Consider the following 40,982-nt stretch of genomic DNA (forward strand, 5'->3'; position numbering starts at 1 on the left):
GGGCTGCTCGAAGCGGCCCGGGAGCTGCCCTGGGTGGCCCGCCGGCGCCGGCGCCTGCCGGCCGCCGTGGAGGCCGACCTGGCGGTGCTGGAGGGCCGCGCGCCCCGCCGGCCCGCGCCCGCCCCCGCCGCGATGGCCCTCTCCCCCGCGGACTGAGGCCGTCACCCGACACGCACCACCCCGCCACGGCGCGTCAACGATCGACTCGGCACAATCGACACATGGGTCCCCGCCGGTGGCTGCTCGCCGATCAACTCGGGCCGCACTTCCTGGACGACGACAACCAACCGGTGCTGCTGATCGAGGCCGCGGAGCTGTTCCGGGGCCGGCCACTGCACCGGCAGAAGGCGCATCTGATCCTCAGCGCTCTACGCCACCGGGCCGCGGAGCTGGGTGACCGGGCGCTGCTGCTGCGCACCGGCACCTTCCGGGAGGCACTGGCCGGACTCGACGCTCCGGTCGAGGTGTGTCACCCCAGCACCCGGAAGACACTGCGGTTCGCCCGCTCGGTCGAGCGGGTGCGGGTGCTGCCGCCGCGCGGCTTCGTCACCGACCGCGCCGACTTCGCCGCCTGGGCGGACCGGCCCCGGCGCGGGCAGCTGCGGATGACGGACTTCTACCGGCACGCCAAGCACCGGCACGGCATCCTCGTCGGGCCGGGCCCGACCCGCAGCGCCGCCGCCCGGTCCCGCCCGCTGGACGTGCCGCCACCGCCCCCGATCGTCGAGGACGACATCGACGCCCAGGTCCGCGCCGACCTGGACCGCTGGGAGCGGGACGGGGTGCGCTTCGTCGGCCGGGACGCCCCCCGCGGCTATCCGGCCACCCACGCCGAGGCGCAGCAGCGGCTGGACCACTTCCTGCGGCACCGGCTGCCGGAGTACGGCCGCTTCGGCGAGGTGATGAGCGCCGCCGACCCGCTGCTCGCGCACAGCGCGCTCTCCTCGTCGTTCAACCTCGGGCTGCTCGACCCGGAGCCGGCGATCCGGCGCGCCGAGGCGGCCTGGCGCGACGGCGACGCCCCTGCCGCGGCGGTGGAGGCGTTCGTCCGTGGCCTGCTCGGCTGGCGCGAGTTCCTGTGGCAGCTGTACTGGTACTTCGAGCCGCAGTTCCGGGGGATGGACTGGCTCGCCGCGACCGAGCCGCTGCCCGACTGGTTCGTCGAGCTGGACGCCGACGCGGTGCAGGCGCGCTGCCTGGCCGGGGTGCTGGCCGGGGTGCGCGACCGGGCCTGGGCCCACCACGCCCAACGGCTGCTGGTGCTCGGCAACTACGCGTTGCAGCGCGGCTGGCGCCCCGCCGAGCTGGTGGACTGGTTCCAGCGGTCCTTCGTCGACGGCGCCGAGTGGGTGATGAACGCGACGGTGGTCGGCATCAGCCAGTACGCCGACCTGGCCCGGGTGGACACCCGCCCGTACGCGGTGGACGGCCGGTACGTCGACGAGCTCAGCGACTACTGCGGTGGCTGCCGGTACCAGCCGGACCGGGCGCTGGGCGAGCTCGCCTGCCCGTACACCGGTGGGTTCGAGGCGTTCCTGTACCGCAACGGGCAGAAGCTGGCCGGCGACCCGCGGCTCGCCGCCGAGCTGGCCGCCCGGGACGACCCGGAGCACCGGGAGGCGGTGCTGGCGCAGGAGGAGAAGCGGGGCGGCACCCCGCCGTGACTCCCGCGCCGGCACCGCTCCCGGTCACCGTCGGCCGGTTACGGCCTGCTCGCCCGCCTCGGCGGTGGCCAGGAAGTCGACCAGCAGCCGGTGGAACTGTTCGGCCCGTTCGATCTGCGGCATGTGCCCGCACCCGGTGAACAGGTGGGTGTGGGCCCGGGGGAAGCGCTGCCGGGCCGCGTCCAGGTGCGTGGCGGGCAGGATGAGGTCCCGGTCGCCCCAGACCACCAGGGTGGGGATGTCGTGCCGGGCGACCTCGGTCAGCAGCTCCTCGCGCCACTGTGGCCGGACGCCGCGCACGGTGCCCAGGTCGGTGACGAGTTCCCGCAGCACCCGGCCGGCGTACGGCTGGCGGGCCACCTCGAGGGCGTGGGCGATCCGCTCGTCGGTGGCGAACGCGGGGTCGGCGAAGATCGCCCGCTCGGTCCGGCGGGCGATCCCCCGGCTGGGGCGCGACAGGAGCCGGGCCAGCGGACGCAGCGCCATCAGCCGCAGCGCGATCGTCACCTCCTGGCCGAAGCCGGCGCTGCCGACCAGGGCGAGGCTGGCCACCCGGTCCGGGTGGTCCGCCGCGAACCGCATCGCCACGGCCCCGCCGAGGGAGTTGCCGACCACGTGCACCGGCTGGTCGACGCCGACGGCGTCGAGGTAGTGGTCGACGAAGCGGCCCAGCGCCGCCAGGGTGCAGGCGCCGGCCATCGGCAGCGAGCCGCCGTGGCCCGGCAGGTCGACGCTGTACACCCGGAACCCGCGGGCGAGCAGCTCGTGCTGCTCGGTGAAGTCGCGCAGCGTACGCCCGATGCCGTGCAGCAGCAGCACCGGCGGCCCGTCGCCGTCGATGCGGTGGCGGACCCGCCGGCCGTCGACGGTGACGTGTCGGGGGCGGGTAGGGGTCGCGGCGCTCATGCCGGGTCCGCCGCGGAGACGTCGGCCGGGGCCGGGGTGACGGGGGTGTGGCCGACGGCCTGGGCGGCGGGCTTCCCGGCGCCGGCATTGAGCCCGATGACGAGCAGCCGGTTGTAGGAGGCCGGGGCGAGCCGGGCCAGGAGGTCCGGCAGCTTCGCCGACCAGCCGATCAGCACCCGGCCGCGGCGCTTCTGCACGCCGCGCAGGATCACCTCGGCGGCTTTGGCCGGCGGGATGGAGAGCAGCTTCTCGAACTGCCGCCGCCCCGTCTCGTACTCCTCGGGGGCCACGCCGCTGCCGATCCGCGCGTTGCTGGCGATCCGGGTGGCGATGCCGCCGGGGTGGACCGAGGTCACCCCGACGCCGTCGTCGACCAGTTCGTGGCGCAGCGCCTCGGTGAAGCCGCGGACGGCGAACTTGCTGGCCGAGTAGGCGGCCTGACCAGCCGGGGCGATGATGCCGAAGAGGCTGGAGACGTTGACCAGGTGCGCTCCCGGCTCGGCCTTGAGCGCCGGCAGCAGCGCGTGGGTCAGCTGCACCACGGCCTGGAAGTTGATGTCGAGCACCCAGTTGAACTCGTCCAGGGTGACCTGGTCGAAACGGCCACCGAGGGCGACCCCGGCGTTGTTGACCAGCAGCCGGATCCGCGGGTGCGCGGCCAGCAGTTCCGTGGCCAGCCGGGCGGTCGCGGCCCGGTCGGCGAGGTCGACCACGTGGGTCTCCACCCGCCGGTCGGGGTGGGCGGCGCGGATCGCGGCGGCCACCGCGTCGAGCCGGGCGTCGTCCCGGTCGAGCAGGACCAGGTTGCTACCGCGGGCGGCGAGGCCGTGCGCGACGGCCTCGCCTATTCCGCTGGCGGCGCCGGTGACCACGGCGGTCCCGGCACGGAAGTCAAAGGGTCGCACGCGGCCTCCTTGCTGCGCGGATGGTGCATTGGCGGTGGTGTGGTGGTGCGCGGGCGCGCCCCGGTCAGCCGACCGGGGCGCCCTCGGTACGGGTGTCCGGCGTGGACGGCGCCGGGGTGGCCCGGGAGAACCGCACGCCCTCGTCGGCGAGCCGGCCGTGCCGCATCAGCACCACGTCCCGGGTGTAGTTCTGGTAGAGCCGCCACGGGGCGCGGGCGCCCTGCTTGGGCAGGGCGTCGACGCTGCGCAGCACGTACCCCGACTTCAGGTCGATGATCGGCTCCAGCTCGCCGTCGGTGGGGGCGACCGGGGTGACGATCTGCTGACCGGTGGCGTCCAGGTGGCGCAGCAGCCGGCAGACGTACGTGGCGACCAGATCGGCCTTCAGCGTCCAGGAGGCGTTGGTGTAGCCGATCGTCAGGGCGAAGTTCGGCACGCCGGAGATCATCATGCCCTTGTAGGCGACGGTCCGACCGAGGTCGACGTCGACGCCGTCCACGGCGAGGGTCATCCCGCCGAAGGCGAGCAGGTTCAACCCGGTGGCGGTGACGATCACGTCGGCCGGCAGTTCCTCGCCGGAGCTGAGCCGCAGGCCGGTCTCGGTGAAGGTGTCGATGGTGTCGGTGACCACCGAGGCGCGGCCGGCCTTCACCGCGTCGAACAGGTCGCCGTCGGGCACCACGCAGAGCCGCTGGTCCCAGGGGTTGTAGCGGGGCGAGAAGTGCCGGTCGACGTCGTAGCCCACCGGCAGCCGGCCCTTGGCGGCCCGGCGCAGCAGCCCCTTGACCACCTTCGGCGCGCGCCGGCTGAGCTGGAAGTTGGCGGTGCCGAGCAGCACGTTCTTCCAGCGCACCACCGGGTAGACGGCCTTCTCCGGCAGCCAGCGGCGCAGCGTGTCGGCGACCACGTCCCGCGAGGGCAGGGAGATCACGTAGGTGGGCGAGCGCTGCAGCATGGTGACGTGGGCGGCCTGCTCGGCCATCGCCGGCACCAGGGTCACCGCGGTGGCGCCGCTGCCGATCACCACCACCCGCTTGCCGGTGTAGTCGAGGTCCTCGGGCCAGTGCTGGGGGTGCACCAGCGTGCCGGCGAACCGGTCGGCACCCGGGAGCTGCGGGGTGTAGCCCTCGTCGTAGCGGTAGTAGCCGGAGCAGGTGAAGAGGAAGGCGCAGGTGAGCACGACCTCCTCGGCGGTGTCGTCGCGCCGGGCGTGGACCGTCCAGCGGGCGGTGGCGCTGTCCCACTCGGCGCGGACCACCCGGTGGTGGAAGCGGATGTGCTCCTCGACGCCGTACTCCCGGGCGGTCTCCCGCACGTAGCCGCGGATGGACTCGCCGTCGGCGATCGCCTTCGGGTTGGTCCACGGCTTGAACGAGTAGCCGAGGGTGTACATGTCGGAGTCGGAGCGGATGCCCGGGTAGCGGAACAGGTCCCAGGTGCCGCCGATCGCGCCGCGGGCCTCGAGGACCGCGTACGTCTTGTCGGGACAGTTGCGTCGCAGGTGCACGGCCGCGCCGATGCCGGACAGGCCGGCACCGACGATGAGCACGTCGACGTGGTCGGAGGCCATCGCATCTCCCGGGTCCGAGGCAGAGGATCGGACACTATCCACCATCGTCGACGTCCGTCAACACCCTGTCGATAGGGATCGACATCGCGTCGAGCCGGTGTAGCATCGACGCCCATGACGACCGCCCGCACCCCCGCCGGGACAGGGCGTGGCCGGCGGGCCGCGCGCTCCGCCGGCGACGAGCGTGAGCTGGCCATTCTCGGCACCGCCGAGCGGCTGCTCGGGGAGCGCGCCTTCGCCGAGATCTCCATCGACGACCTGGCCCGGGGCGCCGGCATCTCCCGGCCGACGTTCTACTTCTACTTCCCGTCCAAGGACGCGGTGCTGCTCACCCTGCTCGACCGGGTCACCGAGGAGGCCGACGCCGCCGCCGGCGACGTGCTGGACCGGCTCGCCGAGGACCCGCGGGCCCGCTGGCGGGAGCTGATCAGCCGGTTCCACGCCATCTTCGGCGCGCACCGGGCCGTGGTGCTCGCCTGCGCCCAGGTCCGCGGCACCAACGCCGAGGTACGCCGACTCTGGGCCAACGTGCTGCACCGGTGGGTGCAGGCGGTCGAGGCGGCGATCGAGGCGGAGCGCCGGCGCGGGGCGGCCCCCGCCGGCCTGCCCGCCCGCGACCTGGCCATCGCGTTGAACTCGATGAACGAGCGGGTCCTGTACGCCACCTTCGCCGGTGACGGGCCGGCGGTGGCCGAGCGGGACGTGGTCGACGTGCTGCTCGACGTGTGGTTGAGCGGCATCTACCGGCGCACGGACCCGCCACCGCGCTGATCCCCGTCGCGTCAGCCGGCCCGGGTGAACTCCATGACCCAGTTGGTCTCCCAGCTCCGCTCCCCGTCGGTGGAGAACGCCTGCTCCCAGCGGCAGGAGGTCGGCGTGATGCCCGACCAGACGAACCGGCACCGGATCGGGCGGCCCTCGTCGGTGTCGTCGGCGAGGAAGGTGCCGACGCCGTCGGTGAACCGGCCGACCATCGGCGGCACCTCCAGCACCCCGCGGCGGCTGTTCATCCAGTAGATCGACCAGTCGCCGGTCGCCGGGTCCAGGATCCGCAGGCTGGAACCGGAGAAGCCCCTGGTCGGGCAGGTCATCTCGTCGAAGCTGCCCGCGCCGTCGAAGAACCGGTGGGCCACGCTGGTGCCCGGGAAATCGTCCCAGTCGTCGCCGCTCACGTGCCGGCGCACCAGGCGCCGGTTGACCACGTCCCACCGGCCGACCAGGAAGTCGAAGTCGCCGCTCACCGGCCCACCGGCCCTTCCGCGCGCTGGTCGGCCAGGTAGCCGTCCAGGTCGGGCCGGTCGGGGGCCAGGACGTGCCGGACCCAGGCGGCCCGCTCGTGCTCCAGCACCCCCAGCTCCCAGACGCAGCCCACCCCGGGCCGGTCCAGTGGCACGAAACGCGCCGGGTGGTCGTCCGGGCAGCCGAGCACCGGCTGGCCGGCGACCGCGATCCGGCACTCCACCACGTTGTCCCAGAACCAGGTGTACGCCAGCAGGTAGGCGCCGGTGTCCGCGCCCCGGTGCAGCACCACCCACCCGGCCGGCGGCGTATCCCCGTCGGGCGGCGACAGCAGGTCGGGCAGGACGGCGTACGCGGCCCGTTCCACCTCCGGGGTGATCCGCTGGTCGGGCTGGTCGATGTGGTAGCGCTTGAGCTGGCGGCCGGCGACCGTGGTCACGCCGGGCACCCGCAGCTCCTTGTCTCGGAAGGCCATGCCGGGACGGTAGGCCGGGTCCCCTGACAGCTACTGTCAGTGGAATGCGCGCCAGTCGCCTGCTGTCGCTCCTGCTGCTGCTCCAGACGCACGGTCGGTTGACCGCCGCCGACCTGGCCCAGCGGTTGGGGGTGTCCACCCGCACCGTCTACCGGGACGTGGAGTCGCTGCACGCCGCCGGCATCCCGCTCTACGGGGAAGCGGGCCATGCCGGTGGCTACCGGCTGGTCGACGGCTGGCGCACCCGGCTGACCGGGTTGACCGCCGAGGAGGCCGAGCGGCTCTTCCTCGCCGGCCTGCCCGGCCCGGCCGCCGAGCTGGGCTACGGCGCCGTGGTGGCCGCCCTGCAACTGAAGTTGGACGCGGCGCTGCCGCCGGCGCTGCGGGACCGGGCCGACGCGGTGCGCCAGCGCTTCCACCTGGACACCCCGAACTGGTACTCCGACGGCGACGCCTCGCCCCACCTGGCGCCCACCGCGGAGGCGGTGTGGCGGCAGCACCGGGTACGCGTGCGCTACCGAAGCTGGCGCGGGGAGCGCACCGTCGTGCTGGCGCCGTACGGCCTGGTGCTCAAGGGCGGCCGGTGGTACGTGGTGGCCGACGCCGGGCGCGGGCCGGCCACCTATCGGGTCAACCAGATCCTGGCGCTGACCGCCCTGCCGGAGTCCTTCACCCGGCCGGCCGACTTCGACCTGGCCGCCTGGTGGCGCGGGCAGGTGGCCGACTTCCGGGCCGGCCTGCACCAGCAGGAGGCGACCGTCCGACTGTCGCCGCGCGGGCGGGAGCGGCTGCGGGAGGTGGCCAGCGAGCTGGTGGCCGCCGCCGCGGAGACCTCCGCCGGCCCGCCGGATGCCGACGGGTGGGTGACCGCCGTGGTGCCGATCGAGTCGCTGACCCACGCTCACGGCGACCTGCTGCGCCTCGGTGCCCAGGTGGAGGTGCTGGCGCCGACGGAGCTGCGCGAGATGCTGGCGGCGACGGCCGTCGAACTGGCCGCGCTCTACGCCCGGTGACCGTTGCCCGGCCCGGTCACCGACCACGCAGCACCGCACCGATCGTCGCCACCCCCTCCTCGATCTCCCCGGCGGTGTTCGCGGCGTAACCCAGCACCAGGCCCGGCGGGTACGGGCGCTGGGCGTGCCAGGACAGCGGCTGGGTCTTCACGCCGCGGCGCAGTGCCGCCGCGGCGAGCTCCCCGTCGACCAGCCCGCCGCCGAAGGTGACGGTGAGGTGCAGCCCGGCGGCCGCGCCGTGCACCGTCGCGCCGGGCAGGTGCGCGGCGATCGCCCGGGTCATGGCGTCCCGGCGGCGGACGTGCCGGCGGCGCAGCAACCGCAGGTGCCGGTCCAGGTCGCCGGTGGTCATCAGCTCGGCCAGCACCAGCTGCGGGAGCACCGCGTTGCCCAGATCGGCCATCCGCTTGGCGGCGACCAGTGCGTCGTGATGGCGGCGCGGCACCAACACCCAGCCGGTGCGCAGCGCGGGGGCGAGCAGCTTGGAGACGCTGCCGGTGTAGCAGACCCGGTCGGGCAGGGCGCCGCGCAGCGCCGGCACCGGCGGGCGGTCGTACCGGTGCTCGGCGTCGTAGTCGTCCTCCAGCACCAGCCCGCCCCGGCCGGCCCAGTCGAGCAGCTGGCGGCGCCGCTCACCGTGCAGCACCACGCCGGTGGGGAACTGGTGGGCGGGGGTGAGCAGGACGGCCGGGTGCCCGGCGGCGGCCAGCTCGGCGACCCGCAGCCCGTGACCGTCCACCGTCACCGGCGGCGTGTGCAGCCGCCAGTTCGCCAGGTGCTGGCGGACGCCGAGCGAGCCCGGGTCCTCCACGGCCACCGTGTGCACCCCCTGCGGGTGCAGCACCTGGGCGAGCAGGCCGAGCGCCTGGGAGACCCCGGCGACGACCACCACCTCGTCGGGGTCGACGCGGATGCCCCGGGTGCGGGCGAGCCGTTCGGCCACGGCGCGGCGCAGCACCGGGGTGCCGCGCGGGTCGCCGTACCCGAGGGCGGCGGCGTCCAGCCGACGCAGCACCGCGCGTTCGGCCCGCAGCCAGGCCGCCCGCGGGAAGGCCGCGAGATCGGGTACGCCCGGGGTCAGGTCGATCCGGGCGGGGGCGGTGCGCAGCGCGTCGAAGATCGCCGTGCCGGGTCCGGGAACGAAGAGCGCCTCGGGCGAGGGCGGTACGACCACTGTGGACGTCGAGGTGACCACCTCCGGGGCGGCCACGACGACGGTGCCGCCCCGGCCCCGCCCCGCCACCCGCCCCTCCTCGGCCAACCGCTGGTACGCCTCGGTGACCACGCCCCGGGACACCCCGAGATCGGCGGCGAGCACCCGGCTGGCAGGCAGCCGTCCGCCGCGCGGGATCCGGCCCTCGGCGATCGCGGCACGCAGCTCGCCGGCCAGCCACTCGGCCCGGCCGCCGGGCGGGGCGGCGGTGACGTCGAGTTGGAGGAAATCGGAGCCGGCGGTTATGGACTCCTCGGAGGCGTGCGGTTTGGCCCTGGCCACCGGACCATTGTCACCGCAGGGTGGAGGTCGTGACCATCGCCTTCCTGGCCACCACGCTGGTCGTGGTCGCCACCCCCGGCACCGGGGTCGTCTACACGCTCTCCGCCGGGCTGTCCCGGGGCCGCCGCGCCGGGATCGTCGCGGCGCTCGGCTGCACGCTCGGCGTCGTCCCGCACCTGGCGGCGGCGCTCACCGGTCTCGCCGCGCTGCTGCAGGCCAGCGCCACCGCGTTCCACCTGGTGACCTGGCTCGGCGTCGGGTACCTGCTGGTGCTGGCCTGGGCGACGGCGCGGGACCGCTCCGGCTTCGCGTCCGGGGCGACCGACGCCGCCCCACGCCCGGCCCACCGGGTGATCCTGTCGGCCGTGCTGGTCAACCTGTTCAACCCCAAGCCGACGCTCTTCTTCGTGGCGTTCCTGCCCCAGTTCGTACCCGTCGAGGCGCCCGACGCGCCCGCGCGGATGCTGGCCTGCGGCGCCGTGTTCATGCTGGCCACCTTCGTGGTCTTCGCCGGGTACGGGATCTTCGCCGGCACCGTGCGCGACCGGGTGCTGGCCCGGCCCCGGCTGACCGACTGGTTGCGCCGCGCCTTCGCCGGGTCGTTCCTCGCGCTCGGCGTCTCCCTCCTGCTCGCCGACGGATAGGAATCATCGCCATGCGCTTTCAGCACTCCCCCGCCGTCCGCTCGGCCCACCCGGAACTGCTGGCCGGCCTCCTCGCCGCCGAAGGGCTCACCGACCACCCGGCGGTGGACGACCGGATCGCGCACTTCGCCACGATCGCGCGGAACCGGTTGGCCGCCGGGACCGAGAGCGGCTTCCCGGAGATCCAGGCCTGGCGTCGGGCGTTCGCGGCGATGGGCCTGCCGCCCACCCGGTACCGGTGCGCCGCCGAGTCGCTGCTGCGCCGCTACCGCCGCGAGGGGTCGCTGCCGCGGCTGCACCCGCTGGTCGACCTTTGCAACGCGGTCTCGCTGGCGTTCGCGGTCCCGGTCGGGGTGTTCGACCGGGACCGGATCGACGGCGACCTGGTCGTCCGGCATGCGCGCGGCGACGAGGAGTACCTGACCTTCGCGGGCGACACCGAGCGACCCGACCCCGGCGAGGTGATCTTCGCCGACGACGCCGGCCGGGCGCACGCCCGGCGGTGGACGAACCGGCAGAGCGGCTGGTCGGCGGTCCGCGACGGCACCCGCGACGTGCTGATCGTGGTCGAGGCGATGCACGCCCGGGCCGGCGAGGACGTGCCGGCGCTGCTGGCCGTCCTCGTCGCCGAGCTGGCCGAGGGCTGGCGGGCCGACGCGCGGTCGGCGGTGCTGACCGACGCCGCTGCCGGGTACGAGGTGGCCGACCGGCCGGCCCTCGACGGCCGGCCCGGTCAGGCGCTCTCGCCCGGGGCGAGGTACCGGTAGCCGGCGCCGAGCGTCTCGCCGAACCAGCCGTTCACGCTGGCCAGGCCGCGGGAGTTGAGCTGGGCGTCGTGGATCGGGTGGATCCGCGTCGCCCCGACCGCCTGGGCGAACCCGATCGCCTCGGTCAGCTTCAGCCAGGACCCCTGGGCCGGCAGCAGCAACGTCTCCACCGGCTGCCCGGGCAGGTGCAGCGAGTCTCCCGGGTGGTAGACCGCGTCGTCGATCAGGTAGCCGAGGTTGGCGCAGTTCGGCTGGCCGTCGTGGATGACGGCGTGCCGGCCGCCCACCGCGGTCACGGCGAAGCCTGCGGCGGTGAACCGTTCCCCCACGCCGACCCGGGTCACCGGCAGCGGGGCGGTCGCCGGCAGCTCGGCCCCCTCCGGGGCGAACACCGGCACGCCCAGGCCGGCCAGCCGCAGCACGTCGATGTGGTCGGTGTGCTCGTGGGTGACCAGGACGGCGTCCGCCCCGACCAGCGCGTACGGCTCGCTCCAGGTGCCCGGGTCGATGACCAGCACCCGGCCGTCGTGCTCGATGCGTACGCAGGCGTGGGTGTACTTGGTGATCCGCATCGGCCGACGGTACGCCGCACCCGACCGCGTCGCTGACCGTGCCGAGCCGAGCACGAATCGATGTATTGACATAGCAAGGCAACCCATCAGTAACATCTGCGCAACCTCGGATTCCCGAGATCCCCCATCGATCGACGTCCGCCCACGGCGGGCGCCGGTCCGCCGTACCCGCCCACCCCCCGGGGCGCCGGCAGCCGAGAAAGAGGAACGACATGAGGACGCGCATCAGCAGGTGGCTGCTCGTGGTGGCCGTGGCGGTCACCGCCGTCGCCGTAGCGCCCACTCCCGCACAGGCCAGCACCTACACCGCGTCGAGCAATCCGATCCTGTTCGTGCACGGCTGGAACAGCAGCGCGAGCACCTGGAACACGATGATCAGCCGGTTCCAGGCCGACGGCTGGCCGTCGAGCAGCCTGCGCGCCTTCTCCTACAACACCAGCCAGTCGAACGCCACCACCGCCCAGCAGGTCGCCCAGGAGGTCGACAAGCTGCTCGCCAACACCGGCGCGACGAAGGTCGACATCATCACCCACTCGATGGGCGGCCTCTCCTCCCGCTACTACCTGAAGAACCTCAACGGCGGGGCCAAGGTGGACCGCTGGGTCTCCCTCGGCGGCCCGAACCACGGCACCACCTCGGCCAACGTCTGCTTCAGCACCGCCTGCGCGGAGATGCGGATCGGCTCGACCTTCCTGGCCAACCTCAACGCGAGCGACGAGACCCCCGGGGTCCCGGCGTACGGCACCTGGCGGTCGAACTGCGACGGTGTGATCAACCCGGTCGACAGCACGGTGCTCTCCGGGGCGGGCAACACCCTCGCGGCCTGCGTGTCGCACACCAGCCTGCACACGGACGCCACCATCTACGGCCAGGTCCGCGACTTCGTCAACCCGTGATCACGGCGCCGTCGCCCGCCCGCACCGGGCGGCGGCTCCGGACCTGCAACGGACCCGTCCCGGACCCGGCCGGCGGGTCGGCTGCCCCCGCTGCGACGGATCCGCACCCCGACGGTCCACGGCGGGGGCATGATCGGGGGCGTGGAGCGACGACCCGGGTACGGGCACCGCCGGGTGCCGCACACCGCCGACGTACGCATCGAGGCGTGGGCACCGGACCAGGAGAGCTGCCTCGCCGAGGCGGTCGACGCGCTGGTGGAGACCTTCGTCGACCCCGATCGCCTCGGTCAGCTTCAGCCAGGACCCCTGCGCCGGCAGCAGCAACGTCTCCACCGGCTGCCCGGGCAGGTGCAGCGAGTCGCCCGGGTGGTAGACCGCGTCGTCGATCAGGTAGCCGAGGTTGGCGCAGTTCGGCTCGCCGTCGTGGATGACGGCCGGCGTGCCGCCCGCCCACCGCGGTCACGGCGAAACCGGCGGCGGTGAACCGCACCCGGGTCACCGGCAGCTCGGCTCCCTCTGGGGCGAAGACCGGCACGCCGAGACCGGCCAACCGCAGCACGTCGACGTGGTCGGTGTGACCCTGGACGGCTGACCCCGGGTCAGCCCTTCACCACACCGATCGGTGCCAGCCGGACCACCTTCCGGCACAGCCCGCCGCCCTCGGCTGCCTCGATCACCGCCGAGATGTCCTTGTACGCCGCCGGCATCTCCTCGGCCAGGCCCCGCCGGGACGCGCCGCGTACCGCGATGTCCTGAGCCTCCAGCTGGCGGCGCGGGTCCATGCCCCGCTCGGCCTTGACCGCCTGCTTGCGACTCTGCGTGCGTCCGGCGCCGTGGCAGGTGGAGGCGAAGGCGGGCGCGTCCGGCACCCCGGTGAGCACGTACGAGCCGGTGCCCATGGAGCCGGGGATCAGCACCGGCTGTCCCACCTCACGCAGGTCCTCGGGCAGGTCGGCATGCCCCGGCGGCAACGCCCGGGTGGCGCCCTTGCGGTGCACGCAGAGGCTGCGCTGCCCGCCGTCGACAGCGTGAGTCTCGATCTTGGCGAGATTGTGCGAGATGTCATAAACCAGGTCGAGGTCGCGGCCGGTCTCGCGCGTGAAGACCTTGCGAGCGGCGTCGGTCAGCAATTGCCGGTTCGCCCGCGCATAGTTGGCGGCCGCCGCCATCGCGCCGAGGTAGGCGCGACCCTCGTGCGACGACACGGGCGCGCAGGCCAGCTGCCGGTCCGGCACATGGATGCCGTACCGGGTCATCACTTTCTCCATCTGGCGTACGTAGTCGGTGCAGATCTGGTGGCCCAACCCCCTCGACCCGCAGTGGATCATCACGCAGACCTGGCCGGGGCGCAGCCCGAAGGCGGTAGCGACGCTGTCGTCGTACACCTCCTCGACGGCCTGCACCTCCAGGAAGTGGTTGCCGGAGCCGAGGCTGCCGACCTGTCGGGCGCCGCGCTCCACCGCCCGCTCGCTGACCTGCGCCGGGTTGGCGTCGCCGACCGCGCCGTAGTCCTCGCAGCGCGCCAGGTCCCGCTCGACGCCGAACCCCCGCTCCACGGCGTGCCGGGAGCCACCGCGCAGCACCGCGTCGAGCTCCGACTGCTTCGACAGGTGCCACACCGCGCCCTTGCCCATCCCGCGCGGGGTCGCCGCGCCGAGCCCGTCCATCAGCGCGTCCAGCCGGCCGCCCAGCTCGGCGCGGTCGAGGTCGGCGGCGAGCAGCCGCACTCCGCAGGAGATGTCGAAGCCCACGCCGCCCGGGGAGACCACGCCGCCGTCCTCGACGTCGGTCGCGGCGACGCCCCCGATCGGGAAGCCGTAACCCCAGTGCACGTCGGGCATGGCGTACGAGGCGCCGACGATGCCGGGCAGCGTGGCAACGTTCGCCACCTGATCCAGCGACTTGTCCGCCCCGGCATCGGGCAGCAGCGACCGGGACGCGAAGACCACACCGGGCACCCGCATCGGGTCATGCTGGTCGATCCGGAACCGATACGGCGACTCCTCCACCAGCTCCATCCCCGCGGCTACCCGCCCCGGGGCCGCCCTACACCTGCCCGCGCCGGCCCCGCGGTCGGCCGCCGGGGCCCGCAGCGGCGGGCCCCCTGCGGGTACGACAGTTCCGGCCGCCAGCGGCCCGCCGCTGGGGCATGATCGGGGCATGGAGCCGGCGTACGGGCACCGCCGGGTGCCGCACACCGCGGACGTCCGGCTCGAGGCTTGGGCACCGGACCGGGAGGGCTGTCTCGCCCAGGCGGTCAGCGCGCTGGTGGAGACCTTCGTGGAGACGGCCGGCGTCCGACCGGACGCCGAGGCGACCGTGGACCTGCCGCCCGGCGATGACGAGGACCTGCTGGTAGGCCTCCTCGACGAAGTAATCTTCCGGATGGAGACCGAGGGGACGCTGCCCCTGGTCACGCAGGTCGCCCCCGGCGACGACGGCGGGCTGCGGGTGCGCTGGCGCACCGTGGACACGGACGCGGTGGAGCTGGTCGGCGCGGTGCCGAAGGCGGTCTCCCTGCACGCGCTGCGCTTCGCCCGCACCGACGGCGGCTGGTGCTGCGCGGTGACGGTCGACGTCTGACGCCGGCGGGTTGTCAGCCCCTCGCGCAGCGAGCCCCAGGCCTGTTCGAACACCTGGTCACGGCCCACGACGGCTCGCCGTTGCGGCGATTCTGGCACCCGTTACCCTGGCCACCTATCCTGCCGAGTGTGTGCGGCGGCGGCCATCGCCCCGAGGTAGGCCCGCCCCTCCGGGGAGTCGACCGGCGCGCAGGCCAGCTGCCGGTCCGGCACCTCGATGCCGTACCGGGGCATGGCCTTCTCCATCGCCCGGGGGTCGCGCTGCTCGCCTCCCCCGCCGCCGCGTACGTGACGGGGGCGTCATGGCCGGTGGACGGCGGGATGCTGATGATGGGCCCGCAGGCGGCGGCGCTGCCGTCGGACGAGTGGCGCTCGGTCTGAGTCCGTGCCGGGCATCGGGCGGAGTCCGGTCAGCGGTCCGCGCCGGGAAGCCGGGCCGCCAGGTGCCGGCGGGCCCGGGCGACCAGCGCGCCCGGGTCGTCGGCGTAGAAGCGCACCTCGGTCATCGGCGCACTCTCGCCGGCGGGCAGCGGGAAGGAGACCGGTTCGCGCAGCACGACGTCGACGCTGGTCTGGCTGCCGGCGCCCACGTGCAGGATCGCCGCGTCCGCCTCGTGCTCGACCTGGATGGTCCGGCTGGACGGCAGTGAGCGGTAGCGGGCGGAGACGGTGGCGACCGCCGTCCACGGCACCCGGAGGTCGACCGAGGTCCCGGACCGGATTCGCAGCCCCTCGTCACCGACGACGTGGGGGTGCTGCCGCAGGCTGGCGAGCAGTCCGATCATCCAGAGCAGGCCCCAGATGCCGAGCCCGAGCACGGTGTGCCGGAGCCATGGCCACGGCAGGGTGTGCCGCAGGATCAGGTCGAAGACGGGGATCTCGATCGCGGAGAGGGCGATGAAGACGCCGAGGATGGGGGTCACCACCCCGCTGTAGCTGAAGACGTCGGCGCCCGGCGGGCGGGTGACCGGCCGGCGCAGGAGCCACGACCCGAGGCTGCGCCACATGCCCAGTTCGTACGCGACGGCACGGCGTAGCAGCGTCGGGATTCGACCGTCGCGTCCCATCAGTGACTCCTCACGTTTTTGCATTGCAGTCGCAATGTAAAACGCCGGAAGGGTTCGCGTCAATGCGGTCGCATTGTGAAAACATGGGGTGGTGCCGAAGCGGGTGGACCACCGGGAGCGCCGCACCCTGATCGCCGACGCCCTGATGCGGGTGGCGGCGGAACGTGGACTGGAGGCGGTGAGCCTGCGACACGTGGCCGCCGAGGCGGGGGTCTCCTCCGGGATGGTCCAGCACTACTTCCGCACCCGGGACGAGATGATGACCTTCGCCCTGTCGGTGGTGCACGAACATCACGAGGCCCGGATCGGGGCGGCCATCGCCGCGCTCGGCCCGGACCCCGCACCGCGGGCGCTGCTGCGGACCATGCTCGTCGAGCTGCTCCCGCTCGACGAGGCGCGCCGGGCCGACGGGCGGGTGGCGCTGGCGTTCCTGGCGTACACGGCCGTGCGCCCCGAGGTGGCCGCCGGGCTGCACCAGGAGACCGTTGGGTTGCTGGCGTTCCTGGCCGGGCAGATCCGGGCCGGCCGGCCGGCGGACCGACGGGTCGACCCGGACCGGGCGGCGGTGGGGTTGCTGGCCATCGTGGAGGGGCTCGGGGTCTATCTGCTCGGCGGTCACTACCCGGCGGAGACCGCACTGGCCGCGCTCGACGCCCAGCTCGACCTGATCATGGGGCCTACCGACGTGGGGGTCGGCCGCGACCGGGACTGAGGCGACCACCCCGGTCGAGTCTCAGGGCGCCCGTCCCGCCTCCATCTCCGGGCTCGTGCCGGCCGGTGGCCCTTCCGGGCTCGGGTTGACCGGTTCCGGGAAGTGGCAGGCGGTGGCCTGCCCTCCGCCGCGGGGGGTGAGGGCGGGTTCGTCGGTGGCGCAGATGTCCTGGGCCTTCCAGCAGCGGGTGCGGAACCGGCAGCCCGAGGGCGGGTCCAGCGGGGTGGGGACGTCGCCGGTGAGGCGGATGCGACCGGCCGGGGCGAGGGTCGTCACGTCGGGGATCGCCGACAGCAGCGCCTTGGTGTACGGGTGCTGCGGCCGTTCGTAGATGTCGGCGCGGTCGCCGATCTCGACGATCTTCCCGAGGTACATGACGGCGACGCGTTGGCAGAAGTGCCGGACCACGGCCAGGTCGTGGGCGATGAACACGAACGCCAGGTCGAGATCGCGTTGCAGGTCCCGCAGCAGGTTCACCACCTGCGCCTGGATCGAGACGTCCAACGCCGACACCGGTTCGTCGGCCACGATCAGCTTCGGCCGTAGGGCCAGGGCACGGGCGATGCCGATGCGCTGGCGCTGCCCGCCGGAGAACTCGTGCGGGTAGCGGTTGTAGTGCTCCGGGTTCAGGCCGACCAGTTCGAGAAGCTCCTGGACCCGTTTCTTGATCCCGCCGGGCGGATCGATGTGGTTGACCTGCAACGGCATCGCCACGATCCGGCCCACCGTGTGCCGGGGGTTCAGCGACGCGTACGGGTCCTGGAAGATGATCTGCAGGTCCTGCCGCAACGGCCGCAGCGCACCCCGCCGGGCATGCGTGATGTCGCGCCCCGCGAACTCGATCGAGCCGGCGGTGGGTTCCAGCAGCCGGACCAGCATCCGGCCCGTGGTCGTCTTGCCGCAGCCGGACTCCCCCACCAGACCGAGGGTCTCGCCCGGGCGCACGTCGAAGTCGAGGCCGTCCACCGCGCGGACCAGACCCCTGCTGCGGAAACCGGTGCGCACCGGGAAGTGCTTGGTCAGCCCGCGTACCCGCAGCAACGGTTCGGCGGCGGGTCGCGCGGGGGCGCCGGCCGGGAGGCTGGCGTCGACGGCGTTCACCGGGCCACCCCCTGCCCCGCGATCTCCGTCTGGTGGATCCGTTGCCGCTCGGCCTCCGGCAGGTGGCAGGCGACGAGGTGTCCCCGCTCGACCACCTGCCGCAGCTCGGGCACCTCGGTGGACGACCGGGTGCCGTTGCGGCCGGCGTACCGGCAGCGGGGGTGGAACGCGCACCCCGGCGGCAGGTTGATCAACGACGGCGGATTGCCCGGGATGGGCAGCAGGTCCGCGTCGGCGTCACCGTGCAACGACGGCACGCTCGACAGCAGACCCCAGGTGTACGGATGCTGCGGCCGCCGCAACACCTGCGCGACACTCCCCCGCTCCACCGCCCGGCCCCCGTACATCACCAGGACATCGTCCGCGACCTGCGCCACCACCCCCAGGTCATGGGTGATCAGGATGATCGCCGAGTGGAACTCGGACTGAAGATCGGCCAACAGATCCAGGATCTGCGCCTGCACCGTCACGTCCAACGCCGTCGTCGGCTCGTCGGCGATCACCAGATCCGGGTCGTTGACCAACGCCATCGCGATCATCGCCCGCTGCCGCATCCCACCGGAGAACTCATGCGGATACTGGTCGAACCGCCGCCCCGGCTGCGGAATCCCCACCCGGCCCAGCATGTCCACCGCCCGGGCCCGCGCCTCCCGCCTCCCCGCCCCCGGGGAATGCACCCGGTACGCCTCGGCGATCTGCCGCCCCACCGGGTAGTACGGATGCAACGCCGACAACGGATCCTGGAAGATCATCGACAGGTCCCGGCCCCGCAACCGGCGCATTCCCTCCTCCGACAGGCCGACCAGGTCCCGCCCGCCGAGGAGGATCCGCCCCGAGATCCGGGTACGCCGGGGGTCGTGCAGACCCATGATCGCCAGTGAGGTCACGCTCTTGCCGGAGCCCGACTCGCCGACGATGCCCAGCGTTCGCCCCTGGGCGACGGTGAACGACACCCCGTCCACCGCCCGCACCACTCCGTCGGCGGTGTCGAAGCTGACCCGCAACTCCTCCACCCGCAGGTAGGGGCCCGTTTCCCGGCGCGGTGCCGGGACAGCCGTGTCCGTCATCGCCACCCTCCCTTCAGTTCAGTCGCACCCGGGGGTCGATGGCCGCGTACAGCAGGTCGACCACGATGTTGGCGACCACGATGAACACCGCGGCCAGCAGCACGGTGGCCATCACCACCGGCAGGTTGAGGAACTGCACCGCCTCCACGGTGGCCTTGCCGAGCCCCTGCAACCCGAAGATGCTCTCCGTGATGAAGGTGCCGCCCAGCGAGGTGCCGATGTCCAGGCCGGCGATGGTGACGATCGGGGTGATCGCCGCGCGCAGCGCGTGCCGCAGGTGCACCCGCCGCCGCGACAGCCCCTTGGCCCGGGCGGTGCGGACGAAGTCCTCGGAGAGCGTCTCCAGCATCTGCGCCCGGGACAGCCGGGCGTAGATGGCGGAGTTGAGGAAGCCCAGCGTCATCCAGGGCAGCAGCAGCCCGACCGCCCAGCGCAGCGGGTTCTCGGTGAACGGCGTGTAACTGGGGAAGGGCAGCAGGCCGGTGGCGTAGACCAGGACGTAGAGCAGGATCAGGCCGAAGAAGTAGACCTGCATGGACGCACCGGCCAGGCTGATCCCGATCGCCAGCCGGTCGAAGACCGTGCCCCTGCGCAGCGCCGAGATCATGCCGAGGCTGATGCCGAGCAGCAGCCAGACCACCGCCCCGCCGGCGACGATGCTGACGGTCACCGGCAGCCGCTGGGTGATGATCTCGGTGACCGGCTGGTTGTTGCGGAACGAGTAGCCCAGGCACGGCGCCGGGCAGGCCCGGCTGAAGTCACCCGAGCCGTAGGTGCGGCCCACGGCGACGCCGCGGACGAAGTCCAGATACTGCCGGGGCAACGGCTGGTCGATGCCGAGGCGCTGCTCGACCTGCGCGATGTCCTCGGCCGTGCAGTTCTTGCCGCACATCACCCGCGCCGGGCTGCTCGGCACCGCGAAGAAGAGCCCGAAGGTGACCAGGCTGATGACGATAAGGGTGGCGACCGCGACGAGCAGCCGACGGACGATGAACCGGACCACGGGACACCTCCTGTGACCCGGTGGGGGCGACGCGCCGGGCGCCGCCCCCACCGGCGGTCACTGCTTCACGTAGATGGTGTTGGCCTGGATGATGCCGAAGGCGTCGCTGAGGAACGCGTTGCCGACCTTCGAGCCGTGCAGCTCGTACGTCGCGTCGTAGTAGCAGGGCACGACCGGCACGTACTCGGACATGATCTTCTTGTCCAGGGCCATCCAACCGGCGTCCTGCTCCGCCGCCGAGAGGTTCCGAACCCGGTCGATCTCGGCGCTGAGCGCGGCCTCGTTGAGGTAGGAGAGGTTGTTGTTCCCCTCGGCCACGATCTCCCGGCCGTCGTAGACCGGCGGGATGACCGTCGAACCGGTCGGCCAGTCCGATCCCCAGCCGCTGAGGTAGAGGTCGTACGGGTTGTTCTTCCGGCCGATCTCGTCGTAGTAGCTGCTGTTGTCGATGGACTTCATCACGATGTCGAAGCCCATGTCGGTGAGGTTCTTGCGCAGCGCCTCGGCCTGCTGGGTGCGGATCTCGGTGTTGGAGTGGGCCAGCACCAGCTTCGGCCGCTTGCCGGCGAGCAGCTCGGTCACCTTGGCCTTGTCGCCGTTGACCGGGGCGTTGAACACGTCGTACTTCTGGAAGCCGGCGGTGGTCGGGGACATCAGGGTGGTGGCCGGGGACCCGGCCGCCTGCCCGCCGATGGCCTTGAGCACGGCGTCCTTGTCGACCGCGTAGTTCAGCGCCTTGCGGATGTTCAGGTCGGTGACCCGCTGGGTGTTGATGTCCAGCACCCAGGTGTACTGGGTGGGGCCCTTGACCACCCGGTCGGCGACGCCGGCGGAGGTGGTGCGGGGCAGCACCGCCGGGGGTACGTCGACCCAGCTCAGCGCGGCCTGGTCGGCCGGGGCGTCGGCGACCAGCCGCTCGGCGATCTGCGCCGACTCCAACCCGAAGGTGAACCGGAACCCGTCCGGGTACGCGGTACGCAGCGGGTCGGTCTTCGGGTCCCAGTTCGGGTTGCGCTCCAGTTCCAGCGCCACGTCCCGCTGGTACGACTTCACCTTGTACGGCCCGGACGAGAAGGGCCGCAGGTCGTACTGGTCCCGGGTGTCCTTGCCGGCGGGCACCGGCGCGCTGGTCGGCAGCGCGGCGGCGTACGGCAGGTCGCAGTGCGCCTCGGGGAAGGTGAAGCGGATGGTCCGGTCGTCGGGGGTGGTGATCCCGTCGGGGACGGCCTTGCCGCCGTCGTACGGTCCCTTGTAGGTGGCGTTGTACGCCCCGCCCGGGTACAGCCACTGCTGGATGTAGTGCGGCCCCTCGTTGAGGCTCGGCGCGAACGAGCGGCCGATCCCGTACGCCACGTCCTTGCTGGTCACCGGCGAGCCGTCCTCGTACTTCACCCCCTCGCGGAGGGTGAACTGCCAGACCTTGCAGTCGCCGTTGACGTCCTTGCCCGGATCGGTGGCCAGGTCGCCGACGAGCAGCAGCTTCCCGGTGCCGTCCTCCTTGTAGCCGTTGAGCGCCCGGTAGATCAGGCCGCCGGTCACCTGCTGGACGTTGACGTAGTTGCGGGCCGGGTCGAGGTGCTCGAAGTCCGACACCTGCATGACGGTGAGCGTGCCGCCTCTGCTGGCGCCGTCGACGGCCTTGGCGGGGCCCTGGTTGTCGGCGGCCTCGTAGGAGATCGACCCGGTCTGGGTCTTGGCCTTCTCCTCCTCACCGCCCCCACCCGAGTCGGTGGTCCTGGTGCAGCCGCCGGCGGCGAGCGCCACGGCCAGGACACCACAGGTCAGTGTCCGGGTTCTTCCTCGCACGGTGTTCTCCCTTCCCGCCCGGTCGGCCGCGCCGGCCGGGCGTACGTGCACCGATGGCCGGGGGTTACCGGGTTGACCGGGGATCCAGCGAGTCGCGCAGGGCGTCACCGAAGAGGTTGAACGCCAGGACCAGCAGGAAGATCGTCAAACCGGGGAACAGGGTGTACCAGGGGTCGCTCGCGACGTAGCCGATGCTGTTGTAGATCATGCGGCCGAGGTCGGGCGTGGGTTCGGTGACGCCGATGTTGACGAAGGCCAGGGCCGCCTCCACGGCGATGAACTGCGGCACGTTCAGCGAGACGGTGACCAGGATCGGCGCCCAGATGTTCGGCAGCAGCTGGCGGAACAGGATGTGTCCGGTGCCGGCGCCGGCGGCGCGGGCGGCCTCCACGAACTCGCGCTCCCGCAGCGAGATCACCTGACCGCGGACCAGGCGCGCGGTGTACGTCCAGCTGAACAGGCCGAAGGTGGCCACGATCAGCGCGATCCGGAAGCTCGGCGGCGGCGCCTCCCGCTCGGTGTAGAAGCGGTCCTCGAGGATCGGGATCACGGCCAGCGCGAAGATGAGGAACGGAAACGCCAGCGTCACGTCGATGAACCAGTTGATCAGCCCGTCCAGCCAGCCGCGCGCATAGCCGGCGACGATTCCGACGGCCACCCCGATGGTCGACGCCAGCAGGGCCGAGGCGAACGCGATGAACAATGAGGTCCGCAGTCCGTGGACCAGTTGCAGCAGAATGTCCCGGCCGCTTCCCGGCTCGAGCCCGAGCAGATGATCGGCACCGATACCGCCGGCGTATCCCACCGGCATGCCGAAGTCATTGAGCCGGTCGACGAACTTGTCGGTCGGGTCGATTCCGGTGAGTCGTCCGATCAGTGGCGCGGCGAGCGCCACCAGGGTCGCGACCAGCAGCACCAGCGCGCTGGCCAGGGCGGTCCGGTCCCGCTTGAGGCGCAGCCAGGCGAGCTGGTTGGGCGATCGGGAGACGATGTCCCGGTGCGGTCCGGGCGGCGGTGAATCGGCCGGCGAATTGACGGCGACGGCCGCGTCGACCGCTTCCGCCTCGCGCGGCGCGGACAGTGACGGCGGGTGGGACATGTCGCTCATCGCGGGCCCCCTCATCGACAGCGGAACGGGGTGATGAGGCGACCGTAAACCGCTGCGAGGGGGCGATAAGAATCGTTCCGGTAACGGCTGTTCCGGTTGTCGTGAATCGGCAACGATCCGGTTTCGGCGATGGCTCTTTGCCGTAACGGCGCAATTCGGTTGTCCCGACCGGGCAACGATCCGGTAAAGCCGGAGACATCCATTGCCGTCGCAGCGGCATTCGGTTGTCAGCCGGACGGCCATTCATGGATCGAGCGCGCGCGCCACTGCGGCCAATCCGGCAGGGTGTCACACCCGACGACGCCGCACCAACCTCCGGTGCAACAACTCGTGACTCTTCGCGTTCACACCGTCCACCTAGGGTTTGCCACGGTCCGGCCACACGACGGCCGGGCGCCACCGGCCCCCGCCGGGGCCACGACGGAAGGACACCACCATGCCCTTCGCCCGACGCGCCGCCACCCTCGCCGTGGCCGCCACCCTCACCAGCCTCGCCGCCGGCACGGCTCTGCTGCCCGGGGCCGCCGAGGCCGCGCCCCGACCCGGCCCGGAGACCCCGTCGGTGCTCGTGCTCCGGATGGACCGGCCGGCCGCCGGGGAGCACCGCTCCGCCCTGCTGATCTGCGGGCCCACCGGCGGCACCCACCCCGACGCCGCGACCGCCTGCCGCACCGTCGCCCGCGTCGACGGCGACCTCGACGCTCTCGGCACCGACCAGGGGCCCTGCCTCCTGGAGTACGCCCCGGTCACGGTCCACGCCTGGGGGTTCTGGCAGGACCGGCCGGTGGCCTGGTCGAAGACGTACGACAACCGGTGTCGGATGCTGCGCGGCACCGGCGCGTTGTTCGCCTTCTGACCGCCCCCCGGCGCGGCGCCCGCTCCTGGGGAGCGGGCGCCGCGCCTCCGGCGGTCACGTCGCGTGCGAGATGGACGACCGGGTGATCCACCAGAACTGGGCGGCGAAGGCGAGCAGCACCACCAGCACGCCCACCGTGATCGCCATCGCCGAGCCGATGACCAGGGCGAGCAGCAGCGTGACGCTGGCGCCGAGCAACAGCGCGTTGACCGCGCCGATCATCGCCGCCGTGGTGAGCAGCAACTGGAAGCGTCCGGGAGTGCCGCCGACCGCCCGCCAGGCGGCGCGGGCCACGTCCTCGTCGGTCGCCGCGTCGGCGAAGAAGTCGTGCCCTCCGCCGAACTGCCGGTGGTAGAAGCCACGGATGCGTTGGAGCCGCTGCAGCGACAGCGAGTTCTCCACCATGTTCTGCACCAGCCGGAAGAAGGTCAGCAGCCCGGTGACCACCAGCGTGGGCAGCACCGCCGCCAGGTACGGCCGGAGCAGTTCCCCGCTGGTGGAGACGAAACCGAGCCCGACCAGGGACGCCGACAGCAGCGTGAGGAAGACCGTGGCCCGGCCGACCGACTCGGCGATGGTCGCGCCGCGGGAGGTCTGCAGCGCGAAGTGCTCGGTGGTCAGGGCGGTGAGCAGCGCCTGCTCCCGCTCCTTGTCGTCCATTCCCCGCGACCCCCGCTGCCTCGGCTAGAACCACCCTATGCAGCGGCCCGTTCGGGGCGGGCCGGAACGCTGTCGCTCCCCTCGGCCGGGCCGCCGGCCCCCTGACGGACAATGGGGGTGCCCGCGCCGCGGGACGACGCCCGAGCCGCAGGAGACCGCCCACCGTGTCCGAAACCCCCCGCGCCGCCCCGGAGCTGCGCGCCGACTGCGGCCGGTGCGTCGGGCTGTGCTGCGTAGCCCCGGCCTTCGCCGCGTCGGCCGACTTCGCCCTGGACAAGCCGGCCGGCCGACCCTGCCCGAACCTGCGAGCCGACTCCCGCTGCGGCATCCACGACCGGCTGCGCGAGCGGGGATTCCCCGGCTGCACCGTCTTCGACTGCTTCGGCGCCGGCCAGCAGGTCACCCAGGTCACCTTCGGCGGCCGGGACTGGCGCGACGACCCGGCCACCGCGGCGGCGATGTTCGCCGCCTTCACCGTGGCCCGACCGCTGCACGAGCTGCTCTGGTACCTCACCGAGGCGGTGGCGCTCACCGCCGCCGGCCCGCTGCGCGACGAACTGGTCGCCGCGCGCGAGGAGACCGGACGCCTCACCGACGCCGACCCGGACGTGCTGCGCGCCGTCGACGTGGACGCGCAGCGGGCGCGGGTCAACCTACTGCTGTCCCGGGCCAGCGAACGGGCCCGGGCCGGTACCGACGGCGTCGACCGACGGGGCGCGGCGCTGTTCGGCGCCGACCTGCGCCGGGTGCGCCTGGTGGGGGCGAACCTGCGCGGCGCCGTCCTGGTCGGCGCCGACCTGCGCGGGGCGGACCTGCGGCTGGCCGACGTCACCGGCGCGGACCTGCGCGGCGCGGACCTGCGCGGCGCCGACCTGTCCGGGACGCTCTTCCTGCACCAGTCACAGCTCGACGCGGCCCGGGGCGACCGGCACACGGTGCTCCCGGCGGCGCTGCGCCGCCCCGGGCACTGGTCCGGGCTGACCCTCACCCCGGTACCGCGCCCGGGTGACGGCGCGACCGGTGGCCGGCGGGCCGGCGCGGCAGCCCGGCGGGGGCGCGGCCCGCGCCGCTGAGGTCCCGGCCGGCGGGTTTGCCGGCCCGTGTGGCGGGCAGGTACGTCGGCATGACGGATGAACGACGCACCGACCGGGCCAGCACAGACGAGCCGGACGGCGTATCGGCGTACGAGGCGTCGTTGCGACCGCCGGGCGACTCGCTGCGCAGCACCGACGACACCGGCGACGACTTCGCCGACCTGCCGGCCGAGGAGCACCTGTCGGCGCGGGAGACCAGCCGCGCCGGCTACGACGTGGACGCGGTCTCCGGGACGGCCGACCCCTCCGAGGAGGAGGCGGTCAACCCGCCCACGGAGTGACGACGGCACCCGCTGAGCATCGGCCCGGTCGGCGACCTCCGACCGGGCCGCGGTCTGTCCGGTGGGCGAGGCTCAGCGGCCCGCGCCGACCGCCGCCCGCGCCTCGGTCATCCCCCGGTTGGCCAGCGCGTCGGCCCGCTCGTTCTCCGGATGGCCGTTGTGCCCCTTCACCCAGTGCCAGGACACCTCGTGCCGGCTGCAGGCCGCCTCCAGCCGCTGCCACAGGTCCGCGTTCTTCACCGGCTGCTTCGCCGCGGTGAGCCAGCCGTTGCGCTTCCACGACGCCAGCCAACTGGTGATGCCGTTGCGCACGTAGGTGCTGTCGGTGTGCAGCCGCACGGTGACCGGCCGCGTCAGCGCCTCCAGGGCCTCGATGGCCGCGGTCAGCTCCATCCGGTTGTTCGTCGTCGGGGTGGCCTCCCCGCCGCACAGTTCCCGCTCGTGCCCGCCGTAGCGCAGCAGCACGCCCCAGCCGCCCGGCCCGGGGTTGCCGCTGCACGCCCCGTCGGTCCAGATCTCCACGGCCCCGCCGGTCTGCGCCTCCACCATGCCCAGAACCTACCGCCACCGCCCGGCGCGACCCGGAGCGACCGGCCCCGGCGTGGCGCGTCGAGGGCTACCGGCCGGCCTGACCCGCCGGCACGGGCCGCAACCGGGCGCGCAGCCGGCCGGCGGCATCCCCGAGCACCGCCGAGGTCATCGGCAGCAGGGGGCTGGACCGCATCACCGCCAGATCCTCGGCCGGCGTGGTGGCGCCGTCGAGGAACCGCAGCACCCGCTCGGCCGGGTTGCGGTCGAAGAGCCGGTCGAAGAACTCCGGCCCGCCCACCGCGCCCCGGTCCAGCGCGCGCAACGCGACGGCGTCCATCCACCGGTGCCGTCCCGGGTAGGCCGGCCGGGGCACGGGGGCCCGGCCGGACGACAGCGCGCGGGCCACCTCCTCGGCCTGCCGGTGCATCGCGGAGAAGGTGAACCCGGTCGACGGCCGGGTCGCCCCGCCGGCGGTGCCGAGCCGGACCACCCGCGCCGACGGTCGGGCGTCGAACGGGGCGTCGGTCATCGGGATCACCCCGTCCTCCACCTCCCGGACGGTCAGCGCGGACAGGTCCAGGCCGAGCAGGTCGGCGTAGCCGCGCAGCCCGGCGTCGTAACCGGCGTCGGTGAGCGGCGCCGGGGAGAACTCGGTGTACTCGACCAGGGCGTACCGGTCGCTGACCGGCAGCACGTACCCGAACGAGACGCCCCGGGCCGGCTGCGGGGTGCGGAAGTCCATCAGCACCGCCCGGGCCGGGTCGAAGACCCCGGTGGCGGACTCCAGCCACCAGCCACGGAAGTGCTGCAACCAGCTGGTCCGCCCCGGCCGGCGCGGCGGCCGGGGCCGGGAGTCGAGAACCCAGCCGGCCCGCAGCAGCCCCCGCCCGTCGGCGTCCCGCACGACCACCCCGGCGCCGTCGTCGTCGAGCGCCCCGACCGCCGCGTCGAGCCGGGTGACGCCGAGGCGCCGCTCCGCCTCGGCGGCGCGTTCGTACACCGGCGCGGAGCGCAGCATGGCGTAGCGCAGCGGCGCCAGGTCCAGCCGCCGCCGCCCGGCCGGGGTGGCCACCTCGACCTGCCGCCAACTGGCGCTGAGCATCGGGTCAAGGTCGGAGCCGGGGCTGCCCCAGAACGCCCAGGTACGGTCCTGACCCCGCTTGCGCACCGGGTCGACCACGGCGATCCGCAGGTGTCGCAGGTCGTGCCGGTCCAGGGCGGCGAGCAGCAGGGAGCCGGCGCCACCGCCCCCGACCAGGGCCACGTCGACTTCGTCCACCCGACCACGCTGTCACACCGGCCGTCCCGCCCGCGCGGACCCCCACGGCCGCGCCGTCCACCGGCCGTCCGGATCTCCTCGCCGCGCACCGTCGCCCCGGTTCGGTGCTGGTCGCGGGCGGCGTGACGGAGCCGACCCGGCGCCGGCCGCCCGAAGCGCCTGCCGGCGGCGGCGCGTAGGTTCGGTACCGGCGGATCACCGGTACAGGGGGCATCATGGCGGGCACGGAGCGGACAGCACTGCGGGTCGGGCTGCTCGGGTACGGGGTGGCCGGGCGGGTCTTCCACGCCCCGCTGATCGCCGCCACCCCCGGGCTGACGCTGCACGCCGTGGTCACCGCCAACCCGGAACGCCGCGAGCAGGTCCGCCACGAGCACCCTGACGCCCGGCTCGTCGACGACCCGGACCTGCTGTGGCGGGCCCCGGACGCCCTCGACCTGGTCGTGGTGGCGACGCCGAACAAGCAGCACGTGCCGATGGCCCGGGCCGCGATCGCGGCCGGCCTGCCGGTCGTGGTGGACAAGCCGCTGGCCGCCTCCGCCGCCGAGGGCCGCGCGCTGGTCGACGAGGCGCGACGGCGGAACGTGCCGCTGACGGTGTTCCAGAACCGCCGCTGGGACGGCGACTTCCTGACCGCCCGCCGGCTCGTCACGCAGGGCGAGCTGGGGCGGGTGACCCGCTTCGAGTCCCGGTTCGAGCGGTGGCGGCCGGCCATCAAGCCGGGCTGGCGGGAGAAGGGCGCCCCCGACGAGGCCGGCGGCGCCCTGTACGACCTCGGCGCCCACCTCGTCGATCAGGCGGTGCAGCTCTTCGGGCCGGTCAGCCACGTGTACGCCGAGGTCGACCGGCGGCGGCCGGGCGCGCAGGTCGACGACGACGCGTTCGTGGCGCTCACCCACGCCGGCGGGGTCCGCTCCCACCTCTGGATGAGCGCGCTGGCCGCACAGCTCGGACCGCGGCTGCGGATCCTCGGCGACCGCGCCGCCTACACCAGCTACGGGCTGGACGTGCAGGAGGACGCGCTGCGCGACGGCGCCCGACCGGACGCACCGGGCTTCGGCGAGGTCACCCCCGACCGGTACGGACAGCTCGGCGTGGACGGTGAACTGCGCCCGGTGCCCACCGAGGCCGGCCGCTACCTCGACTTCTACGCCCAGGTGGCCACGGCGCTGCACGACGGCGCGCCGATGCCGGTCGACCCGCACGACGCCGTGGAGACGGTCGCGCTGATCGAGTTGGCGCACCGGTCCGCCGAGCGGGGCGAGGTGCTCGCCGTCGCCGCGAGCTGACCTCAGCCGGCGGCGACCGGCTGACGCGGCTGGTCCGGCTCGGCGTACGCGGCGGCCACGGTGGCCCGGTCGAAGACCCGCCAGGTGGCGGCCGACACCGCCACCGCCACCACGAAGCCCACCCAGTACGGCGCGGTCAGCCCGAACCTGGCGGCCACCACCCCGCCGAGCAGCGCCCCGGCGCAGTTGCCGCCGGCGGCGACGAACAGGGTGGTGGCGCCGACCCGACCGCGCAGCGTCGACGGTGTCAGCCGCTGGCGCAGGGAGTTGAACACGATGCCCCACAGCGACCCGTGCACGCCGAACGCGAAGAGCGCGAACCCGATCAGCCGGGCGCTGGTCGAGGCGGCCAGGGCCAGGTGCAGCCCCGCCTCGACCAGCAGGCCGATCCGGACCGTCCAGGTGGCGGTGACCCGGGCGACGAGGCGGTCGCCCACGGCCGCGCCGAGCAGCCCGCCCACCGACATGCAGGTGAACAGCAGGCCGTAGCCGACCTGGTCCAGGTGCAGACGGTCGCGGGCCAGCAGCACCAGCACCGCCAGCGCGGCGGTGAGGGTGAGGTTGAGCAGGCCGATCAGCACCGCCATGGTGCGGAGCAGCCGCTGGCCGACGAGGAACCGGAACCCCTCGGTGATCTCCGCGCGCATCGACCGGCGCGCCGGCCGGTCGGTGCCGTCGCCATCCCGGTACGACCCGGCGACCAGCGCGACGAGGATCGCGCTGAGCGCGTACGTGCCGGCGTTGACCAGGAACGGGACGCTCTCCGCGACGACGAAGAGAAACCCGCCGAGCGGGCCGGCCAGCATTCCGTTGGCCAGCGTGGTGCCGCCACCCAGCCAGCCGTTGGCGCGTTCCAGCCGGGACCGGGGCACCACCGCGGGCAACATCGCCTGGCTGGCCGAGCGGAACACGATCTCCCCGGTGTTCACCAGGAACAGCACCCCGTACAGCAGCGGCACGCCGGCCCGGCCGGTCAGCATCGCGGCCCCGAGCACGGCCAGCGCGGCGACGCGTACCCAGTCGATGGCCACCATCAGCCGACGCCGGTCCAGCCGGTCCGCCAGCACCCCGCCGGGCAGCGCGAAGAGCAGCCAGGGCAGCCACGCCACCCCGGACGCCGCGGCCACCACCAGCGGGTCGTCGGTGCGCGCCGCCACGTAGAGCGGCGCGGCGACCGTGGCCATGCCGCTGCCCAACGCCGATAGCGTGCTCGCCGCCCAGAGCTTCCCGAACCGTGCGTCCAGCCGTTCCCCCGTCACGGTCGGCAACCTACCAGCGGCGCCGGACGCGAATCGGTGTTGAGCACGCGCGGCGGGGTGTGCGACGGTCTGCCGGTGACCGACTACCGCACCCTCAACCGCGCCAACTGGGACGAGCGGGCCCCCGCCCACGCCGCGTCGCCGGACTACGCGGTGGACCGCCTCGTCGCCGACCCCGAGCACCTCAGCGAGGTGGTCCGCTTCGACCTGCCCCGCCTCGGCGACGTGGCCGGGCTGCGCGGGGTGCACCTCCAGTGCCACATCGGCACCGACACCGTGTCGCTGGACCGGCTCGGCGCCCGGATGACCGGGCTGGACTTCTCCGGCGCCTCCCTCGCCCAGGCCCGCTCGCTGGCCGAGCGCGCCGGCGCGGCCGTCGACTTCGTCGAGGCCGACGTGTACGACGCCCCCGAGGTGCTGGAGCCGGGCGGCTTCGACCTGGTCTACACCGGCGTCGGGGCGCTCTGCTGGCTGCCGGACATCCGCCGCTGGGCCGCCGTGGTGGCCACGCTGCTACGCCCCGGCGGCCGGCTCTTCCTGCGTGAGGGGCACCCGATGCTCTGGGCGCTCGACGAAACCCACCCCGAGGGGCTGCTGGTGGTCGAGCACCCGTACTTCGAACGGCCCGAGCCGCTGGTGTGGAACGAGCCCGGCACGTACGTCAGCACCGACGTGGCGTTCCAGCACCACACCACGCACGAGTGGAACCACGGCCTCGGCGAGGTGGTCACCGCGCTGCTCGACGCCGGCCTCGACCTGACCATGCTGGTGGAACACGACAGCGCCCCCTGGGACGCGCTGCCCGGCCGGCAGGTCAAGGACGCCCACGGCGAGTGGCGGCTCGCCGAGCGGCCGTGGCGGCTGGCCCAGACGTACACCCTCCAGGCCCGGCGGCGATAACATCCGCCATGCCCGTCACCAACCCCTGGCTCGCCGGCCCCACCCCCACCGCCCGGCTGGACCGCGAACGGCTCGCCGAGCGGATCCTGAACCTGCTGTCGTCGCAGAACATGTGCGTGCTGGCCACCGCCGGTCCGGACGGCCCGCTCGCCACCCCGGTGCGCTACTTCCACCTCGACTTCGCCGTCATGTTCACCGCCGCGGCGGCGTCCCCGAAGATGCGCAACATCGCCGCCGACCCCCGGGTCTCCGTGGGGGTGTTCGCGCCGCTGGTCGGGCAGGCCAGCAGCCGCGGCGCGCAACTCTTCGGGCGGGCCCGCGTGCTCGGCCCCGACGACGCCGACTTCGGACACTGGTGGCCGGCGGTGCGCTGGCAGTCCGACCATGTGGAGCGGTCCCGGTCGCTGGACGAGCCGCCGACCGGGCCGCTGGTGGTGGTCGAGGCGGACCGGATCGTCTACACCGAACACTGGCTGCGCCGCGACGGGTACGCGCCACGCCAGGTCTGGCGGCGGGCCGGCTAGCGCCCTGATCAGGCGGCAGGGCGCAGGCGGTAGACCACCTGCCGCCGCAACTCCGCCGGCTCGTCCGGGTGGTCGAAGTGGTCGGCCGGTGAGGTGGTCATGCCGAGGCGGCGCATCACCGCCTGCGACCGTACGTTGGTGGCCGTCGTGATGGCCAGGATCTCGGCCAGGCCGAGGGTGTCGAAGCCGTACGCCAGGGCGACCCGGGCCGCCTCGGTGGCGTACCCGTGGCCCCAGGCGGAGCGGGCCAGCCGCCAGCCGACCTCCACCCCGTCGACGGGCACCTCCTCGTCGACGTCGTCGAGGCCGGTGAAGCCGACGAACTCGCCGGTGCCCCGGACCTCCACCGCCCAGAAGCCGTACCCCTTGCGGTCCAGGTCCTCCTGAAAGGACCGCACCGAGTCGGCGGACTGTTCGGGGGTGAGCAGCGGGCCGAGGAACTCGCGGACCTGCGGGTCGGCGTTCATCGCCGCCCAGGCCGGCACGTCGGACTCCCGCCAGTCGCGCAGGACCAGCCGTTCGGTGTGGATCTCCATCCCGGGAGGGTAGCGACGGCCCGACGGCGCGGCACCTCGATATCGTCCCTGCCAGGTCACCACCTGTAGAGCGTCCTAGGAGGCTAGCCCCGACTCGGGCGGCAGACCGGCCGGCCGACACGACCGGCCCGGGCGGTCCACGCCGGCCCCCGTCCTGCTCCGGCGTGCACCGCCCGGAGTTCAGCGGTCGGCGGTGCGGCGCAGCCCCGGGATCAGCAGGCCCGCCGCCAGGTGCAGGACCAGCAGCGTCACCGTCGCCGGCGCCCCCACTCCCCCGGTCAGCGGCCCGAGCAGCGACACCAGCAGCACCGCTACCGCGATGCCGGTCCACACCACCCGGGCCCGTCCGGTGAGCCGTTCCAGCAGGGCGAGCAACGCCCACCCGGCGAGGCCCGCCACCACGGTGGTGACCACGACCGCGCCGGGACCGACCCGCCGGTCCGCGGCACCGCTGCGGGCGACCAGGTCGACGCCGGCCAGCGGCACGGCCACCACCCAGACGACGAGGGCGGCGACGGTGGCGGCCAGCACCGCCAGGGCGCGGTCGCGGCGGCGCGACGACCGTACGACGGGGGGCGTTGCGGCGGACACGGTGTTCATCGGCGCTACCTCCGAGGGCGGGCCGCCGCCGGTGCGGCGGGCACTGACAGCACGCTAGGTCCGCGCGGCCGTCCGGCGGATCGGGCCGCGGACGGGTTCCCGGGTACGACCAGCGGACCACCCCGCACCCCGATCTCCGTCCCGCGACCGATGAGGGTCGGGGCACGGTCGGCCTAGCATCCTGGTGTGTGCCGCTGGTCCAGATCCACTGTCCACCTGCTGATCGACAGCGGGATCGCCGTCGTGCTCCTCGGTCTCGCGCTGAGCGCCCTCGCGGTGTCCCCCGCGGGCCCGGCCGCGAGGTCCGCCGGGGTCGGCCTGGCCGTGATCCAGGCGAGCTGTCTGCTGTGGATGCGCCACCGACCCGGGTACGCCCTCGCGGTGGCCACGGTCGCCGGGATCGGGCTCGAGGCGATCTGCCCGGAGCTGGGCTGGCTGGGCCTGGTCGCGGTGCCGTTGAGCTACTACGCCCGGCTGCGGCCGCCCCGGGCGTCCCTGCCGGTGACGGCGTTGCTGCTGGCACCCACCCCGTGGAAGCTGGTCACCGGTGACCGGCGGGACCTGCTGCTCGCGGTGCTCGGGGTGACCGTCGGCTGGGCGCTCGGGGAGTTGCAGCGCGGCGCGGCCCAGCGCCGGCGGGTCCGGCGCCGGCAGGTCGTCGTGCGGGAGCGGGAACGCATCTCCCGTGAGCTGCACGACGTGGTCGCCCACCACGTCTCGGTCATCGCCGTGCAGGCCGCCGCGGCGGAGGACGTCTTCGACCTGCACCCCGAGCAGGCCCGGGCCGCGCTCGGGTCGATCGGCACCGCCGCCCGGTCGGCGCTGACCGAGCTGCGCGCGATGCTGCACACCCTGGCCGTGGACGACGCCGTGGACCCGGCGGGACCGCAGCCCGGCCTGGCACAGCTCGACGCGCTGGCCGAGGCGGTGGGCGCCGTCGGACTGCGGGTCGACCTGCACCGCGACGACCTCGGCGAGGCGCTGCCCGACGGGGTGGAACTCTCGGCGTACCGGATCGTGCAGGAGTCGCTGACGAACACGTTGAAGCACGGCCGGGCCCGCCGGGCCGACGTCACCGTCGGGTACGCCGACGGGGTGCTGCGGGTGGAGATCGTCGACGACGGCACCGCCGCACCCCGGCGGACGGAGAACGCCGACGGCCACGGCATCCCCGGGATGCGGGAGCGGGTCCGGCTGCTGGGCGGCAACCTCGACGCCGGTCCGCTGCCGACCGGCGGCTTCCGGGTGCGGGCCCGGATCCCGGTGGTCTCGTCGTGACCATCCGGGTGGTGGTCGCCGACGACCAGGACCTCGTCCGCACCGGACTGACAATGATCATCAACGCCCGAGCCGACCTGGCGGTCGTCGGTGAGGCCGCCGACGGGGCCGAGGCCGTCACGGTCGCCGAGCGGACCCGCCCGGACGTGGTGCTGATGGACGTCCGGATGCCCCGCCGCGACGGCATCGCCGCCACCCGCGATCTGGTGGCCGCCGGCAACCCCGCCCGGATCGTCATGCTCACCACCTTCGACCTGGACGAACCGGTGTACGCGGCGTTGCGCGCCGGGGCCAGCGCCTTTCTGCTCAAGGACACCCGACCGGCGGACCTCGCGGAGGCGGTCCGGGTGGTGGCCCGGGGCGAGGCACTGCTCGCGCCCACCGTGACCCGCCGGTTGCTGGACCGGTTCGCCGACCGTCTCCCCGCATCGTCGACGGCCACCGGCGAACTGGCCGCGCTGACCGCACGGGAGGTCGAGGTGCTCGCGCTGACCGCCCGGGCACTGTCCAATGCCGAGATCGCGCAGCAGCTGCACCTGAGCACCGCGACCGTGAAGACCCACCTGTCGGCGATTCTCGCCAAGCTCGGCCTGCGTGACCGGGTGCAGGCTGTGGTCTTCGCGTACGAGACCGGCCTGGTCCGCGCGGCGCCGCCGCCCCGGTGACCGGACCGGCCGGCGGTGGGACGGAGCCGCCCAGTCTTCCCGCAGCCGGACGAGTGGTACCAGCGGCGCAGCGACTGACAGAACGGGACGGTCGGTACGGTACGGAACGACGGCACGGGCGGTGTGGGCGGTCCTGGGTGGGCATTTCCGCAGGTCCCCGCCGCGAGGGAAAACACGTGACGGCAACGAAGAATTCTCATTTACGCCGGACGGAGCGCCCAACCCTCCTAGTGTTGGCCACACCGGTGCAGTTACGGAGTTGGCCACCCGAACGACGTCCCACGCAGACAGCGGACGAAAAGTGAGGGAAGACTCGTATGAAGGCACAGTCAGTTCTCGTATCGGCGGCGCTCGGCGTGGGACTCGGCACGCTCCTGCTCCCGGCAGCCGCACTCGCGGACACCACCGTTTCACCGGCCACCACCCCGGTCGGCGGGACGGTCGTGCTCACCGCGACGACCTGCAACCCGAAGTCGGGCGACGTGATCTTCCGCGTCACCGGGCCGAACCGGGACCAGAACGTCCGCTCCACGACCGTCGCCGCGGGCGGCGGACTGAGCGCCGAACTCTTCACCGCCGGCTTCACGCTCGGCACCTACACAGTGGCCGCCACCTGCGGTGACGGCAGCTCCGCCGGCAGCGCCACGTTCACCGTCACCCCGATCGGCGCCGCGCCGGCCGGTGGCGGCGGCGGCTCCGGCACCACCGGCCTGGTGGCGGCGGGCGGCGCGCTGGCCGGCGCGGCCGCGCTCGGGGCGACCGTCCTGGTCCGCCGTCGGCGCCGGGCGGCGGCCACCGTCGCCTGAGACAGGACACACCACACACCATCCCTGGGACGGGTGCCCGCGCCGGTGAGACCGGGGCGGGCACCCGGACCACGCCGTCGGGGAGGAGGGACGGTGGCGGCGAGAAGATGGTTCACGCGTACCCGGGCCGCGGTGGCGGCGGTGGTGGTCGCCGGCGCGGCCGGCGCGACCTTGATCGCCGCGGGCCTGACCGCCCCGCCCGGGCCGCCGCAGCCCGGGACCGGCGCGGACGCCGGCCAGCACAGCCGCTCGCCGGTGCCGGTGCTGGCCCGCTCGGAACCGGTGCGGATCGACATCCCGGCGATCGGCGTGCACGCCGACCTGGTGCCGGTGGCCGGCGACCCGAACGGCACCCTGGAGGTCCCTCCGCTGGACCGGCCCTCCGTGGCCGGCTGGTACCGCCCCGGCGCGAGCCCGGGCGAGGCGGGCAACGCGGTCATCGTCGGGCACGTCGACACCCGCGACAGCCCGGCCGTCTTCTTCAACCTCGGCCGGCTGCGCCCCGGCGACACCATCCGGGTCACCCGCGCCGACGGCCGGGTGGCGAGCTTCGCCGTCGACGGCGTCGGGGCGTACCCGAAGCGGAGCTTTCCCACCGCGATGGTCTACGGCCCGGGCGGGGCCGGCGCCGGGCTGCGGCTGGTGACCTGCGGGGGCCGCTTCGACGAGCGCGCCCGCGACTACTCCGACAACATCGTGGTACGGGCCACCGCCGTGTCCTGACCGTCGTCGCGTCGTACTACGGTGGGCCCCCGACGGCGGCGCGGCGGAGGTGGACGGTGACACGGCTCGGTACACGGCTGGAGTCCCTGGTCGGCCGGTTGACCGGCCGGCCGGAGACCGGTCCCGGGGCCGCCGTCCGACGGTCCAACCCGGACGCGGTCGTCGACTGCGCGGTCTACGTCCACGGCCGCCGCCAGCCCGGCCGCCCGCACTACGCGGACGCGTACGCCCGCTCCCGGCATCGGGACGCCTTCGCCTGGCTCGGACTGCACGACCCGGGGGCCGCGGTGATGGCCGCGGTCGGGCGGGTCTTCGGGCTCGACGAGCTGACCGTGGCACAGGCGCTCGCCGACGGGCACCGGCCCGCGGTGCAACGGCACGGCGCGGTGACGTTGCTGGTGCTGCGCACCGCCGGCTACGTCGAGCACACCGAGCTGACCGCCACCTCCGAGGTGATCGATACCGGGGACGTGATGGTCTTCCTCGGCGACCGCTTCGTCGTGACCGTCCGGCACGGCGCCTCCGGCGCCCTCGCGCCGGTGCGGGAGGAGATCGAAGGCCGCCCGGCGGTGCTCGCCGAGGGCCCCTGGGCGGTGGGGTACGCGGTGACCGCCCGGATGGTCGACCTGTACCTGGAGGTCGCCGGGCACCTGGAACGGGACCTGGAACGCGTCGAGGAGAGCGTCTTCGCCCGCGACCGGGACGCCGACATCCAGCAGATCTACCAGCTCAAGCGGGAGGTGGTGGAATTCAAGCGGGCGGTGCTGCCGTTGCAGGCGCCGCTGCGCGCGCTGGTCGCCGACCGCGCGGACGGACCGCCGCCTGGGCTGCGCCGCTGGTTCGTCGACGTCGAGGAGCGGCTCACCCGGGCGGTCGACCGGATCACCGGCTACGACGAGCTGCTCAACTCGATCCTCCAGTCCCGCCTCGCCCAGCTGGCCGTCGACCAGAACAACGACATGCGCAAGATCGCCGCGTGGGCGGCGATCGCGGCGACCCAGACCGCGGTGGCCGGCATCTACGGCATGAACTTCGCGCACATGCCCGAACTGTCCTGGCGGTACGGCTACCCGGCGGCGCTACTGGTGATGGCGACCGCCGCGGTCACCCTGCACCGGCTGTTCCGCCGCTCCAACTGGCTCTGACCTCCGGCCGGCTCCGAACTTCGGCCGCCTCTGCGGGCCGGCTCTGACCTTCGGCCGGCTCCGCGGGCCGGCGGGGTCACGGCTTGTCCAGGTCGGCGAGCTCCTGCTGGAGCAGCTCGCCGAGCCGGGCGACCCGGGCCGGGTGGGTCGCCGGGGTGATGCCCCGGCCGGGCATCTCCACCGTCATCAGCAGGTAGAGGTGCAGCCGGTACAGGCCCAGCCGGCGACGGACGGCCGGGTCGTCGAGGGGCACCGGTGCGCCGGCCGCGCGGTAGCCGCGCAGGAACGGGTCGTCCGGGCTGTCCTCCGCCCGGCGGAACAGCAGCGGTGACACCAGATCCATCAGCGGGTCGCCGTGGAGGTGACGCTCGCCGTCGACCAGGCCGCTGAGCCGGGGCTCCCCGTCCGGGCCGGAAACGGCGAGGACGTTGCCGGCCCAGCCGTCGAAGTGCAGCAGCGCCGGCCGGCGTACCCGGTCGAGCACGTCGCCGTGCCGGTCGACCAGCTCCCGGATCCGGGCCGCCGGTACGGGCAGCGCCACCCGCCAGTCCGCCGCGTCGGCGAGCAGGTCGTCCACCATGGAGGTGAACGCGGCCCGCCAGGTGTGCCCGGCGGCCCGGCCGCCGTGGTAGCCGTACCGCTCGCCGGTGACCCGGTGCAGGGCGGCGAACGCGGCGCCCAGCTCGGCGCGGACGCCGTCGACGGCCACCCCGTCGGCGGTCAGCTCGTGCAGGGTCCGGCCGGCGAGCAGACCGGTGAGCAGCCAGTCCCCCAGCTCCGGGTCGCTGCCGTGGTGCAGCAGCGGCGGGACCGGGACGGCCGGGGCGTGCTCGGCGACGAGCCGCAGGTAGCGCGCCTCGGCGGCGATCAGCCCCCGCTCGTAGCGCAGCAGCGGCACCTCCGGCGGCGGCCCGACCTTGAGCACGAGGGTGCGCCAGTCGTCCAGAGTCACCCACCAGACCGCGGCGAAGCCGCCGCCGGTCAGCGGAGCGCAGTCGGTCACCCGGACGGTCGGGCCCAGCGACGCCGCGACGTACCGGCGGACCTGGTCGGGGTCGAGGAGGCGTTGGGTCGGGCTCATCCGGACGCGCCCCGTCGCGCCGGTGAGGGTCCCGTCGTCAGGCCCACCACCCCGCCAAGGCTAGCCGCCAGGCCCCCCTTGGCGTGACCCCGACGACCGTCGGGCGGCCGGCCGCGACGGGACCTAAGCTGGTGATCATGATGTGGCAACGGTACGTCGCGATCGGCGACAGCACCACGGAGGGACTCGACGATCCGGACGGCCACGGCGGGTACCGGGGCTGGGCGGACCGGTTCGCGGCGGCGGTGGCCCGCGCGCAGGGCGGGCTGGAGTACGCCAACCTCGCCATCCGCGGCCGGACCACCGCGAAGATTCTCGCCGAACAGCTGCCGGTGGCCCTCGACCTCGCGCCCGACCTGTGCACGGTGGTGGCCGGCATGAACGACGTGCTGCGCCCCTCGTTCGACGCGGAACGGATCGCCGCCGACGTGGCGACGATGCAGCGCGCCCTGGCCGGCCAGGGCGCCACCGTGCTCACCTTCACCCTGCCCGATCCGGTACCGGTGATGCCGCTGGCCCGCCCGCTGCGCGGCCGGATGTTCGCCCTGAACGCGGCGCTGCGCCGGGTCACCGCGCAGACCGGAGCGTCGCTGGTGGACTTCGCCGCCCACCCGGTCGCCTCGGATCCGAGGCTGTGGAGCGAGGACCGGCTGCACGCCAACAGCGCCGGGCACGAGCGGATCGCGGCGGCGCTGGCGTACACCGCGGGACTGCCGGGGTACGACGACTCGTGGACCCGGCCGCTGGAGGAGGCCCCGCGCCGGCGCCGGCACGAGATGGTCCGCGCCGAATTGACCTGGGCCCGCCGACACCTGCTGCCCTGGGTGGCCCGGCACGCGCGGGGCCGGTCCTCCGGTGACCAGCGGGTGGCGAAGCGCCCGGTGCCACTCCCGGTCGAGCTGGACTGAGTCGGCACTGCCCAGCGCCCGGCGCCAGAGCCGGGCGGACAGGCACGGCGTAGGCCGGCATGATGGGCCGATGAGCCGGACCGAACGGGCGGCGCTGGCCGCGGAGACCGACCGCCTGGTGGCGCAGGGCCGCTACGGCCCGGTGCCGGCCGCCACCCTGCACTTGCCGCAGGAGCCGCTGCCCGAGCCCGGTCCGGCCGGCCCGTCCACCGTGGAGGTCACCGACGAGACCAGCCTGGCCGCCTGCCGCCGGCTCGCCGCCGACGGAGACGACCAGGTCGCCTGCCTCAACTTCGCCTCGGCGAGGAACCCGGGCGGCGGCTACGCCAGCGGAGCCCACGCCCAGGAGGAGAGCCTGGCCCGCGCCTCCGCCCTGGCCGCGTCGCTGCGCACCGTGCCGGAGTTCTACGACCACCACCGGGCCCGCCGCGACCCGATCTACAGCGACCGGGTCATCCACTCCCCCGACGTGCCGGTGTTCCGCGACGACGACGGGCGGCTGGTCCCGCCGTACCGGGTCGCGTTCCTGACCGCGGCGGCCCCGAACGCTGGGGAGCTTCGCGAACCGGTGGACCTGGCGGGCGTGCTGCGTCGCCGGGCCGGGCGGGTGCTCGGCGTGGCGTTGGCGCACGGGCACCGGCGCCTCGTGCTCGGGGCGTGGGGCTGCGGGGTGTTCCGCAACGACCCGACCGTGGTGGCCGGGGCCTTCGCGGCGCTGCTCGGCCCGGGCGGCCCGTACGCGGGCCGGTTCCCGCTGGTGGTCTTCGCGGTGCCGGACGCGACCAACCGCGCCCCGTTCGCCGCGGCGTTCGGCTGACCGGTCACCGCGCGATCGGCGGCCGGGTACGGGCCCGCTTGAGTTCGAAGAACCCGTCGGTGCCGGCGACCAGCAGCACCCCGTCCCAGAGCCGGCCGGCGTCCTCGCCGCGCGGGAACGGAGCCACCACCGGCCCGAAGAAGGCGTTGCGCCGGCCGTCGTCGCCGGTAACGTGGATGGTCGGAGTGCCCAGGTCCTCGCCGACCGGTTCCAGGCCGGCGTGGTGGCTGGCCAGCAGCGCCTCGTCGTACGCCGTCGACCCGGCCGCGTCCGCCAGCTCGACCGGCAGGCCCACCTCGGTCAACGCCGCCTCGTAGAGCTCCCGCCCGATCGGCGCGCGCTCGTGGTGGATCCGGGTGCCCAGTGCGGTGTAGAGGTCACGCAGCACCTCGGCGCCCGCCTTCTGCTCGGCGGCGACGGCCACCCGGACCGGGCCCAGGCCCGGCTTCAGCCATTCCCGGTACCACTCCTCCAGGCCGTCGCGCCCCTCGTTGAGCACGCTCAGGCTCATCACGTGGAAGCGCACCGTCACCGCCCGGACCCGTTCCACCTCCAGCAGCCAGCGGGAGGCGTTCCAGGCCCAGGGGCAGCGCGGGTCGAACCACATGTCGGCCGTCGTCATCGTCGTTCCCTTCGGATCGGTCGTCGTCCCATCGATCCTGAGCCCCCGATCGGCCCACCAGGAGAGCCGATCGCGAGACCGTTGAGTAGGCCAATCCGGCACCGTTCGCTGTGCTGGCCCGGGGCGGAACCGGCCGGGCGGCCTTCGGGGCGGATCTCCTGATGAGCGGTATGACGCTGGGTCATAAATATGACCGAGCGTCATACCGCTCATCGCGACAACACCCCGCGCTGGCCCGGCCGTTCACCGTGGCGGCTCAGACCGCGCCGGTGACGTCACCGATCGCGAGTTCCGGGGTCCGTGTGTCGACATGTCCGGTATCGCCCGGCCGGTCGGGGCCGCGTCAACCGCGTCAACCGCCCCGGTCGGCGGGCATCCGGTGCGAACGACGTCCGGTCCAGGCGTCAAGATCCCGTGGTCGGGGCCACCTCCAGCCTGGAATCGGTGGGGGGTCGGGGGCGTTGTACATGGCCTACCACCGCGGCTCCCTTGCCCGGCAGGTAAGCCCGACAAGCCGAGGCCCGTTGGAATGCGGA

General features: G+C 73.9%; 44 protein-coding genes and 1 pseudogene. 22 read left to right on the forward strand and 23 right to left on the reverse strand.

The window, feature by feature from the left end:
* Window positions 1-221 precede the first annotated feature (221 nt).
* Complete coding sequence (locus V6U81_RS23595) at window positions 222-1,664, forward strand: cryptochrome/photolyase family protein (RefSeq protein ID WP_334492233.1); 1,443 nt, start codon at window positions 222-224, stop codon at window positions 1,662-1,664.
* 24 nt (window positions 1,665-1,688) lie between these two features.
* Here V6U81_RS23595 and V6U81_RS23600 read toward each other — a convergent pair whose 3' ends face one another.
* The 3 genes from V6U81_RS23600 to V6U81_RS23610 form a co-directional block, all read right to left on the reverse strand.
* Window positions 1,689-2,570: an alpha/beta fold hydrolase gene (locus V6U81_RS23600; protein WP_334492235.1), complete on the reverse strand. Its 882-nt coding sequence runs from the start codon at window positions 2,568-2,570 to the stop codon at window positions 1,689-1,691.
* Entirely contained in the window at window positions 2,567-3,475 is a 909-nt protein-coding gene (locus V6U81_RS23605; RefSeq protein ID WP_334492237.1) for an SDR family NAD(P)-dependent oxidoreductase, read from the reverse strand. Before V6U81_RS23605 ends, V6U81_RS23600 begins: the two co-directional genes overlap by 4 nt.
* 64 nt (window positions 3,476-3,539) lie before the next feature.
* Complete coding sequence (locus V6U81_RS23610; RefSeq protein ID WP_334492239.1) at window positions 3,540-5,045, reverse strand: flavin-containing monooxygenase; 1,506 nt, start codon at window positions 5,043-5,045, stop codon at window positions 3,540-3,542.
* A 114-nt stretch (window positions 5,046-5,159) separates the two neighbouring features.
* Here V6U81_RS23610 and V6U81_RS23615 point away from each other — a divergent pair, with 114 nt between their 5' ends.
* Window positions 5,160-5,816, forward strand: a complete 657-nt coding sequence (locus tag V6U81_RS23615) for a TetR/AcrR family transcriptional regulator (protein WP_334492240.1) — start codon at window positions 5,160-5,162, stop codon at window positions 5,814-5,816.
* 11 nt (window positions 5,817-5,827) lie between these two features.
* Here V6U81_RS23615 and V6U81_RS23620 read toward each other — a convergent pair whose 3' ends face one another.
* Together V6U81_RS23620 and V6U81_RS23625 are read right to left on the reverse strand one after the other, a co-directional pair.
* Window positions 5,828-6,286, reverse strand: coding sequence for a hypothetical protein (locus V6U81_RS23620; RefSeq protein ID WP_334492242.1), 459 nt, complete (start codon window positions 6,284-6,286; stop codon window positions 5,828-5,830).
* Window positions 6,283-6,759 carry a hypothetical protein gene (locus V6U81_RS23625; RefSeq protein ID WP_334492245.1) on the reverse strand — a complete coding sequence of 159 codons (477 nt, stop codon included), beginning with the start codon at window positions 6,757-6,759 and terminating at the stop codon, window positions 6,283-6,285. Before V6U81_RS23625 ends, V6U81_RS23620 begins: the two co-directional genes overlap by 4 nt.
* A gap of 44 nt (window positions 6,760-6,803) precedes the next feature.
* Here V6U81_RS23625 and V6U81_RS23630 point away from each other — a divergent pair, with 44 nt between their 5' ends.
* On the forward strand, window positions 6,804-7,772 hold the full coding sequence (locus V6U81_RS23630) for a helix-turn-helix transcriptional regulator (RefSeq protein ID WP_334492247.1): 969 nt from the start codon (window positions 6,804-6,806) through the stop codon (window positions 7,770-7,772).
* Between the two features lie 16 nt (window positions 7,773-7,788).
* Here the strand turns inward: V6U81_RS23630 and pdxR are convergent, their stop codons facing one another.
* Window positions 7,789-9,267 (reverse strand): MocR-like pyridoxine biosynthesis transcription factor PdxR, encoded by a 1,479-nt coding sequence (gene pdxR, locus V6U81_RS23635; RefSeq protein ID WP_334492249.1) that lies wholly within the window; start codon window positions 9,265-9,267, stop codon window positions 7,789-7,791.
* Window positions 9,268-9,296: 29 nt separating this feature from the next.
* Here pdxR and V6U81_RS23640 point away from each other — a divergent pair, with 29 nt between their 5' ends.
* Complete coding sequence (locus tag V6U81_RS23640) at window positions 9,297-9,911, forward strand: LysE family translocator (protein WP_334492252.1); 615 nt, start codon at window positions 9,297-9,299, stop codon at window positions 9,909-9,911.
* A gap of 11 nt (window positions 9,912-9,922) precedes the next feature.
* Window positions 9,923-10,678, forward strand: a complete 756-nt coding sequence (locus V6U81_RS23645; RefSeq protein ID WP_334492253.1) for a B3/B4 domain-containing protein — start codon at window positions 9,923-9,925, stop codon at window positions 10,676-10,678.
* Here V6U81_RS23645 and V6U81_RS23650 read toward each other — a convergent pair.
* Window positions 10,645-11,250 carry an MBL fold metallo-hydrolase gene (locus V6U81_RS23650; RefSeq protein ID WP_334492254.1) on the reverse strand — a complete coding sequence of 202 codons (606 nt, stop codon included), beginning with the start codon at window positions 11,248-11,250 and terminating at the stop codon, window positions 10,645-10,647. The genes V6U81_RS23645 and V6U81_RS23650 overlap by 34 nt on opposite strands.
* A gap of 212 nt (window positions 11,251-11,462) precedes the next feature.
* Between V6U81_RS23650 and V6U81_RS23655 the strand changes: the two genes are divergently transcribed.
* Together V6U81_RS23655 and V6U81_RS29235 are read left to right on the forward strand one after the other, a co-directional pair.
* Entirely contained in the window at window positions 11,463-12,146 is a 684-nt protein-coding gene (locus tag V6U81_RS23655) for an esterase/lipase family protein (RefSeq protein ID WP_334492255.1), read from the forward strand.
* A gap of 141 nt (window positions 12,147-12,287) precedes the next feature.
* The gene (locus V6U81_RS29235) at window positions 12,288-12,629 is read left to right on the forward strand and encodes an archease (RefSeq protein WP_420884068.1); all 342 of its coding nucleotides are present in this window, start codon (window positions 12,288-12,290) and stop codon (window positions 12,627-12,629) included.
* A 116-nt stretch (window positions 12,630-12,745) separates the two neighbouring features.
* Here the strand turns inward: V6U81_RS29235 and V6U81_RS23665 are convergent, their stop codons facing one another.
* Window positions 12,746-14,164, reverse strand: a complete 1,419-nt coding sequence (locus V6U81_RS23665; RefSeq protein WP_334492256.1) for an RtcB family protein — start codon at window positions 14,162-14,164, stop codon at window positions 12,746-12,748.
* Between the two features lie 142 nt (window positions 14,165-14,306).
* Here V6U81_RS23665 and V6U81_RS23670 point away from each other — a divergent pair, with 142 nt between their 5' ends.
* A complete protein-coding gene (locus tag V6U81_RS23670) occupies window positions 14,307-14,729 on the forward strand; it encodes an archease (protein ID WP_334492257.1) in 423 nt (140 codons plus the stop codon).
* A 128-nt stretch (window positions 14,730-14,857) separates the two neighbouring features.
* On the opposite strand, the pseudogene V6U81_RS29240 reads toward V6U81_RS23670, so the two are convergent.
* Both V6U81_RS29240 and V6U81_RS23675 read right to left on the reverse strand, forming a co-directional pair.
* A pseudogene (locus tag V6U81_RS29240) lies at window positions 14,858-14,980 on the reverse strand (RtcB family protein); the annotation flags it as partial.
* A 158-nt stretch (window positions 14,981-15,138) separates the two neighbouring features.
* On the reverse strand, window positions 15,139-15,795 hold the full coding sequence (locus tag V6U81_RS23675) for a hypothetical protein (protein ID WP_334492258.1): 657 nt from the start codon (window positions 15,793-15,795) through the stop codon (window positions 15,139-15,141).
* Window positions 15,796-15,886: 91 nt separating this feature from the next.
* Here V6U81_RS23675 and V6U81_RS23680 point away from each other — a divergent pair, with 91 nt between their 5' ends.
* Window positions 15,887-16,507, forward strand: coding sequence for a TetR/AcrR family transcriptional regulator (locus V6U81_RS23680; protein WP_334492259.1), 621 nt, complete (start codon window positions 15,887-15,889; stop codon window positions 16,505-16,507).
* 21 nt (window positions 16,508-16,528) lie between these two features.
* Here V6U81_RS23680 and V6U81_RS23685 read toward each other — a convergent pair whose 3' ends face one another.
* The 5 genes from V6U81_RS23685 to V6U81_RS23705 all read right to left on the reverse strand — a co-directional run bounded on the left by V6U81_RS23685 (window position 16,529) and on the right by V6U81_RS23705 (window position 22,835).
* Window positions 16,529-17,608, reverse strand: a complete 1,080-nt coding sequence (locus V6U81_RS23685) for an ABC transporter ATP-binding protein (RefSeq protein ID WP_334492260.1) — start codon at window positions 17,606-17,608, stop codon at window positions 16,529-16,531.
* Complete coding sequence (locus V6U81_RS23690) at window positions 17,605-18,675, reverse strand: ABC transporter ATP-binding protein (protein ID WP_334492261.1); 1,071 nt, start codon at window positions 18,673-18,675, stop codon at window positions 17,605-17,607. The genes V6U81_RS23685 and V6U81_RS23690 overlap by 4 nt, the downstream gene beginning before the upstream one ends.
* A gap of 13 nt (window positions 18,676-18,688) precedes the next feature.
* Complete coding sequence (locus V6U81_RS23695) at window positions 18,689-19,678, reverse strand: ABC transporter permease (RefSeq protein WP_334492262.1); 990 nt, start codon at window positions 19,676-19,678, stop codon at window positions 18,689-18,691.
* Between the two features lie 57 nt (window positions 19,679-19,735).
* On the reverse strand, window positions 19,736-21,484 hold the full coding sequence (locus tag V6U81_RS23700; protein WP_334492263.1) for an ABC transporter substrate-binding protein: 1,749 nt from the start codon (window positions 21,482-21,484) through the stop codon (window positions 19,736-19,738).
* 64 nt (window positions 21,485-21,548) lie between these two features.
* Window positions 21,549-22,835, reverse strand: coding sequence for an ABC transporter permease (locus V6U81_RS23705; protein ID WP_334492264.1), 1,287 nt, complete (start codon window positions 22,833-22,835; stop codon window positions 21,549-21,551).
* Window positions 22,836-23,028: 193 nt separating this feature from the next.
* Between V6U81_RS23705 and V6U81_RS23710 the strand changes: the two genes are divergently transcribed.
* Window positions 23,029-23,448: an SSI family serine proteinase inhibitor gene (locus tag V6U81_RS23710; protein ID WP_334492265.1), complete on the forward strand. Its 420-nt coding sequence runs from the start codon at window positions 23,029-23,031 to the stop codon at window positions 23,446-23,448.
* A 54-nt stretch (window positions 23,449-23,502) separates the two neighbouring features.
* Here V6U81_RS23710 and V6U81_RS23715 read toward each other — a convergent pair whose 3' ends face one another.
* Window positions 23,503-24,108, reverse strand: coding sequence for a hypothetical protein (locus V6U81_RS23715; RefSeq protein WP_334492266.1), 606 nt, complete (start codon window positions 24,106-24,108; stop codon window positions 23,503-23,505).
* A 164-nt stretch (window positions 24,109-24,272) separates the two neighbouring features.
* Between V6U81_RS23715 and V6U81_RS23720 the strand changes: the two genes are divergently transcribed.
* Both V6U81_RS23720 and V6U81_RS23725 read left to right on the forward strand, forming a co-directional pair.
* Window positions 24,273-25,181 (forward strand): pentapeptide repeat-containing protein, encoded by a 909-nt coding sequence (locus V6U81_RS23720; protein ID WP_334492267.1) that lies wholly within the window; start codon window positions 24,273-24,275, stop codon window positions 25,179-25,181.
* 50 nt (window positions 25,182-25,231) lie between these two features.
* Entirely contained in the window at window positions 25,232-25,483 is a 252-nt protein-coding gene (locus tag V6U81_RS23725; RefSeq protein WP_334492269.1) for a hypothetical protein, read from the forward strand.
* A 72-nt stretch (window positions 25,484-25,555) separates the two neighbouring features.
* Here V6U81_RS23725 and rnhA read toward each other — a convergent pair whose 3' ends face one another.
* On the reverse strand, window positions 25,556-26,032 hold the full coding sequence (gene rnhA, locus V6U81_RS23730) for a ribonuclease HI (protein ID WP_334492270.1): 477 nt from the start codon (window positions 26,030-26,032) through the stop codon (window positions 25,556-25,558).
* A 67-nt stretch (window positions 26,033-26,099) separates the two neighbouring features.
* On the reverse strand, window positions 26,100-27,293 hold the full coding sequence (locus V6U81_RS23735) for a lycopene cyclase family protein (protein ID WP_334492271.1): 1,194 nt from the start codon (window positions 27,291-27,293) through the stop codon (window positions 26,100-26,102).
* Between the two features lie 215 nt (window positions 27,294-27,508).
* Between V6U81_RS23735 and V6U81_RS23740 the strand changes: the two genes are divergently transcribed.
* Complete coding sequence (locus V6U81_RS23740) at window positions 27,509-28,582, forward strand: Gfo/Idh/MocA family oxidoreductase (protein ID WP_334492272.1); 1,074 nt, start codon at window positions 27,509-27,511, stop codon at window positions 28,580-28,582.
* 2 nt (window positions 28,583-28,584) lie between these two features.
* Here V6U81_RS23740 and V6U81_RS23745 read toward each other — a convergent pair whose 3' ends face one another.
* Window positions 28,585-29,841, reverse strand: coding sequence for an MFS transporter (locus V6U81_RS23745; RefSeq protein WP_334492273.1), 1,257 nt, complete (start codon window positions 29,839-29,841; stop codon window positions 28,585-28,587).
* Window positions 29,842-29,916: 75 nt separating this feature from the next.
* On the opposite strand from V6U81_RS23745, the gene V6U81_RS23750 reads away from it, so the two are divergent.
* Window positions 29,917-30,741: a class I SAM-dependent methyltransferase gene (locus tag V6U81_RS23750; protein WP_334492275.1), complete on the forward strand. Its 825-nt coding sequence runs from the start codon at window positions 29,917-29,919 to the stop codon at window positions 30,739-30,741.
* An 8-nt stretch (window positions 30,742-30,749) separates the two neighbouring features.
* Entirely contained in the window at window positions 30,750-31,265 is a 516-nt protein-coding gene (locus V6U81_RS23755) for a pyridoxamine 5'-phosphate oxidase family protein (RefSeq protein ID WP_334492276.1), read from the forward strand.
* Between the two features lie 8 nt (window positions 31,266-31,273).
* Here the strand turns inward: V6U81_RS23755 and V6U81_RS23760 are convergent, their stop codons facing one another.
* Window positions 31,274-31,801 (reverse strand): GNAT family N-acetyltransferase, encoded by a 528-nt coding sequence (locus tag V6U81_RS23760; RefSeq protein WP_334492277.1) that lies wholly within the window; start codon window positions 31,799-31,801, stop codon window positions 31,274-31,276.
* 180 nt (window positions 31,802-31,981) lie between these two features.
* Entirely contained in the window at window positions 31,982-32,401 is a 420-nt protein-coding gene (locus V6U81_RS23765; RefSeq protein ID WP_334492279.1) for a DUF6069 family protein, read from the reverse strand.
* Window positions 32,402-32,587: 186 nt separating this feature from the next.
* Between V6U81_RS23765 and V6U81_RS23770 the strand changes: the two genes are divergently transcribed.
* The 5 genes from V6U81_RS23770 to V6U81_RS23790 all read left to right on the forward strand — a co-directional run bounded on the left by V6U81_RS23770 (window position 32,588) and on the right by V6U81_RS23790 (window position 37,018).
* Window positions 32,588-33,679 (forward strand): sensor histidine kinase, encoded by a 1,092-nt coding sequence (locus V6U81_RS23770; protein WP_334492280.1) that lies wholly within the window; start codon window positions 32,588-32,590, stop codon window positions 33,677-33,679.
* Window positions 33,676-34,344 carry a response regulator gene (locus tag V6U81_RS23775; protein WP_334492281.1) on the forward strand — a complete coding sequence of 223 codons (669 nt, stop codon included), beginning with the start codon at window positions 33,676-33,678 and terminating at the stop codon, window positions 34,342-34,344. The genes V6U81_RS23770 and V6U81_RS23775 overlap by 4 nt, the downstream gene beginning before the upstream one ends.
* A 317-nt stretch (window positions 34,345-34,661) precedes the next feature.
* A complete protein-coding gene (locus V6U81_RS23780; protein ID WP_334492282.1) occupies window positions 34,662-35,150 on the forward strand; it encodes a hypothetical protein in 489 nt (162 codons plus the stop codon).
* A 93-nt stretch (window positions 35,151-35,243) separates the two neighbouring features.
* On the forward strand, window positions 35,244-35,873 hold the full coding sequence (locus V6U81_RS23785) for a class F sortase (RefSeq protein ID WP_334492283.1): 630 nt from the start codon (window positions 35,244-35,246) through the stop codon (window positions 35,871-35,873).
* 56 nt (window positions 35,874-35,929) lie between these two features.
* Window positions 35,930-37,018 (forward strand): magnesium and cobalt transport protein CorA, encoded by a 1,089-nt coding sequence (locus V6U81_RS23790; RefSeq protein WP_334492285.1) that lies wholly within the window; start codon window positions 35,930-35,932, stop codon window positions 37,016-37,018.
* 76 nt (window positions 37,019-37,094) lie between these two features.
* On the opposite strand, the gene V6U81_RS23795 is transcribed toward V6U81_RS23790, so the two are convergent.
* Complete coding sequence (locus V6U81_RS23795) at window positions 37,095-38,099, reverse strand: phosphotransferase family protein (protein WP_334492286.1); 1,005 nt, start codon at window positions 38,097-38,099, stop codon at window positions 37,095-37,097.
* Between the two features lie 137 nt (window positions 38,100-38,236).
* Between V6U81_RS23795 and V6U81_RS23800 the strand changes: the two genes are divergently transcribed.
* Together V6U81_RS23800 and V6U81_RS23805 are read left to right on the forward strand one after the other, a co-directional pair.
* Window positions 38,237-39,007, forward strand: a complete 771-nt coding sequence (locus V6U81_RS23800) for an SGNH/GDSL hydrolase family protein (protein ID WP_334492288.1) — start codon at window positions 38,237-38,239, stop codon at window positions 39,005-39,007.
* Window positions 39,008-39,077: 70 nt separating this feature from the next.
* On the forward strand, window positions 39,078-39,824 hold the full coding sequence (locus tag V6U81_RS23805; RefSeq protein WP_334492290.1) for a TIGR02452 family protein: 747 nt from the start codon (window positions 39,078-39,080) through the stop codon (window positions 39,822-39,824).
* Between the two features lie 4 nt (window positions 39,825-39,828).
* Here V6U81_RS23805 and V6U81_RS23810 read toward each other — a convergent pair whose 3' ends face one another.
* Window positions 39,829-40,446, reverse strand: a complete 618-nt coding sequence (locus tag V6U81_RS23810) for a mycothiol-dependent nitroreductase Rv2466c family protein (RefSeq protein ID WP_334492292.1) — start codon at window positions 40,444-40,446, stop codon at window positions 39,829-39,831.
* Window positions 40,447-40,982: the final 536 nt, after the last annotated feature.

Source organism: Micromonospora lacuserhaii (assembly GCF_036902735.1).
In the GTDB taxonomy this organism is placed as follows: domain Bacteria; phylum Actinomycetota; class Actinomycetes; order Mycobacteriales; family Micromonosporaceae; genus Micromonospora.

Bases quoted from the DNA above. Each gene is read 5' to 3' on its own strand.
- V6U81_RS23645 (WP_334492253.1), top strand. From the start codon at position 9,923: ATGCGCTTTCAGCACTCCCCCGCCGTCCGCTCGGCCCACCCGGAACTG.
- V6U81_RS23725 (WP_334492269.1), top strand. From the start codon at position 25,232: ATGACGGATGAACGACGCACCGACCGGGCCAGCACAGACGAGCCGGAC.
- V6U81_RS23800 (WP_334492288.1), top strand. From the start codon at position 38,237: ATGATGTGGCAACGGTACGTCGCGATCGGCGACAGCACCACGGAGGGA.
- V6U81_RS23630 (WP_334492247.1), top strand. From the start codon at position 6,804: ATGCGCGCCAGTCGCCTGCTGTCGCTCCTGCTGCTGCTCCAGACGCAC.
- V6U81_RS23760 (WP_334492277.1), bottom strand. From the start codon at position 31,801: ATGGAGATCCACACCGAACGGCTGGTCCTGCGCGACTGGCGGGAGTCC.
- V6U81_RS23780 (WP_334492282.1), top strand. From the start codon at position 34,662: ATGAAGGCACAGTCAGTTCTCGTATCGGCGGCGCTCGGCGTGGGACTC.
- V6U81_RS23670 (WP_334492257.1), top strand. From the start codon at position 14,307: ATGGAGCCGGCGTACGGGCACCGCCGGGTGCCGCACACCGCGGACGTC.
- V6U81_RS23665 (WP_334492256.1), bottom strand. From the start codon at position 14,164: ATGGAGCTGGTGGAGGAGTCGCCGTATCGGTTCCGGATCGACCAGCAT.
- V6U81_RS23715 (WP_334492266.1), bottom strand. From the start codon at position 24,108: ATGGACGACAAGGAGCGGGAGCAGGCGCTGCTCACCGCCCTGACCACC.
- V6U81_RS23600 (WP_334492235.1), bottom strand. From the start codon at position 2,570: ATGAGCGCCGCGACCCCTACCCGCCCCCGACACGTCACCGTCGACGGC.
- V6U81_RS23655 (WP_334492255.1), top strand. From the start codon at position 11,463: ATGAGGACGCGCATCAGCAGGTGGCTGCTCGTGGTGGCCGTGGCGGTC.
- V6U81_RS23615 (WP_334492240.1), top strand. From the start codon at position 5,160: ATGACGACCGCCCGCACCCCCGCCGGGACAGGGCGTGGCCGGCGGGCC.
- V6U81_RS23805 (WP_334492290.1), top strand. From the start codon at position 39,078: ATGAGCCGGACCGAACGGGCGGCGCTGGCCGCGGAGACCGACCGCCTG.
- V6U81_RS23650 (WP_334492254.1), bottom strand. From the start codon at position 11,250: ATGCGGATCACCAAGTACACCCACGCCTGCGTACGCATCGAGCACGAC.
- V6U81_RS23595 (WP_334492233.1), top strand. From the start codon at position 222: ATGGGTCCCCGCCGGTGGCTGCTCGCCGATCAACTCGGGCCGCACTTC.
- V6U81_RS23625 (WP_334492245.1), bottom strand. From the start codon at position 6,759: ATGGCCTTCCGAGACAAGGAGCTGCGGGTGCCCGGCGTGACCACGGTC.
- V6U81_RS23810 (WP_334492292.1), bottom strand. From the start codon at position 40,446: ATGACGACGGCCGACATGTGGTTCGACCCGCGCTGCCCCTGGGCCTGG.
- V6U81_RS23795 (WP_334492286.1), bottom strand. From the start codon at position 38,099: ATGAGCCCGACCCAACGCCTCCTCGACCCCGACCAGGTCCGCCGGTAC.
- V6U81_RS23765 (WP_334492279.1), bottom strand. From the start codon at position 32,401: ATGAACACCGTGTCCGCCGCAACGCCCCCCGTCGTACGGTCGTCGCGC.
- V6U81_RS23710 (WP_334492265.1), top strand. From the start codon at position 23,029: ATGCCCTTCGCCCGACGCGCCGCCACCCTCGCCGTGGCCGCCACCCTC.
- V6U81_RS23610 (WP_334492239.1), bottom strand. From the start codon at position 5,045: ATGGCCTCCGACCACGTCGACGTGCTCATCGTCGGTGCCGGCCTGTCC.
- V6U81_RS23755 (WP_334492276.1), top strand. From the start codon at position 30,750: ATGCCCGTCACCAACCCCTGGCTCGCCGGCCCCACCCCCACCGCCCGG.
- V6U81_RS23675 (WP_334492258.1), bottom strand. From the start codon at position 15,795: ATGGGACGCGACGGTCGAATCCCGACGCTGCTACGCCGTGCCGTCGCG.
- V6U81_RS23705 (WP_334492264.1), bottom strand. From the start codon at position 22,835: ATGGCCGTCCGGCTGACAACCGAATGCCGCTGCGACGGCAATGGATGT.
- V6U81_RS23690 (WP_334492261.1), bottom strand. From the start codon at position 18,675: ATGACGGACACGGCTGTCCCGGCACCGCGCCGGGAAACGGGCCCCTAC.
- rnhA (WP_334492270.1), bottom strand. From the start codon at position 26,032: ATGGTGGAGGCGCAGACCGGCGGGGCCGTGGAGATCTGGACCGACGGG.
- V6U81_RS23740 (WP_334492272.1), top strand. From the start codon at position 27,509: ATGGCGGGCACGGAGCGGACAGCACTGCGGGTCGGGCTGCTCGGGTAC.